The sequence below is a fragment of the candidate division WOR-3 bacterium genome (assembly GCA_013177935.1).
In the GTDB taxonomy this organism is placed as follows: domain Bacteria; phylum Hydrothermota; class Tepidihabitantia; order Tepidihabitantales; family Tepidihabitantaceae; genus Tepidihabitans.
In genome coordinates this window covers 1-57,671 of sequence record JABLXZ010000004.1, presented here as the reverse complement: position 1 = coordinate 57,671, position 57,671 = coordinate 1, and the positions used below count along the sequence as shown (strand labels likewise).

Genomic DNA, 57,671 nt, shown 5'->3' with positions numbered 1-57,671 from the left:
CGGGTGTCAACCTCGATGACGATTAACTCGACCGCGGCGATTCTGCTGGCGATGTACTGTGTTATCGCCGAGCGGCAGGGCGTAGAGTGGAAAAAGTTACAGGGAACGATTCAGAACGATGTTCTGAAGGAGTATGTGGCACGGGGGACTTACATATTTCCACCCCGGCCCTCGTTGCGACTGGTGACCGATATCATCGCCTGGTGTGCCGCTGAGGTACCGAAATGGAATACGATATCGATTTCCGGCTACCACATTCGCGAGGCAGGCGCAACCGCAGTTGAGGAGGTGGCGTTTACCCTATCAAACGGTCTGGAGTATGTCAAGGCGGCAAAGGCGCGCGGGCTGGAAGTGGACCGGTTTGCGCCCCGGCTGTCGTTTTTCTTTGCTGCCCATACCAACATCTTTGAGGAGGTGGCAAAGTTCCGGGCGGCACGGCGGTTGTGGGCGCGCCTGCTGAAAGAGCGTTTTGGCGCGTCAGACGAGTCGTGCAAGTTGCGCTTCCATACCCAGACCGGAGGCGTAACTTTAACCGCCCAGCAGCCGGAGAACAATGTTATCAGGGTGGCGTATCAGGCGCTCGCCGCGGTTTTGGGAGGGACCCAGAGTTTGCACACCAACTCGCGTGACGAGGCGCTGTCTTTGCCGACTGAGGAGTCGGTGACGATTGCTTTGCGTACCCAGCAGATTCTCGGTTATGAGACGGGTGTGACTGACACCGTTGACCCGCTTGCCGGTTCCTACTTTATTGAGAGTTTGACCGATGAGATTGAACACCGGGCACGGGCGCTGATTGATGAGGTGGAAAAACGGGGCGGCGCGGTGAGTGCAATTGAGCAGGGGTTTATTCAGGAGCGGATTGCGGAAAGCGCCTGGCGATATCAGCGTGAGGTGGAGGAGGGTAAGCGGATTGTGGTTGGCGTGAACCGGTTCAGTGACGCGGTTGAACCGAAACTGCGGCTGTTGCGGGTTGACGAGGCGCTGGCAGAGAAACGGTGCCAGGAACTTGCCGCATTTCGGGCGCGGCGCGACGCGAGGTCGGTACAGCAGGCGCTGGCAGATGTAGAACGGGTTGCTCGTACCGAAGAAAATTTGATGCCGGTGATTGTGGCAGCGGTGCGCGTTGGTGCGACGGTGGGAGAAATCAGCGATGCGCTGCGCACCGTGTTTGGTGAATATGACCGGGAAAGGAGATGAGATGATAAAAAAGATTGCCCATATCGCAATTGCGGTGCCCGATTTAGAGGCGGCAGCAAAATTTTACGCCGAACAACTGGGATTGAAGTTGACCGGTAAGGAGACGGTGCCACACCGCAAGGTGACGGTCGGATTCATCCAGATTGGCGAGACGAAGATTGAACTGGTGCAACCGGATTCACCCGATGCGCCTGTTGCCAAATTTATTGCCGAGCGGGGACCAGGGCTCCATCACATCTGTTTTGAAGTTGACGATGTTGATGCTGAATTCCAGCGGCTTTCCGAAGCCGGGGTTAAAATCGTTGACCCGGCACCACAGCCCGGTGCCGACGGTACCAAAACCTTCTTCATCCATCCCAAAGCAACCGGTGGCGTGCTGATTGAACTGAACCAACCGGCAAAGGGTCAGAAGTAAAGGTTCTGGCGGATGAAGTTTTCGTCCTGGCGCCAGGATTTGGTAACTTTGACCCAGAGTTCAAGATAGACGGGCCGACCTAAAAATTGCTCAATTGATTCCCGGGCGATTTCGCCCACTTTTTTTAACGCCCGGCCTCCTTCACCGATTAAAATCCCCTTCTGCGACTCCTTTTCCACATAAATCACCGCCCGGATGTAGTCTTTGCGGTTGGGCCGTTCCCGAAACTCTTCAATCACGACGGTTGTGGAGTAAGGGATTTCAGCACCGTAGCGGTTGAAAACCGCCTCGCGTATGAGTTCCGCAACAAAGAAGCGCTCGGGCCGCTCGGAAAGGGAATCGGGTGGATAGAAAGGTGCGCCCTCCGGCAAAAGTTCGACAATGCCCTTTTTCAGGTCGTCAACGCCATCACCTTTTAAGGCGGAAATCATAAACACCTTTTCAATGCCAGCCTGAGCACACTCCGCGGTCAAGGGCAAAAGGTTTTGTTTGGGGACGGCGTCAATTTTGTTCAGGGCGACAAGGGCGCGGCGGCCCGCAAGTAGTTTCAGGTCGGTTAATTCGGGCTCGGTGGCATCGATGACCAAGAGGACAACATCGCTATCGTCCAGCGCCTTTTTAATCTCTTCTTTCATAAATTTGTGCAGGGTGTATTTCGGGTCAAGGATGCCGGGTGTGTCAAGGAGGAGCGCCTGATAGTCAGGGCCATTCAGGATGCCCAATATCCGATGCCGGGTTGTCTGCGGTTTCGGGGTGACGATGGCAAGACGATGACCAAGGAGCCGGTTCAAAAGGGTTGATTTGCCGGCGTTGGGCCGACCGATGATAGCAACATAGCCGGCGCGAAAGGGTTGATTAGCCATTAACGGGACGACCCGTCCGGGGAAACTGGTAACTCCTGAAATACGCCGATGGCGCGGAATTTTTCGATGCGCCGGCGCACCAGTTCATCACCGGGCAGGGTGTTGAGGACATAATAGTTCGCCAGAACCGCCTTTTTGAGCAGGCGGGCGGCTTCGTCCCAGTCGTGATGGGCACCGCCCAGCGGTTCTTGAACGATTTCGTCAATGACGCCAAGGCTGAGCAAGTCCGGGGCGGTGATTTTTAAGACTTCGGCGGCTTGTTCCGCGCGCGAACCATCACGCCAGAGGATGGCAGCACAACCTTCGGGTGAGATGACCGAATATACCGCATTTTCCTGCATCAAAATCCGGTCGCCAACGGCAATTGCAAGTGCGCCGCCCGAACCACCTTCACCGGTGACGACGACGATAATCGGCACTTCAAAGAGTGACATTTCGCGCAGGTTGCGGGCAATCGCCTCTGCCTGGCCGCGTTCCTCAGCGCCGATGCCCGGATAGGCACCAGGGGTGTCAACAAGGCAGAGGATTGGCACATTGTGCCGGGCGGCAAGTTCCATTACCCGCAGCGCCTTGCGATAGCCTTCGGGATGGGGCATACCAAAGTTGCGTGCCAGTTTTTCTTTTGTGTCCCGACCCTTTTGCTGACCGATGATGGCAAAGGGGACTTGGTCGATTTTGCCCAGACCGGCAACGATTGCCGGGTCATCGGCAAATGCCCGGTCGCCGTGCAATTCGACAAAGTCGGTGACAATCCGGTCGATGTAGTCAAGGGTGTAAGGACGCCTTGGGTGGCGGGCAAGCAGGACCCGTTGCCAGGGGGTGAGGTCGGCATAAAGTTTGGCTTTGAGTTCTTCAATCTGTTTCTGGATGCGTTTTATCTCGGACTCGGCACCGAGCGCGGTGACCTCTTCCAGACGATCAAAAAGTTCGGCAAGCGGTTGCTCGAAGTCGAGCCAGCCCTGGGAAGGAGAGGGCATAGTTTAATTATTGTTGGTCAGATTCAGGGGCGGATATGCCGTAAGCGACGCCGAAGCGGTGCGACGAACCGAGTCCAAACTGGAGGGGCGAAAAGGCATAGTCAAACCGGAAGCGGTTTACAGCAACTCCCAGGCCGAAGTTGAGATGGTTTGCCGGGTTTAACAGGTCGTAACCGGTACGCAGGGAAAGGATTTTACCTAACTGGAATTCGGTGCCGACTTGAGCCTCTGCCTTTTTGGAGTAGAAAAACCAGGAGCCGTCAGTAACAAGGAGGAGACGGTTTTTGCCCAACGGCAGGTTGTAGGCGATGCCGCCGCGTACCCGGGTCGGAAGCCAGATAAGTTGATACTTATAGGACATCGTGCGACCAAAGTCGATAATGGCAACTCCGGTTGACAGGTTTTTCAGGGGGTGGAATCGGGCGCCGATGTCAACCCCGAATCCGGAAAGTTCGTTGCTCATTATCTTAGAATAGAAGTAACGGCACGATATGCCGGCATTTGCCCAGGGAGAAAAGTTGCGGGCGATGTTGAGATAGCCGGTAAGGTCAAGGGGCGAAAATGTGCCTAAGGGCGCTTCCGTGGGGATTTCTTCCCGGTATTCAAATTTGCCGCTGGCGAAAGAGACAACACCGAGTCCAAGGACAAAATGTTTGAAGTTGCGGGCAATAAAAAGCGACTGATGGTGAGTGTCAAGAAACCATTTGGTATACTCAACCTGAGCGGTGAAAGGCGTACTATGAGCGGTTGCTGCCGGGTTGTAGAAGATTCCCTGTGGTCCATAGGAAGTGGCGGTAGCGGCGCCGGCAAGAGCCGCTTCGCGGGTGCCGACCGGAATGGTCAACCAGGCGTTGCCCACAAGCCGTTCTTCTGCTCCATAACCGAGGGCGAAGACAAAAACTAAAAGGAGGCTGCTGAACAGCAGCGGTTTTCTAAACACGGGCATTGTTTTTTACTCCTCAATTATTTCGACATTTGCCCGGGGTAAGGTAACCCGTTCACCCGTTTCCAGTTCGACCTCAAGAACCCGGACTTTTGCTTCGGTTTCAATGGTCTGAAGTTCGACCGGGAGGGCGGTAACGTTGCCGATTTTGCCAAAATGAGGTTGACGAATGATGCGCACCGCCATACCGATTGCCAGACCACCTTCGGAACTGCTCGGTTTTATTTCGCCGGCGGAACCGTTGCACGGCACGATTATCTCAGGACGGATAACACCGGCACGAATCTGGGTGGCACCATTTGCTGAAGCCATTTTGTTCTCGAGCGACTGCAGGAGTTCAAATGTCCGCTTCGCCATGCGCATCTCACCGAAACCTTCGGTGATGATGATGGTCAGCCCCCGTTTTTCTGAACCGGTGATGGCAACACCAATGTCGTAACCGAGAAATTTCCGGAGGGTTGAATCTTCGACACCACCGCCGACGATGCCACGCGCGCCGACCTTTAGTGCCTGCTCAATCGCTTCATAGGTAACAAGCGACCCACCGATGATAATTTTGCCCTGACAGTCGCCGTTGATTTTATCGGCGGTCAGGACTTCATCCGGAGTTTTGACAACAAGTTTTAACACGCCGCGCGTTTCGCCACCGACACCGAAAATTCCCTGAATCAGACTGGCTTCGTTGGCAACAACGACCCCTTCCTTAGGGAGGAGTTCATCAACAACCCCTTCAATATAAGCGTCAACCTGTACTGGCTGGGGCGGTTCCCGGACGATGACCTGACCGGTTACCGGCGAGATGTTTTCAATCGTACCTGTTACCGGCGAGCGGACTTCGGACTTGAACAGTCCAAAGAGCCCTTTGGAACGGGCGATAACCTCGTCTTTCTTAACCGGGTCACCGGCTTTTTTGAGCATAAGATGGGGGATATCTTCCGGCGGAACGCCCAGTATTCCGGCGACATTTACCGTTTGAACATTGCCCGGAACCTCGGTTCGGGCGACGATGTCATCACCTTTGACCCGCTGCCCCTTTTCCACAAGGATTTCTCCAGGCAAAGGTAAACGGCGAATCTTTCTGATGTGGGTTCTACTGGTGACCTTTAATCCAGGTGTATATGCATGTGCCATACACAAAAAGGATATTAAACAAAAGCCGAAGTGTCAAGCAAACCTGAAAACACCATTTAGTTGATTTGGCGCACTAAAACCACGATGTATTTCCACTGTCACTATCTAACTTTGCGGGTGTTCTTTTTGTTGTTGTGACAATGTGCCTCTGATTTCACCGGCATGAAAGACAACTAACTTTGTTTAAATGTGTGATTTTGCCGAAGCACAGCAACATTGTACCGAGTGGGGCAAAAATCCAACCCCTTCATATAAAAATTAACAGAGGTTTTAGACTTTTTTTGATTTTTAAGGTTGAATAATGTGTTAAGTCTCAATAATTCAGATGTTTAAGAAATTGTAATAATATTATATAAAATAAGAAGGTTTTTCTTGACAGGAACAGTTGTGGGGATATAGTAATGACTGAGATGGCATTGTGTTTAAATATGTGGATAAGTGTGGAAAATAGGGTGTGGTGCTGGTATGGGTATGAGGGGTAGATTTTTCGGGACCTTTGAATATACGATAGATGCCAAAGGCAGGTTGGCGGTGCCGGTGGCGTTTCGAAAAAAACTTGGGCCTGAAGAGGACACTTTTATTTTTGCACCCGGGCGCTATCAAACTATCGAGGTTTATCCCTATAGCGAATGGAACGACTATGAAGAAAGGGTGTTGCGTCATCAGCCGGAATATACCGAAGCAGCGCAGCGGTTCCGAATTTTGTTGTATTCACAGTCTGGTGAAGCGGTGCTTGATGTCCAGGGAAGAATCCTTTTACCAAAGCATCTGAGGGAGTGGGCAGGTATTGAGCAGGATGTGATTGTTACCGGTGCTGGAAGGTCTTTTCTGATCTGGCAACCCGAACGATTCCGTAAGTTTGTTAATGAGTGGATGGCGCGGTATCAGGAGGATAGAGATGAAGCGACCCGGCAGGGTTGGGAGTGGATGCGACAGTTTGGCAGCGGCGGAGGCTTTCCACACCCCGGTTCTGGTAAATGAGGTGTTAGAGTTGCTCGAGCCGTGCATCAAAGCCGGGACGGTTATTGATGGAACGGTAGGAGGGGGAGGCCATACTGAAGCGATTGCCTGTCGGATAAAGGAGTTAGGGGTAAATAGTCGGATAGTTGGCCTGGATTTGGACCCGGCAGCGATAAGGTTTGCGGCGGAAAGGTTGAAAGATTTTGGTTGCCGTGTGGTGGATTTTGATGAAAGAAGACAGCGCGGAGAAAGCGGAAATGAAAAGCAGAACCAACTACCACAGGATGCGATGATTTTTCTGGTGCGGACCAGTTATGTGAATATGGGTGAAGTGGTAGAACGGCTTGGAGTTAAGCCAGTGACTGCGGTGTTGATGGATTTAGGCGTTTCATCTTTTCAACTTAATGGAGAGCGGGGTTTTTCTTTTGATAGGGATGGTTTACTTGATATGCGTTTTGACCCGGAAGGGTCAGGTCCAACCGCACTGGAAATCTTGCGTCGGGCTTCGGAGCAGGAGTTGCGCGGATGGTTACGCAAGTACGGAGAGGAGCGATTTAGCGGTAGAATTGCCCGAAAGATTCACCAGCATAAGGAACGGATAAGAACAAGCCGGGAGTTGGCGGATGTGGTGCGGAGCGCTGTGCCAGGATTTAATGTTCGGAAGAGTCTGGCGCGGGTGTTTCAGGCGCTGCGGATAGTGGTAAACCGCGAGCTGGAAAATGTTGCAGCCGGACTTGAGGCGGCGGTAAGGGTTCTTGCTCCGGGCGGGAGGCTGGCGGTAATTTGTTATCAGTCAGGCGAAGACCGGTGTTTTAAGGAGGTGTACCGGCGCTGGAAGGGTCAAGAAAAGGGCAAGAAAGAGAAAGTTGAAACAACAGGTGAGCATGGTGAATGGACACGGCGGGTACGGGTTTTGAATCCGAAACCAATAAGACCGTGCGCAGAAGAGGTGCAGATTAATCCCCGGGCACGGAGCGCCCGTTTAAGGGTTCTGGAGGTGGTGGCATGAGTTCAAGAGGTAGTGTAAGGGCAATTGTAGTTGTGGTGGTGCTTTCCGGAATAGCATTGGCATATCTGTATCAACACTGGTGGAGCGTTCAGCTGACACGGGCTGAGGTTCAGTTGACCGAGGAACGCCGGCTGTTAGAGGAGAGGGTTGATAGTCTTGAGGTGGAACTTTTTAAGTTGCAGAGTTTCTGCCGGCTTGAGTCGCTCTGGGTGGACAATGGAAAGCAGATAGCAAAATTTGAAAGCGAGACTGTGGACAGTGTTGCCACGAGAGTGATGAAGGAAGAAGCGGTTGCCGTGGCAGGGATGCGGGCAAATAGTGAGAGGTAATGGCATCAGCAGGAAAACGCAGCAAAATTGTTGAGGTTATTGTACTGCTGGTGTGGGGCGGGCTGGTTTACCGGCTCGTTGGTGTGCAGATTGTCCGCTGGCGCTTTTACGAACGGGAGGCAGACCGCCTTCATTTTAGTCGGGTAGAGTTACTGGGGGAACGGGGAAAAATCTACGACTGCAAGGGAAGGCTGTTGACGCTTAACCGTTCCACCTGTTCAATAAGAGTTCTTCCCCAATGGGTGCGGAACAAAGATACCCTGGCACAGATTTTCGCTGACTTCGGGTTGGGGACATATTCCGAGAATCGTCGTCTTTTAGATGAACACAAAAGGCTGTTCTGGTTTCGCCGCCGGGTTGATTTTGCGCTGGGCGATTCGTTGCGTTCGGTTCTGGTGAGGCGGAGATTTCGGAACGCGGTTCTGGTCGAGAATGACTATCAGCGGGTTTATCCGTATAAAGAGGTGTGTGCCGATGTGGTGGGATTTGTTGGCGCCGAAGGTGGGCTTGCCGGGATTGAATGGGAGTTTGACCGGGTTTTAAAGGGTGAGCCGGGCTGGATTATGATGCAGAAGGATGCAAAGGGGTTTGCCTATCCATCGCCTGGCTATCCCCGCAAGGAACCAAAACCGGGAAAGGATATTCACCTGACGATTGATGTTGATGTGCAGGAGATTTGTTATCGGGCGCTGGAAAAAGGGGTTATTCAAACCGGGGCAAAACAGGGTTCGGTTGTGGTGCTTGATGCCCGAACCGGAGCGATTCGGGCGCTGGTTGATTACCCGGGATACGACCCCAACAATTTTAAAAATTTCCCCAAAAATTTGTTTAAGAGTGCGGCAGTAGCAGACCAGTTTGAGCCGGGGTCGAGTTTTAAGATTGTGATATGTGCTGCGGCGCTGGAGGATTCCCATCCGGAACGGTTCACGGACCGGGTTTATGATGTGTCATGCGGTTATATTGAGATTGGCAAGAAAAAGATTAAGGATGTTCATCCGAATGGGGTGCTTTCGTTTGACAGCGTATTTATTAACTCTTCGAATCCGGCATGCGCATTGATGTCGTTTGAGATAGAACCGGAGTCGTTCTATTCGGTGGCGCGGTATCTCGGTTTTGGGGAGAAGGTGGGTATTGGCTTGCCTGATGAGGGTGCCGGTTATCTTGATTCTCCACGCCTTTTACGGAATCGGTTGCGGTTTGCGACAATCTCTTTTGGTCAGGGGGTGACGGCGACACTATTGCAAATGGCAGCCGCATATCTTTGCATTGCCAATGACGGATTGTATCTCAAGCCTTATTTGATTGAAGGGTTGGCAAATGGCGTTGGCGTTAGGGCAAATGGTGGAGGTAAAGCAATCCGTCAGGCGGTGAAGAAGTCCACGGCAAAAAGGATGAAGGACATCTTGGAAAGGGTGGTCATCAACGGCACGGGTAAGCTTGCGGCAATTCCCGGTGTGGCGGTTTGCGGGAAAACAGGCACTGCTCAGAAGGTGGAACCCTGGGGCGGATATTCAAGCACCCGTTCTTTGATGAGTTTTGTTGGCTTTTTACCCAAAGACAATCCGCGCTATGTGATTGCGGTGATGATTGATGAACCGAAAACGGTTCGGTTTGCTTCAGCAGCGGCATGCCCGGTTTTTAAAGAAATCGGCGAGCGACTGCTGGTATTGGAACAAATGGATAAGGTCGTTAGGCGATGAGTCGAGTAAAGAAGCTTACCGATGTGGTGCGGGGAGTGCCCTGCGAAATTAAGGGCAATTCCGAAGTGGAGATTAAAGGAATCGCCTATCATTCGGCAGATGTCAAGCCGGGTTATTTGTTTGTGGCGATTGAAGGCTTTAAGGTTTCGGGTCGGGAGTTTATCGACGACGCGATTCATCGGGGAGCAGTGGCGGTGGCAACGGTTGATGTTCGGGAAGTGAAAAAAGGGTGGGTCACAGCGATTGGCACCAAGTTCCCCCGGAGGTTTCTTGCCCAAGTTGCCAATCGGTTTTACGATTTTCCCGCTCGGAAGTTAAGCCTGATTGGGGTAACCGGAACCAACGGAAAAACTACGACCTGTTTTATGATACGTTCAGTCTGCCAGCAGTTAGGTTTTGAACCGGGTTTTATCGGAACGATTGAGCACTTCGACGGTCAGGAGAGAAAGCCGGCGAGTCAAACAACGCCAGAGAGCCTGGATTTCGTTCGGATGCTTAGCCGGATGGTTGAAAACGGTGTTCCGGTGTGCGTTGCCGAGGTTTCTTCCCACTCACTGGAACTGGACCGGGTTTTTGACCTTGATTTTCGGGTAGGAGTTTTTACGAATTTTACACAGGACCATCTTGATTTTCACCGGACGATGGAGAATTACAAAAAGGCAAAGATGAAACTGTTTGAGGGTCTTGCACCAAACGCGTTTGCGGTGGTAAATTTTGACGACCGTGTTGGCAGGGAAATACCGTACTTGACTCGGGCAAAAGTAATTTCGTATGGAACGATGCCCGAAGTAGAGCCTCGTCCGGACATATCAGGGGTAATTACGGCGTTGTATCCCGCAGGAAGTCGGTGTGAAGTGCGAATTGATGGCAAAACAATACCAGTTGAAATCAAGATTCCAGGGCGCCACAATCTCCTGAATCTTCTGGCGACTTTTGGCGTGGCAAAGGCGATGGGATGGGAGCCAGAAGTGGTTGCCGAGGGTGTGAGTAAACTGGACCGGGTACCTGGTCGATTGGAGGCGGTACCGAACAGGTTAGGTTTTTCGGTTTTTGTTGACTATGCCCATACGCCGGATGCCCTCCAACGGGTACTGGAAACAGCCCGCGAATGGACAAAAGGAAAAATTATAGTGGTGTTCGGATGTGGTGGCGACCGGGACCGGGGGAAAAGACCTTTGATGGGAAAGGTTGCGGTTCAGCGCGCCGATATCGTCGTCGTCACTTCTGATAACCCGAGGAGTGAAGACCCAAAACAGATAATCGCCGAAATTTTACAGGGGATAGGAACTCCTGGTTCTAATGTGATTGTTGAAGTCGACCGCGAGGAGGCGATTCGTCAGGCATTGCAGCGGGCACAGAGTGGTGATACGGTAATTATTGCCGGGAAGGGGCATGAGGACTATCAGATTGTCGGCGGAGAGAAGAGCCATTTTGATGACCGGGAAGTGGTACGCAGAGTGTTGAGGGAGATGGAATAATGCTTTACCACTGGTTGACATCGCTCCAACCTTACTTTAGTCCTTTAAATTTATTTCGTTACATCACTTTTCGGGCGGCCATTGCCGGTGCCCTGGCGATTATACTTACCCTGGCGATGGGCAAGCCATTGATTAATCTGGTGAAGCGGTTGCAGATAGGTCAGAACATCCGGGAAGAGGTGCCGGAACGGCATAAAGCAAAGGCCGGAACGCCGACGATGGGTGGTGTTTTGATGCTGTTTTCCGCGATAATCGGTGTGGTGTTGTTTGGTGATTTGACAAACCGCGGTATTCAGCTCGGGCTTGGCGTGCTGATCGCGCTGGGACTTTTGGGGTTATGGGATGATTATGTGAAAGTTCGGGGGGGTAAAGCGCGGGGTATCAATAAAAGAACAAAGCTGCTTTTTCAGTTTCTGGTTGCCCTCGGCGTCGGTGCGGTCCTGTACTTCGCTCCGGTTGACCCGGCAATGAAGACTAAAACCAATTTTCTTTTTCTGAAAAATGTTGTGGTTGATTTTGGGGTGTTTTATATCCCACTGGTGATGTTTATCATCGTGGCAACATCTAATGCTGTTAATTTAAGTGACGGACTGGATGGTCTTGCGGCGGGACTACTGTCCGTGGCATTTGCTGCTTACACGGTGTTGTGTTATGTTTCCGGCCACAGCAAAATTGCCCAGTATTTAAACATTCAGTATGTACCGGTAAGCGGGGAAATGACGGTGTTCTGCTTCGCCCTTACCGGTGCCTGTCTTGGTTTTCTCTGGTTCAACTGTCACCCCGCAGACATCTTTATGGGTGATACCGGGTCATTGCCGCTTGGTGGTGCACTGGCACTGGCAGCGGTTTTGTCCAAGCAAGAGCTTTTATTGCCGCTGGTAGGAGGGGTTTTTGTGCTTGAGGCGGCGACAACACTTTTGCAGATTATTGTATTCCGAACGACCGGCGGCAAGCGGGTTTTCAAGATGACACCATTGCACCATCACTATGAGCTTGAGGGTTGGCCTGAACCCAAAATTGTAACTCGTTTTATGATCCTGGCGGTGCTTTTTGGAATGATGGCGGTGGCAAGTTTAAAGGTACGGTGAAATGTTGTTAGATACTGGCCGACTGAGGACGGGCGTTTCCCGAAGCGGAAATTTTACTGCGAGTATCTTGAAAGGTAGGCGCATTCTGGTTCTTGGTTTGGGTCGGGCAGGAAAAGCGGTGAGTAGATTTCTTATAAAATCGGGCGCGGTTGTTTATGGCAACGATGACAACGAACAGGTCTGGAAGGAACCGGCGATAGAAAGATTGATTGAAACAGGTTTGAAAAAATGGCGGCGCCAGACCGTCGATTTGGTTGTTGTCAGCCCGGGAATACCGGAAAAACACCCGTTGGTACAATTTTTTCACGGGCGTAATGTGCCGATTGTTGATGAACTGGATTTCGCAAGTCGCTTTTTATCCGGGGTACTGATTGCGGTTACCGGAACTAATGGTAAGTCAACAACCACGGCGTTGATCGCCGCGATGCTCAAGTCGGACAAAAGGCAGGTTTTTCTGGGCGGCAATATCGCACCGGGTAAACCGCTTTCAACCGCCCTGATTATGGCACCGAAGGAATTCTACTGCGTTGAGGTGTCGAGTTTTCAGTTAGAACGGGCAAAGTATCTGGCACCGAGGGTCGCAGTAGTACTCAATATCAGCCCAGACCATCTTGACCGGCATCAGACACTGCGTTGTTATGTTGAAGCTAAGGCGCGAATTTTCGAACGGCAGCAGGAGGGTGATTGGGCGGTGCTGAACTATGACGACCCGAGGGTCCGTTCAATGAGAAGCCGGGGCAGGGCAGAAAAGTTATTTTTCTCGTTCGCGAAGCAGGTTAAGGGTAGCTATCTCTCAGGCGGCTGGCTCTATTTTCAAAAGGAGCGGGTGGCACCGGTGGGAGAAATCAAGATACCGGGCAAACACAATATTGAAAACGCCCTAGCTGCGGTTTGTGTGGCAAAAATTCTGGGTGTTTCTCACAATGCAATCAGGACGGCGCTAAAGAATTTTCAAGGATTGGAGCACAGACTTGAGTTCGTAAAAAAGATAGCAGGAGTTCTCTATATAAACAATTCGATGTGCACTAATCCTCGAGCCGGGGTTCGGTCAATCGAGGCTTTTACGAAGAAGGTGATATTGATTGCCGGCGGCAAGGACAAAGGGGTAGAACCGGATGAGTATCTGAAAGCGATGAAAAGACATGCGAAGTGGGTTGTTCTTTTAGGTGAAAACACCGCGAGGCTGGCACAAGGACTTTCCCGATTGGGTTTCAAGCGGTTTGAATTCGCCACGACCATGCGTGAAGCAGTTCATCTGGCATCGGCAAGAGCGATTAAGGGAGACATTGTGCTATTTTCACCCGGATTTGCCAGTTTTGATATGTTCCGCAATTTTCAGGAAAGGGGAAAGGCGTTCAAAAATGAGGTCGGTAAACTGGCATAGACCAACAACCAACGGTGTGCTTGCAGCAAGTTCATTTGCGAGGGAGAGTGTCGAGCGTCCTAATGCTCCCATTGATTACGCCCTTTTGGCCGTCGTGGTTACATTGACACTGCTCGGTGTGGTGATGGTCTATGCCTCAACCTATCATTGGGGATTCCACTACCTGAAGTGGCAGTTATTAAGAGCGATAATTGGCATCTTAGCGTTATGGGTGGGAACGAAGTTAAATATCTTCCGGCTTGCCAGTCCGGGCGCGCGACGGTTTTTACTAATACTAACTGTAGGTGCACTCATCGCAACGCTGTTTTTGGGTGAGTTGGTCGGCGTTACCAAACGCAATATTCTTGGTGCATTTCAACCGGCAGAGTTTGCCAAGTTTGTTGTGGTTATCTGGCTTGCCGGCTATTTTGCCGAACTCAATGCTTCGGGCAAAAAGCCAACTTTTCTAAATTCCTTGTTGAAGCCGGGGCTCGTTGTCGGGATGATTGTAATGCTGACACTTATGCAACCGGCGGTGGGAACAAGTTTTATTATCGCCCTTTCGAGCGGAGTCCTATTTGTTGTTGCGGGAGTAAAGTGGCGTTATCTGCTTACTGCTGGTTTGGTGGTGATGCTGGTCATTGGAGCAGGGTTACTGATGTTACCGGTACTACGGAACAGTAAGTATCAGTACATTGTCGAGCGGTGGGACAAGTTTCGTGCCGGCGACCGGTATCAACAGGAACAGGCTTTGATTGCCCTGGGTTCAGGAGGACTGGTGGGACGCGGTCTGGGCGAAGGTCGCCAGAAATACTATTTTTTGCCGAAGTTACATAAGGATTTTATCTTCTGTGCAATTGGTGAAGAGATGGGTTTCTTAGGCTGTTTTGGGGTAATGGTGCTTTATCTGATTTTTTTCCTGCGAAGTTTGCGCATCGCGCAGCGGACAACAACTGAATTCGGGCATCTTCTGGGTTGTGGCATTGGAGTAGTGATTATTCTATATGCCTTTGTGCATCAGGCGGTGGCATTGAGTATCATCCCAACGACGGGTCAGCCATTACCTTTCATATCGTACGGTGGTTCAGCATTAATGGCGAACCTTTTCGCTGCGGGAATGGTGTTGAAGATTTCAAAATATCGGAGAAGTGGAATTGAAGAAGGTGTTAATCGTCGCGGGTGGAACCGGTGGCCATATCTTTCCGGCGCTCGCCCTCGCCCGTGAATTAACGCAGCGTGGCGTTGAGGTGGTGTGGGCGGGAAGGTTAGAAGGTATGGAGCGAGATATCGTAACAAAGGCGGGCTATGTTTTTGAGCCCGTTAGCGCCGGGAAATTTTCTGGAAAAGGAGTTGGAGGTAAGATTATAAATCTGGCACGACTGGTACAAGGTTTTTTTCAAAGTATGAGAGTTTTGACAAAAGAACAACCTGATGCGATTGTTGCAAGCGGAGGATTTGTTTCGGCCCCGATTCTACTTGCCGCGTGGCTGCAGGGAAGGCAATTTTTCCTTCTGGAGCAGAATCGAATACCCGGTAGGGTGACGAGATTTTTTGCCCCTCATGCCCGGGAGTCGTTTCTTACCTTTCCGCCGGAAAAGCCTTTCCCAGGGCGGTTTTCGATTACCGGGACCCCACTGCGAGAAGAAATTGTCAATGGGCATCGGCAGGATGATGGTAAGACGGTTCTTATCCTTGGTGGTAGTCAGGGAGCAAGAGTGTTGAATCTTGCAGCACTTGATACCGCAGCGGCTTTGACCAATCTCAATTTTATTATACTGACGGGCCGGCGCGATTACGCCGCGATAAAAGCACTCGTGCGGTCAGCAAACTGCGAGCTGGTTGAATGGACAGACCACCCGGAAGAGCTTTATCGGCGGGCAACAATTGCTGTATCCCGGGCGGGCGGCATGGTAATTAACGAATTGCTTGTTTTCGGTATCCCGATGATTCTGATTCCGTTTCCCGGCGCGGCGGACCGGCACCAGGAGGCAAATGCACATTTTGTCTCTTCCCATGGTGCGGCAATTGTTCTTGAGCAGAATCAGATTTCCGGTTTGACGAGTTTGGTCCGTACTTTAATCGCGGACAAACAGCGGCGTCAGGAGATGGAGCGATGTGCCAAAGCGCTGGCAAAACCCGGAGCGGCACGGGAAATTACCGAAAGGATGGAGCGGTGTTTGGCAAACTAAAACGGGTTCATTTTGTGGGCATTGGTGGAAGTGGAATGTCAGGAATTGCACTGGTCCTGAAGAATTTGGGGTTTGAGGTTTCGGGTTCGGATTTGAAGGAGAGCGAGGTTACAAACAAGTTGCGCGAGGCGGGAATTACAGTCTTTATCGGACACGATGCCGCAAACTGCGGTGATGCCGAAGTGGTGGTTTATTCTACGGCGGTCAAAGAAGATAATCCGGAACTCGTGGCTGCGCTGGCAAGGGGGGTACCGGTGATCAGACGGGCGGAAATGCTGGCGGAGTTGATGCGGTTGAAGTTTTCAATTGCAATTTCTGGTAGTCACGGGAAGACAACGACGACCTCGCTTGTGACTCACATTTTGACACGGGCGGGGTTTGACCCAACGGCAGTGATTGGTGGTATCATAATGGGAGCCGACGCCGGAGCGCGTCTCGGACAGTCGGAGTACCTGGTTGCGGAGGCAGATGAGAGTGACCGGTCGTTTCTCCTCCTTTATCCTTCAATTGCCGTTGTTACCAACATTGAACCAGAACACCTTGATTTCTATCGCGACCTGTCAGATTTGAAACGGGAATTTGTTCGATTTGTTAATCGCGTCCCATTTTACGGCAGTGTAATTCTTGGGGTTGATTCGCCAGCGGTGCGGGCAATTCGTTCTCGAATAATGCGACGAGTGGTGACCTATGCAATTGATAATCCGGCTGATTTTCAGGCAAAAGATGTCCAGCTTTATCGCTGGAGTTCGGCATTTTCTCTGCTTTATGGGGGTAAAGAGGTGGGCCGGTTCAGTCTGGGAATGGCAGGAAGGCATAATGTTCAGAATGCGTTAGCCGCGATTGCTGTTGGTATAGAGCTGGGGATTGATTTTAAGACAATCGAGCAGGCACTGGCAACATTTTCTGGGGTACATCGGAGGCTGGAAAAACGGGGGGAAGTGGATGGAATTGTTATTTATGATGACTACGGTCACCATCCAACTGAAATCAGGGTAACGGTAGAAACACTGCGCCACGCCTATCCTAACGAACGAATACTGGTGGTATTTCAACCCCATCGTTTCACGCGCACGAAACTGCTGGCTGAGGAGTTTGGAACAAGTTTTGACAGCGCCGATGAGGTGATTATCACGGGAATTTATCCGGCAGGGGAGTCACCAATTCCTGGAGTGGATGAAAAGTTGATAGTTGATGCGGTGAAAAACAAGAGCCGTCCCGGGTTAATTGTCCATCATATTTCTGACCTAAGTTTGGTCCCAGAATTTCTTCGAAAGCGGTTGCAGCGCAACAATGTCGTACTGACATTAGGAGCAGGCAGCATTACGCACCTGGCAGGAGAGATATTACAGATGTTAAGAGAGGGAACCGGTGCGGCGGACCCCGACGATAGAAAGGAGAAAAGGTGAAGGGGTGGCGCGCAGAGTTGGTGCGCTTGTTGGAAGGTAGTGATGCGGTGTTGAAGTTTGATGAACCGCTGGCGCAGTGGACCAGTTTTCGGATTGGTGGACCAGCCGATGTGTTGGTGGTTGTCAAGAATGAAAGACAGTTGACGGCGCTGCGTTCTTTAGTCGTGGATTATCAGATCAAGATGAATGTAATGGGTCAAGGGACCAATGTAGTTGTTTCTGACCAGGGTTTAAGGGGCGTAGTGGTAAAATTGGGGGGAGATTTTGCCCGGATTGAAGTAATTGGACCGGATGGGGAGGGAGGAGTTCTGGTAGCCGCCGGAGCGGGTGTTCGATTAGACCATATTGCCGAATTTGCCGAGGAACACGAGTTGAAAGGAGCGGATTTTCTCGCTGGTATTCCCGGAACCGTAGGTGGTGGACTTTTAAGTAACGCCGGGGCATTTGGTCGTTGTTTGGGTGAACTTGTTGTTAGGGTGAGGGTAATGGATAGGTATGGTGCATTTCGAGTTCTGGAAAAAGCGGAGCTGCGGAATGAGTATCGTAGCCCGGTGATGGACAGTTCATTCATTGCAGTCGATACGGTGTTACGACTGTCAACGGGACGCAGTGAGCAAAGTGTTAAAGCGATTCGGGAGAGCCGCTGGCACAAACATCCCAATGAGCCATCAGCCGGTTCTTTTTTCAAGAACCCAGCTCGTGATACGCCGGCCGGTGCATTAATCGAGCGTTGCGGCTTAAAGGGAGTACAGGTGGGAGGAGCGAAGGTTTCCGAAAAGCACGCCAATTTTATTGTCAATATTGGAGGGGCTAAGTTTGCTGATGTTTATGAATTGGCTCAGTTGATTAAGGCGGTGGTTGAGGAAAAAACCGGAATCGAACTTGATGAGGAGGTTCAGTTGCTGCCGAAATTTGAAGATGGGGGAGGAGGGTTTAATTGATGAAGGTGAAATGTGAACCGATTAAATGTCGGGGTAAGTTGGAGGAGAAAAGGAGGTAGGTTTATGTCAAAGTTGAAGCGAATTGCGGCCGTTGATATTGGTAGTACCAAAATTTGCTGTATGATCGCCGAAGTCGACTCGGTGGGGAAGATTGAAATCAAAGGATTTGGAACGGCACCGCCTGATGGGTTCCGGTTGGGCGTTGTAATCAGTCTTGATAAAGCGATTGATTCTGTTGCTCGGGCAATGGAAGATGCGGAGAAGATGGCACAGTGCCGGTTTCGAAACTGTCAGGTTTTTACCGGCATTACGGGTGACCATATTAAGTACCTGTCCGGTCTGGGTGCGGTACCAGTTAGCCGACCAACAAAGGGAATTCAACCACGAGATGTTGAAGATGTGATTCGGCAGGCACAGACGATTCGGTTGCCGAACGATGAGCAGATTCTTCATGTGATACCGACGCAGTTTATCGTTGATGGCCAGAAAGGGGTTCGTAATCCACTGGGGCTTTTCGGGGTTCGGCTTGAGGTGGAAGCGTTACTTGTGATTGGTGCGGTTACCGCAATTGAAAATGTGTATCGGGTGCTGGAACGCCTGGAGATACGTTCCCGGGTGTTAGTGTTGCAGTCGCTTGCGACTTCATTTGCGGTATGTGATGAGCAGGATAAGGAGCTGGGAGTTGCGGTAATTGACATCGGTGGGGTGATGGACATTTCGATCTATCGTGAGGGCGAGATAAGATTCACCAAATTGCTACCGGTCGGCGCGGCGAACATTACGAAGGATGTTGCAATTGGGCTTCGAACTTCCTACCAGGAAGCGGAGCGGGTAAAACGGGAGAAAGGTGTGGCGATGGCGGCAATGGTGGAACGCGACGAGGCACTGACGATTGAGGATGCTTCGGGCCGAGGTCCCAAAGAGGTTTCCCGCCGATTGCTGGCGTCGATAATTGAACCGCGGGTTGAAGAGTTGCTAAATCTGGCTGATAGTGAAGTGCGAAAGTCCGGACTGGGTGATGGTCTTTCCGCGGGGGTGGTTTTAACTGGGGGCGGTGCGTTGCTCCCTGGAATCGATATTCTTGCAGAGCAAATTTGCGGTATGCCGGTAAAGATTGGAAGGCCGGACCGTATTAACGGACCGCGGGAGGTTACTCAGAATCCTGCTTTCAGTACGGCAGCAGGGTTGATAAAGTGTGCTGTTGAAGGAAGGGGAAGACAGTTTCACCAGTTGCCGCCCCTGGGTCTGGGGCAAAGGCTCTGGGATGATATTAAAGGATGGTTTTCGTGAGGCTATAAAATAAAAGGAGGCAAGATGATTGAACCAGTAGAAGAAAGAAATCTAACCCGGATTGGCGTGTTCGGGGTAGGAGGCGCTGGTTGTAATGCGGTAAATCATATGTGTGAAGTTAAGCTGGGCGGTGTTGAGCTCTACGCAGTAAATACCGACCTGCAGGCTTTGTCGATGTGTCTGGTACCTAATAAGATTCAAATCGGAGCACAGTTGACCGGCGGGTTGGGTTCGGGTGGTGACCCCAAAATTGGGCGTCAGGCAGCAGAGGAGTCGATTCAAACATTACGAGAGCACCTTGCCGGTTTCGACATGGTGTTCATTGCAGCGGGAGAGGGGGGAGGTACTGGCACTGGTGCAGCACCGGTTATCGCGCAGGAGGCAAAGCAACAGGGTGCCCTGGTTGTGGCGGTGGTTACGCGGCCGTTTGATTTTGAAGGTAAACAGCGCCAGGAAAAGGCACGGATGGGGATTGATATGCTACGCCCGCATGTCGACACGCTGATTGTGCTGCCTAATCAGCGAATTTTAGAAGTCTATGGTGCACAACCCTGTTTTGAGGCGTTTCGATTGGCGGACGAGGTTTTGTTAAACGCAGTTAGTGGCATTTCCGAAATCGTTACCACGCGGCAGCTAATCAACATTGATTTCGCTGATGTCCGGACTGTGATGAGCGAACGAGGGGGCGCGGTAATGTCGGTTGGTATTGCGCAGGGTGAAGGGCGTGCTACGGAAGCGGCGCATCGGGCGCTGCGCTCACCGTTGATTGAGGATGTATCGATTGAAAGCGCCCGCCGGGTACTGCTCAATATTTCGGGCGATGAGACTATGACCCTCAAGGAGGTAGATGAAGCGGCGTCAATTATCTTTCACGCGACCAATGGTCAGGCAGATATCAGAATGGGGGCGGCGCGTTTGGAGGGTATGAAGTCGGCGTTAAAGGTGACGCTAATTGCCACTGGACTCAATGAGCCGTTACCAAGGTTTGAAGATGTCAGTGATTTGTTAAATAACTTAGACGAGTCCCTAATTCGCGGGACAGGAATAAAGCGCGGTGAGCGCACAGTTGACCCAACTAATCTGGAGGTGCCGACATTTATTAGAAAACAACTTGACTGAAGGCGCAGGCTCTCAGTAGGTTCCAGTCGGTGATATTCAAGCCTCCTGCCGGCTGGAACCTACTTCTTTTTGTTAATTTTTACATGATTTGGAATTCAAATTTTTTCAACAGCGGTTCGCATCCAGTAGGTTCGTTCTGCCTCTAAGAGTTTCAAATCTTTGCGGGTTATACCAGTTGGATAAACCCCTTTAAAACAGGCGGTGCAGAAGTGGCGGGAGGACTGTTCACCGCGTACCGCTTCAATCAACCCGTCATAGGTCTGATAAATTAGTGCATCGGAACCGATGATTTGACAGACTTCTTCTTCGGTTCGGCCTTTGGCGATGAATTCACCACGAGTCATCATATCGATTCCGTACACACACGGGTAGCGAAGTGGCGGCGCGGTAATTGCCAAGAAAACCTTGCGGGCGCCGGCTTCCCGAATCATCTGGACAATCTCCTTTGAAGTTGTGCCGCGGACAATGGAATCGTCAACCAAAAGGACATCTTTGCCCTGGATTTGCGAGCGGACGGGATTCAACTTCTGTCTTACCGAGTGGGAACGGTTGGACTGCCAGGGCATAATGAAGGTGCGGGCGATGTAGCGGTTTTTAATCAAGCCCTCCCGCAGTTCGAGCCCCAGCATCCGGGCAAGGGCGACGCCAGCCGGTCGTGCGGTATCAGGAACGGCGATAACCATATCGGGCTTTAATCCCCGGCGTCGAACTTCAGCGGCGAGTTTTTCACCGAGGCGCAGGCGGGCTTCATAAACTTCGATATTGTCGATTACAGAATCGGGGCGTGCGAAATAAACAAATTCAAATATGCAGGTGTAGAGTTCACCCTTTTTTATCTCCCGACGGTGCAATCGGTGTTGGGCATCGATGAAGATCGCTTCGCCGGGGCGGATGTCACGAAACTGTTTGAAACCGAGGATATCGAGCGCCACGCTTTCTGATGCTACGGCAAAACTTCGGCCGTCCCGGGCAATTACAAGTGGTCTGATGCCTTTAGCATCACGGAAGGCAAAAAGCCCCTGACGATGGATTAGACCAACAACTGAGTAGGCGCCCTGAGTGCGGCGGAAAACCGCCTGAATTGCCCGAAACACATCATCGGGTTTTACTCGTGTCCCCTTCGTCTTTTCCAGTTCACCGGCGAAGATATGGAGGATGGGTTCGAGGTCACAGAAGCTTGTTAACTGTCGGCGGTCTTTTTTCTTAAGTTCTTCACGGAGATGAAAATAGTTGGTAACATTGCCATTATGTGCCATTGCAATGCCATAGGGGTAGTTGACATAGAATGGCTGTGCATCTTCGCTCGAGCCCGGACCAATTGTCGGGTAACGTGTATGGCCGATACCCAGCGAGCCAGTTAAACGGGCAAGGTTTTTTTCATTAAATACTTGTGTTACGAGACCGTTGCCTTTTTTCAGATGCAGAGTGATGTCTGAGGTGAGGATGCCAGCAGAATTTTGTCCCCGGTGCTGGAGGGCAAGGAGTCCTTCAAGCAAATCCATCGCAACCGGGCCCTTTTCATAGAAGAGTCCTAATACGCCGCACATCCTTTTATTGTAAATAGGGTTTGATTTAAGTCAAATTAACGTTGTTAAAGACTCAAGAATCATGTCTGTCGCTTAAGTGCCATGCGATGGTCAAACTCCACGTCCCTCAAAATCAGGGGTAAAATCGCCCGAGGCGGAGGAAAGTTCCTGGCAAAAACCTTGCTCAAAACCCAGTTCAATAAAGAACTGACGGATTGTTTCGTATTCTGAGGGTCGAAGCCGGCGGTTCATTCCTTCGAGTTCTTGGGCACGGTAGGTGGGGTAGTACTGTGCCATAAGGCTGAGTGGCGTATAGGTGCCAAGGTTTTCTTTTATCCAGAGGAGTATTTTTTTTGAATCTTCCACCTGACCCGGCAAGACAAGGTGACGGATTATTAGCCCTTTTTTCATAATGCCCTGGTCGTCGTAGATGATTTGCCCGGTTTGACGTTTCATTTCGATTATCGCTTGCGTGGCAAATTGGAAGTAGTTCGGGGCAGCGGAGTATTTGCGCGCTAGTTCATCGGAGAAGTATTTGAAATCGGGCAAATAGATGTCGACTAAGCCTTCGAGCGCACGCAAGGTTTCAACTTTTTCGTAAGCATTTGAGTTCCAGACAATAGGGATTTTAAGTCTCGGTTTTACCTTTTCAAGAATCGGAATAAGTTGTTGGGAGTAATGGGTCGGAGTAACAAGGTTTATATTGTGGGCACCACGGTCATGGAGTTCGAAAATAATCTCCTCCAAGCGTTGAGGTGTAACTTTGTTACCGTATCCTTCTTGCGAGATGTCGTAGTTCTGGCAGAATTTGCAGGCAAGATTACAATGGGTAAAGAAAATAGTTCCGGAACCCCGGGTTCCTGAAATGGGCGGTTCTTCCCAATAGTGCAGTTGCGCTTGGGCGACTTCAATTTCCGCAGTTGCTCGACACCGTCCGGGTTGAACCGAGCGGTCTACAGAACATTCAAAAGGGCAAGCGTTGCAAAGCACGATTAAATTTTAGGGGAAATCTATTAACAGGCAAAGAAGAGCAATGGGGCTGTTAGATTGCTTGGCGTCCTTCTAAGGCACGGGCGATGGTCTCACGGTCGGCAAGTTCCAGGTCGCTGCCAACCGGTAAACCCCGGGCGATGCGTGTAACCTGGATGTTTAGAGGTTTGAGAAGCTGGGCAATGTAAATCGCCGATGCCTCACCTTCGGTTGTTGGGTTGGTGGCGATAATCACCTCGGTAATTCCTTCTTTCTGGACCCGTGCCAGTAGCTCTTTGATGTGGAGACTCTCCGGCGGAACATTGTCCAGAGGTGAAATCACACCGCCAAGGATGTGGTAACGACCCCGGTATTGTCCGGTTTGTTCGATGACCAGCACATCAGCCGGTTCTTCAACCACACATATCGTTCTGGGATTCCGGTTTGCATCGGCGCATATTGCGCAGACCTCATCTTCGGTGATGTTGAAACAGATGGAGCAGAGCCGGAGGTGCTGGCGCGCCCGGGTGAGTGATTCTTCAAGCTCCTGACTCAAACTAGGGTTCTTAAGCAGATGGAATGCGATACGCTGAGCGGACTTTTTGCCGATACCGGGGAGGCGGGAAAGAACAGTTATCAGTTTTTCCAGGGTTTGACTCACTGTTCTTCAACCTCACCAAAATGTTTTTTGAGTTTATCTTTCAAGTGGTCAGGTTTGTTTTCCTGCCGGACACAGGCGTTAAGACGAGTAGGTTTCCCGGTAATTTCGGAAAGTATCGAGTCGATCAGTTTTTGGTGTTTTTCTATCTGGAGGATTATGCCTTTGTGTTCACGAGGGAAGGTTACTTTGAAGATTGATGAGTCGTAGGCGGTTGGCGTGCCGAGTTTAAGAAGGGCGGCGAGGGGTGCTTTTTGCGCTGCGAGCCGGGAACACAGCTGGCAATAGACCTGCTCAAGTTCGTTGGCTGGGGGCGGATTGGGAGGCGTTGGTGATGGGTCGTTCGTTTTTTCACGGGCAAGGTGTTGATTTTGAGCCGTGGGTACGAGGTTTTCTCCCAGGAGTTTCAGCGACACAATTTCCAGCAGCAAGCGGGGAATCTGAGAGTAACGAGCCGCTGTTTCGTTTTCACTTAACAGTTTGAGAATCTCCATAAGTTGTTCGCGGGAGAACCGGGCGGCTTGTTTATTTATTCGGTCGAGCTCTTCAGCGGAGAAGCCCGCCTCAGGAGGTAAGCCATTCAGTTTAGCGACAAGCAGGTTGCGGAAGTGGGTGACCGCTCCAGAGTAAAACTCGATAAAGTCGTAGCCTGATGTAAAGAGCCGGTCGATAAACTCAAACAAGCCGCGGGCGTTTCCGGTTGCCAGTAGTTCAGCGTATTCGAAAAAAAGGTTTGCTGGGACAAGGCCAAGAAGTTCCTCAGCGTGAGAAAGTTCGACCCCTTCCGGACTATAGGTGGCGAGTTGTTCCAATAGTCCTTCAGCATCCCGGATTGCGCCATCGGCTCGACGAGCAATAGCGGTCAATGCCTCCGGGCTAATTTTGATGTTTTCTCTTTCGGCAATCCAGGTGAGGCGCTGAACAATTTCTGCCGGGGTCGCTTTGCGAAAATCAAACCGCTGACAGCGCGAGGTAATGGTGGGCGGTACTTTGTGGGCGGCGGTCGTTGCAAGGATAAATTTCGCATGGGCAGGTGGTTCTTCCAGCGTTTTAAGTAAAGCATTGAAAGCCTCAGTCGTCAGCATATGCACTTCATCGATGATGTAAATTTTGTAGCGCAGGCTGGCCGGAGAGTACTTTATGTTTTCTCGCAGTTCCCGCACCTGGTCAATTCCCCGGTTGGAGGCACCGTCGATTTCCAGAACATCCATACTTCGGGATTCAGCGATTTCGACGCAAGCGGAACACTGGTTGCAGGGTGTGGTCGTTGGTTTGTCAAAGGAAAGACAGTTGAGACTTTTTGCCAGTATGCGAGCGGTCGTTGTTTTGCCGACACCACGCGGTCCACTGAAGAGATAGGCATTGGCAAGCCGGTTGAGTTCAATGGCACGGGTCAGGGTATTGCGGACATGGTCTTGAATCAGAAGTTCAGCGAAAGTCTGGGGCCGATACTTAAGTGTTAAAACTTTACGAGTGAGCATCAATCGGCGACAAATCCGGTCGTGCCAGGACCCTGGCACAGACGATGAGGGGGTTTGAACCGGAACAGCTCCAACCAGGCACCCCGGTGACGAACCGCCGCTCCGTTTACCGTTGCTACCTTCCGGTCCTGGCGGGGTTCACGGTGGCTGTCCTCACCGGACCCGATTTTCATCGCTGTCCCTGATTTCAAACTTAACCCGCATCGCGCTGCACTCGGTATCCCTTTCGACCCCGCATAGGCGGGTTTCGGGTTACAGGGGACCGCCAACCCCCCGTCTAGCACGACCGGAAAAGGCAATTCCCGGGCAATCATTAACGCATCAGCTGTGCCGGCTGGGCAAATATGCCCCGGGTATCAAGGGTATCGGTCAAAATGCCGAGCGTAAGCATCCGGCTCGCGAGGGTCTGGATTCCAGGTTTGTTAATCTCGGCGATTTTCTGAAACAGTGGTAGACGAGCGCCTGTGCCGGTGGTGTCGTTGCCGAAGAAGAATCGACTAAGCACTTTCTTTACCTCGTTGGGTTGAGCATCAATACGGTCAACCGCCGCATCAAGTGCGATTTTGAGCCTGGTGCGCTGATTCTTGGTGGTTTTCTTCAAGAACTCGGGGCTGAAACCAATCGCATAGGCGGGAAATGGACTGGTGATATACTTTGTTGTCAGGGCACTCAGCGTATCGAATTTCGTAAAGTCAATAAGGGTGATGTATGGTTCCAGAACCCACACCGCATCAAACTCGCCGGCAGCGAGACGGGATGGTAATGTCGTGAGCGGAACTTCGGTAAGTTTAACATTTGCCGGCAGCAGGTTGGCACTGGCGAGGAGGAGCGGTAGATAGTCACGCAGCACCGGTGGATAACCAAGTCTTTTGTCTTTAAGGTCGTTGACCGTTTTGATTTTCCCTTTTGCCGGTTTGGCGATTGCATCGACCGGTAAGGTGGGTCGAAATTCAACCGCCATAAACACCTTAAGAGTTTCACCTTTAGCCGCGATGCGTTTAAATACCGTACTCCAGGGGAAGATGCCGACATCGATGTTGCCGGCAAACAGTTCATCAAGGGCTTTTTCCGGGTCGGAGTAGAATACCAGTTCGGGGTCAATGCGGTTTTTTGTAAACAGGGTATCCTGAACCGCAACGATGAATGGCAAAGCCGCAACCGAACTGTCACAGGCGAAACGAAGATGCTGGGGCCGATTTTCCTGTAATTGGGGGTACAGGATTACACCTACCAGAACCAGACTGAGGACAATGATAATTGCGGTTAAAAGTTTCGTCATCTTTTCTCCTTATTTACTCAATTTTTTATACATCTCGTAAGCCCATGCCGCTTTTTCTTTATTGCCGGTTTCCCGATAGCAGTGAACAAGATTGAGGTAGGCTTCGGCATTTTTGGGGTTGATTTTTGTGGTCATTATCAGATTGGGAATCGCCTGATTAAGCACCGATTTTCCCAGTTCTGCCCGCGAGGCTTCAATCTGGGCAAGGCCAAAGCCGGTTTGACTTATGCCGTAGAGGAGGTAGATGTTTTCCAGCTGGACCGGGCTTTCAACACTTAAAAACATCCCGGCGGTATCAGAAGGGCTCAAAGGGAATTCCTTTTGTTCCCTTTTGTCCGGGAAGTAGAACCAGGCGTAACTGCCACCACGATAGCCAAGGGTGAAAAGTGTGCTATCAACAATTGCGAGGAGGTCACCGGTTAGTTGGAGATAGCCGGTTTTTGCCGCCTCAGGCGAGATTTGCGAGATGAGTTGAGTGATTACATTTTGTGGTAGTACAGTGAGCGGAACGACCGTTCCGGCAATAACCCGGGAAAAGGTGGCGGCAGCAAGGCTGTCATTGCGACCCTGGTATTGGGCGATACCAAGGTTGAACATCGTCGTAAAGTCAAACCGGTCGTATAGTAGCGCCTGGGCGAAAAGAGATTCGGCTAAGGCTCGATATCGCTCGGCGGTATCCCGTTTGGCTTCGGCTGATGCCCGAAGCAAGGCGGTACCGAGCCGGGCGGAAGTGACATTGAGATTGTTCTCGGCATAAAAAAGCCGGGAAGTAATCTGAGCAAACTTTTCCAGTTGCTTACCACCCTGTAACTCCTTTTCGATGTAGCGCTTCAGCTCTTCGGGCGGGAAGAATCGCTGTTTTTCGACCAGTTGTTCAGCAACCGAGCGGATGCGGCTGGTATCGGTGGTTTTAAGAAGGTTACCCAGTTCGGTGACGGCGCTATCAAGGCGGGCGCGATAAATCTTCAGCGCCTCACTGTAATAATAATAGACCGAGTCCCAGCGGGCTCGCTTTGCCTGGGGTGTTGTCCAGGCACTGTCCGGTTTCTGGAAGAAGTAAAGGCCAATGAGTGAGTAGGCTTCGGCGCTGGCGGTGTTGAGGGCAAGCATTTGCCGGGCGGTGGTAAGCATATCTTCGTACTTTCCCATTGTGCTGTAGGCGTTGGCAATGAGCGAATAGGGCTGAGAGCGGTCCGGATGAATTTTAAGGGCGGCACGGGCATAGGTTATTGCCTTCTCATAATCACCCGCGGTGTAATTGCCCCGGCTGGCGGTGATAAAGGCGGTCCAGACCCAGTACTCCTGCTGTTCATCGTTGCGAATCGTGGTTATGAGCAGGGAGTCGTTCTCGATTGCTTTGAGGAAGTGGTCAGCCGCAGGTGTGAGCCGGTTTAACTGGGCTTCGCACAACCCGAGCCAGAGATGAATACTGGCGAGGGTGGTGTTGTCAACGGTCGTGCCGTACTGGTCAAGCGCCTTCTCAAACTGTTCGCGGGCGCGTTCATAGCGGCCACCTTGATAATGGATGCGTCCCCCTCTTAACAGGGCGTCGAGCGGTACTTTCTGGGCGAAGACGACCGCACTTAGGACGGCAAGCAGTATTGCAAACCGACGAAAAGTTAACATTTTTATCCTCCTGAGATTTTATAATAAACAAAAAATCATAACCATTTTGTTTTGACTGTCAAACATCGTCCATAAGTTGTTGGCGAGAAATCGTTTTCCCGGGCAAATATTCCGGCTTCAAGTTGTGGATACCCCAGAAGATGTTGGTTTTGATGCGGGGGTCGGTGCGGGCGAGCCGGGTAAGAATGCGGCGGATGAGCATACGCTTGCTCTTCGTTCCGTACGGACAGCGGTTGCGCACCGGTCGAAGCGCAGCGGCTTTGAGTCGGGTGCGGATAAGCTCTTCGGTGAAGTAGTAGAGGGGACGAATAACAACAAGCCGGCCGGAAAAGAGTGGTTGGCGGGGCAGAATCGTTCGTGCCGAGGATGTGAAGAGGAGGTTTAACAGAAAGGTCTCATTGACATCTTCAAGATGATGACCCAACGCCACTTTATGGCAGCCCAGCTCAACTGCGGATGAAAAGAGCGCTTTGCGCCGCTCATGGGCGCAGAAAAAGCAGGAGTCGGTTTCAGTTGCCTGAAGTTTTGCCGGAACATTGACCGTTTTGACCGTACAGGTAAGCCCAAACCGCTGGCAGATTGCCTCAATACGCTCGGTTTTCCAGCCGGGAAATCCGGGATTGATGTGGATGGGATAAATCTGCCAGTTTTTTCGATGGCGGCGATTGTACTCCCAGAGGGTTAAAAGTAAACACAGGCTGTCGGCACCGCCGGAAAGCCCGACCGCAACCTTCTCATTTTCTTCAATGAGTTGATTCGGGCTCAGTGCCGCCCGGAGAAGCCGTTCAGAACGGTGCATTTTTAAACGGTGGGTTCAGTCTTCGGGTAGCACAACTTCCGGGAATCTGCGCAACTGTTCATAAAACAGTTGCCTGATTTCTTTGAGCCTTTCCGGGGTTTTGGCTTCAAAGCGCAAAACGAGAATCGGCTGGGTGTTGGAGGCGCGGACCAGACCCCAGCCATCCGGAAATACAACCCGTACGCCGTCGATGTCAATTGTTTCAAACCGGCTGCGGAAATGCTCTTTCAATGCCGCTACCACCTCAAATTTCCAATGGTCGGCATCCGGGCTTTCGATTTTAACCCGGATTTCGGGTGTGGCGTAGTAGTAGGGAATTTCCGCTGCCAGTTCTGATAGCCGTTTTCCCGAACTGGCGAGGAGTTGTAGCAACCGCAGGGAGGCGAAGATGGCGTCGTCATAGCCGTAGTAGTCGTCGGCAAAGAACATATGGCCCGACATCTCGCCGGCGATTAAGGCACCTTCTGATTTCATCTTTGCTTTGATAAGCGAGTGGCCCGTTTTCCACATTATCGGTACACCGCCCAGTTTTTTGATGTATTCCACCAGCCCCTGAGAACATTTGACTTCAAACACAATCTTTGCTCCGGGCTGACGGGCAAGAATCTCCCGGGCAAATAGCGCCAGAAGCCGGTCGCCATAAATGGTGGTACCGGTTTCGTCGATGACACCGATTCGGTCGGCATCACCATCGTAGCCGATGCCGCAATCGGCATTGGTTTCTTTAACCAGGTTGATCGCCTGTTCAAGATACGCCGGCACAGTCGGGTCTGGTATGTGACCGGGAAAGTTGCCGTCGGGTGTTAAGTTGATAAATATCGGCTGGACCGGGGTTTTTGCCAAAAGTCTCTCAAGGAGAACACCAGCGGTGCCGTTACCCGGGTCAAAAACCACCTTGAGCGGTTTAGAGATTTTTACTTTCGACAAACACATCGCAATGTAAGGCTCAATCACATCGCACTCGCTCAGTTTGCCTTTGCCAATGGCAAATTTGCCCTCTTCGCCTATTTGACGCAGCATTTGAATTTCTTCACCGTAGATGGTGGTTTTGTACATTCCAATTTTGAAGCCGTTTTCATTTGGCGGGTTGTGGCTGGCGGTAATCATTATGCCGGCGTTGATATTCAGATGGAAACAAGAGAAGTAAAATACCGGTGTGGGAACTACGCCAATCTTTATCACATCAACACCGGTAGCAAGCAACCCTTCGGTTAGCGCCTTTTCAATCCTTGGTCCGGATAGGCGAACATCCCTGCCGATGATACATTGATAAACACCTTTCTGCTGGATGTAGGTGCCGAAAGCCTGAGCCAGACGGTAAACAACATCGTCCGAAAGGTCGGTTGCCGCCTTGCCCCGGATATCGTACTCACGAAAGATTGCCGGATTGAACATTAATTCAATATTAGCAAAAAATTGTTTTTCAGGCAAAAAAAACGGGGGCGAGTTAATCGCCCCCAAAGGTGTTATCAGGTTTTATTCGCCGTAAACGTAAATCGTGTAGGTTGACCACAAACCGAGGATGCTGGTTACCTCCTGGTCAATATGGTGAACCTTTTTGATTCCACTTTCACGCATTGCCGCTTCAAGGCTGGCATCGCCGGTGGCAATGAGTCCGAGGATGTTGGTTGCGGTTACCTTTGCCACTTTGGCATTACTTGTTGCCTGCGGACCATAATAGGCGACTGCCGATGCCGGTGTCTTTACCGAAGTGTAAAGTGTTCCCACAGTGTAGAATCCCGGGATACATCCGGTCATCATTGTCAGGCAGACGAGCGGGATGATACCGAGTAGCAGCGCTTTTTTCATTACTACCTCCTTTTTGGTTTGGCTTTGCTGCTTTGGCTTCTCATACCGTAACTAATTTAATATAAAAATGTTAAATGTCAAGGAAAAAATAGGTGAGGCGATGGTAATCTGTTTCTGCCGGGGATAGTCCCAGAAGCAGGTGCGCGTTGGTTGACATAGCGGCTTGTTCTTCGGCTATCGTTCCCCGGGTTGTGATAATTGCAGGTAGAATAGGTGCCACATTTCGATTTTCCCTGACAACCGGTTGCCCCAAAATCATCCAGAGGAGCCAAGATTGGGTAGTTTAAAATGCGGGGAAAAGTGTTAGGGAAAGTAGTTGGCAAGTTAACTCGTAAAATTTCAATAAGATAGCACAATGGAGTGCCAATTATGTGGTTTTTAAGATGGGGTCAGGCAGGGTGGGGAAAAGGGTTTAAGGAGTTAATCGGGGAGCCGTTCCCCCAACGGTTCAGTGAGTCGTATCAGGGTTTTTAGTCTGTTGAGCAGTAACGGGCGATGGGGTGATTTTTTCCCGGTTTTGCGGTATTATTTTTTTGTTTCGCCGAACAGGGGATAAAGTTTGATTCTGGTCTCCTCGTCAACCGGGCTAAACCGTTTGAACTGCATTGAGTGGCTGGCGCGACCCTGGGTGAGGGAACGCAGGCTGGTGGCGTAGCCAAAGGTTTTGGAAAGGGGTATCTCAGCGGTGATAATCTGGTGACCTTTAACCGCATCGAGGTGGATGATTCTGCCGCCGCGGGCATTGATGTCAGCAAGAACGGTACCAAGATACTGCTCCGGAGTCACCACTTCCAGTTCCATTATCGGCTCCAAAAATGTCGGCTGGGCGGCAAGGAATGCTTCACGGAATGCCTGCGCTGCCGCCACCTTGAAGTCGACATCCGAAGAGTCCACCTCGTGATAGGCACCGTCAATGATGTGGACCCTGGTGTTAATTATCGGATAACCGGCAAGGACCCCGGTTTCAAAACATTCTGCCACCGCCTGTTCAATTGGTGGTAGAAACTGTTTCGGGATGGTGCCTTCCCGAATTTCGTTGACAACCCAGTTGCCATCGAGTGCGGGTTCGAGCGCCAGTTTGACCACGGCAAAGTGTCCCCGACCTCCGGTCTGGCGGATAAATCTACCTTCGGCAGTGGCGGTGGAGGTTATCGTTTCCCGATAGGACACCTGGGGTTTTCCCGGATGTACCGCAACTCCGTAGTCACGCTGCAGCCGGTCGAGCAGGATTTCGAGATGGAGTTCGCCCATTCCCGAAAGGATTAACTGGCCGGTTTCTTCATCGGTGCGGATTTTGAAGGTCGGGTCTTCGAGCGCCATTGTTTGGAGGGCGGTTTGCAGTTTTTCGTCATCGGCTCTGGTCCGGGGTTCGATGGCAAGGAATACCACCGGCTCCGGTGCTTTGATTGGTTCGAAGGCGATGGGATGGGCAAGGTCGCAGAGCGTCTGTCCGGTGCGGCTTTCCTTTAATCCGATGACCACACCGATTTCACCAGCGGAAAGGGAGTCAACCTCTTCGTAGCGATTGGCATGGGCGAGTGCCAGACGCTGGACCCGTAACCGTTTCATTTCGGGAACGGCAAACACAACATCACCGGTTTCCACCTTTCCTGAATATACCCGGATGTAGGAAAGCATCCCGCGCTGGGGGTCAAAGGCAAGTTTGAAAATCAAGCCGGAGAAAGGGGCTTTCGGGTCCGCGGACCTGGACTCCGCTTTCTGGGTTTTGGGATTGATGCCTTTTACCGGCGGGATATCAACGGGTGAGGGTAGATATTCGACAATGCCGTCAAGCAGTTTCTGGATGCCTTTGTTACGAAAGGCGGCGCCACAGAAGACGGGAACGATGCGTCGTTCGATGGTACCACGCCGGATGGCGTGCTTTAACTCTTCAGGTGTTGGTTCGGTGCCGCTGAGGTATCGGTCGAGAAGTGTTTCATCAAATGTTGTGAGGACATCGAGGAGCCGGTGGCGGTATTCGGCAACCACTTTTTGGTACTCGGCGGGGATGGGTGCGGTGTCGAAGGTGGCGCCGAGGTCTTCGGAGCGCCAGATACAGGCTTCTTGAGTTATCAGGTCAATTACGCCGACAAATTGGTCTTCGACCCCGATGGGAAGTTGCACCGGCAGCGGGGTTTGTTCAAACTTCTCTTCCATCATTTTTATCACCCGATAGAAGTCGGCACCGAGCCGGTCGAGTTTGTTGACAAAGGCGATGCGTGGCACTTGGTAACGGTCGGCCTGCCGCCAGACCGTTTCGGTTTGCGGTTCCACACCGCCCACGCCGCAAAGGACGATGATGGCGCCATCCAGAACCTTGAGCGAACGCTCAACCTCAATGGTAAAATCAACATGACCCGGGGTGTCGATGATGTTGATACGATGGTCCAGCCATTGGACACTGGTTGCGGCGGCGGTGATGGTGATGCCCCTTTCCCGTTCCTGCGTCATCCAGTCCATCTGGGTTGTGCCTTCGTCAATTTCGCCCATCCGATGAATGCGGCCGGTGTAGTAGAGGATGCGTTCGGTTGTGGTGGTTTTGCCGGCATCGATGTGCGCCGCAATGCCGATGTTGCGAATTCGTTTAAGGTCGTAATCGGACATAGATAAAAAGTAATGCTAACATTAAGAAGAGAGGTGTCAAGCGGAAAAGCGAGATTAGTAGGTATGGGCAAAGAGTGGAGAGAAACCGGGCGGTTTTCTTGACTTTGCTGCGGTCCGGTTTAATATGGTGAACGGACAATGCATGAAAGATTAAACGAGGTTCTACCCCTCGTCACCAAACCGATTCGTTATACCGGTGGCGAATACAACTCTTTTTATTTTGAGCCCGGGTCAAAACGGGTCAACTGGGTCCTGGCAATGCCCGATGTGTACGAAATCGGGATGTCCAATTACGGGTTGCGGATTCTCTACTCAATTATCAATCGATTACCGAACGGTTGTTGTGAACGGTGCTATGCGCCCTGGCCCGATTTTGGTGCAATTCTGAAGGCGCGGGGCATTCCGCTTTACGCCTTAGAGTCACGGCGGCCGGTTAAGGAGTTTAACATTCTTGGCGTCTCGTTGCAGAGCGAACTTACCTATACCAATTTACTTTATCTCCTCGACCTTGCTGGAATTCCGCGTTATCGGACCGAGCGGGGATGTAACGACCCGCTGGTTGTTGCCGGTGGTCCGGGAACGGTGAATCCGCTGCCCATGGCTGATTTCGTGGATGTGTTTGTGGTTGGTGATGGGGAAGAGGCGGTGCGGGAAATTACCGCGGTATACGAAGGCTGGAATCAACGGTCACGGGAGGGGCTGTTAGAAAACCTTGCCCGTTTACCTGGATTGTATGTACCCGGCTTTACTGATACCGGGAAAGCTCGGGTGATACGGCGGGTGGTGTCGGAGCTGCGTGAAGAGGATTTTCCGTTTCCGCCCCTGGTTCCGATATGCGAGATAACCCATGACCGTCTTACCGTGGAGATTGCCCGCGGTTGTACCCGGGGATGCCGATTCTGTCAGGCCGGGATAATCAATCGTCCGGTGCGGTTCCGGGATGTGGAACAGGTGGTGCGCATTGCCGAGCGCGGCATCAGGTCAAGTGGTTGGGAAGAGGTTTCGCTTCTGGCACTTTCCGCCCTTGACTATCCTTATCTATTAGAACTGGTGGAACGGCTGAACAAGCGGTTGCGAGAGCGCCGGGTGGCGATTTCTTTACCTTCCACCCGGGGTGAGGATTTTACTCCGGAACTGGCGTTTTCTTTGCAAGAGATAAAAAAGGCGGGGTTGACATTCGCTCCGGAGACGGCAGCGCCGCGGTTGCGCAATCTGCTCAACAAGCACATCGCCGAAGAAAAAATTCTTGAGTCGGTGCGTAATGCACTTGATGCGGGCTGGGCCGGGGTGAAACTGTATTTTATGATTGGGTTGCCGGGCGAGACCGAAGCGGATGTCAAGGAGATCGGGAGGTTTGTAACCGAGGTGGCGCGACTTTGTCGGGGGCGGACGGTGCGGTTTAACCTGACGCCTTTCATACCCAAGCCTCACACCCCATTGCAATGGGCCGGTTTTGGCTCAATTGAGGAGACCCGGGAAAAGATGGCGCTCTTGAAGGAGATGCTGAATCGGCGTAATATCAAGCCCAAGTGGGAGAATCCGGAGGCTTCTTTTGTCCAGGCACTGATTGCGCGGGGCGACGAGAAAATCGGCCGGGTGATTGAGCGGGTTTATGAGCAGGGTGGGATTTTTCAGGAGTGGACCGAATTCTTTAACTTTTCGGCTTGGTTGGATGCCTGTAGCAAATCCGGGGTTGACCCGGCAACTTATTTAAGCAGCAGGGCGGTAGAGGACACCTTACCGTGGGATTTTATCGATGTTGGTGTGACAAAGGGCTTTCTCATTGAGGAGTACCGGCGGGCACAGCAAGGGGAAAGAACACCGGATTGTATGCAAGGAGGGTGTACTAATTGCGGTGCCTGTCCGGGACCAAAACCGGTAGTTCCTCCGGCTCCGGTAGAAATAAAGGATGAGGTGCCGGAGCGGTTTGGCCGAAAACCCCGAAGGGTTCAGGCTTATGAGGAGTTAAAGAGCCGGTTTCGTTTGAAGTACCTGGTGGAAGAGCCGTTCCAATTTGCCGCGCACCTGGACCGGGTGCGGGCATTTTACCGTACTTTACGGCGCAGTGAGTTGCCGGTGGTTTACACCAAGGGGTTTGCGCCGAAACCGATGCTCTCTTTCGGACCGCCGTTACCGGTGGGTTTGACATCGGACGGCGAGTATGTTGATATCTATCTTTCTTATCAATATTCGGGGAATATTGTCCGGGACATCGGGCAGTTCCTGCCGCGCGGAATCAGAGTGGTAGCAGCGCGGTTGGTGCCCAACAGTATGCCGACTTTAGGTGGCACCATCAACCTGGGCCGATATGAAGTAGTGGTGCCGGATGAAGAGGCATTGCAGCAGGCACTGGTGAAGGGAAAGGAGATTCCTGGTGTGCACGCGGTTGTGCCTCTTGACCGGGAAAAGTTACTTGTGGACCTGACGATTGGTCCCGGGGTGAAATTGTTTGATGTGCTGGGGCAGCTTTTGGGCCGAGAAGGCAACGAAGTCCGGTGTCTCACGGTTAAACGGAAAGACTGTTTCGTTCTGATAGAGGGTGAATTGCGGTCGCCTTTTGGCGATGTGGTGCGATAGAAAAGTGAGGGAGGTAAAATGAAGGTCAAGACCAAAATTGCCATCAGCGCCAATGAATGGGAAACGAGGGTGGCGGTGTTTGAAAATGACCGACTGGTGGAATTTTATGTTGAACGTGCCGAACAGCAGAACCTTGTAGGTAGGATTTACAAAGGAAGGGTAGAAAATGTTGTAAAGGGTTTGCGGGGGGCGTTTGTGAACATCGGTCTGCGCAAGAACGGTTTTCTGCCCTTGACCGAGATTCCGGAGTTTGACACCCTGGAAGGGGATGAAATTGATGAACTGGAGAAGGGGAAGGTTCAGCCCCGGACAATTACCCTGCGGGAAGGAGAAGAGATTCTTGTTCAGGTGGTTAAGGACCCGTTTGCGGAGAAGGGTGCACGGTTGACATCGTTCGTTTCGATTCCGGGGCGGTTTTTAGTTTACTTTCCCAATGCCCAGCGCATCGGGATATCACGGCGGATTGCCGACCGGCGGGAGCGCGCCCGGTTGCGGGATGTGGTACGGCAGTTTAAAAGTCCGCATGCGGGATTGATCATCCGCACCGCAGCGGCAGAGGCGTCGAGCGATGACCTTAAACTGGAGTACCAGGAGCTGGAGCGGGTCTGGGAAGAGGTCCGGTCTAAGGCGGAGAAAGCCCGTTCGCCCGCCGTTCTGTATGAGGAGCCGTCAATCGCAATCAAAGTGGTGCGGGACCTTTTGAATGAGAATGTCGAGAAGATTACCGTTGATAATGAAGCGGTTTATAAACAGCTGGGCGAATACCTTATGCGTCTGGCGCCCCGTTTTCGACGCCGGCTGGAGTTTTATCGGGGTGACACCCCGTTATTTGAGTACACCGGTGCCGAAGCGGAGCTGGCAGGGCTGTTTCAGAAACGGGTCTGGCTGAAGTCCGGCGGGTTTATTACCATTGACCAAACCGAGGCGATGGTGGTTATCGATGTCAACACCGGCCGTTCCGCCCAGGAGGAGGACCCGGAGAAGTTGATATTTGAAACCAACCTTGAGGCAGCAGCGGAAATTGCCCGCCAGATAAGGCTTCGGGACCTCGCCGGGCTGATTATTATTGACTTTATTGATATGGAGGACCAGAAGAACACCGAACGGGTAGTTCAAGAGTTAAAGGCACACCTTTCCAATGACCGGGCAAAGGCGGACTTTTCCAAGATGAGCCGTTTTGGGTTATTGGAGATGACCCGCGAAAGAACCCGTCCGGGAATGATGTATCTGTTGTGCGAGACTTGCCCGACCTGTAATGGCACGGGCCGGGTGCGCTCCCGCGCTGATGTCGCAATGCAGGTTGAGCGGATGATAATCAACCGATTGCCCAAACTCCGGGGCCGGCGCGTGCGAATTCTGGCGGCACCATCCCTTGCCGAATTTCTTACCACCGAGTGGTATGAGCGTCTGGCTGAGTTTGCCCGACGGTATGAACTGGCGATAGATGTGAAAACCGACTATCAACTGGCACCAACGGAATTTAAGTTGCTGGCAGAGTCGGTTTAATCGAGAACTTCAAACAACTTCCAGCGGCTCGTTCTTCCCTGCACGAGACGGATACTCGTTTTCGGCCGGTGCAGAAATTGGGCAAGGGCGGCAATCACCGCCTGGTTCGCCTTGTCTTCTACCGGTGCGGCACGGACCGCAATGGTCAAGGTGCCATCGGGGTTACGAGTTACCGACTCTTTCCGGCTTTTGGGTTTGACAAAGACACGCAGGTGCAAAAGGTTAACCCGCCTGTGCCAATCGCCGTGCCGTAGCGCTCAAGTCGGTTTTGAAACGGTCTTTGAGTTCCTGCCGCTTGCCCGCATTCCAGCCCGACACCCTTGAAAAGTAGCCGGTCACCCGGGTGATGTAGTCAACATCAGAGGAGTGGCAGTAAGGACAGGTGTCAGCGATGCCGCGGCTGGTGCGGTGGCATCGGCTACAGGTAGTGAATTCGGGCGAGAAGGCGATTTGCGCGTTCCTGGTATTGTGATAGGTTTTGAGAACAAAGTTCGCAATTGACTCTTTCGGTGGCCGGGAGTCGGCAAGCCACACATGGGTGAGGGCGCCGGCTTCAATCATGTCGTGGAACTTACCTTCCAGGTAGACACGGTCAATGGGATCAATGGGAAGTGAGACATTCAGGTAAGTGGAGTTGGTGTAGTAAATTGAGCCGGAGCTGATATCACCTTTTACCACTCGCTGTGCCTGTTCCGGGTAGAACTCAAGGTCCAGTTTAGCAAGCCGGTAGGCGGTTGACTCAGCAGGTGTTTGTTCAATCACCAGCCGGATGTTGTTCTCTTTTGCCAGACGCTGGCACTCAAGGTTGAGAAAGGCAATCACCTTGAGACCGAATTTTAACGCCGCTTCACTTTCGTGCAGTTCCTGTCCTAGGTGGTATTGCACCATTTCGTTTAATCCCAGGACCCCGACCAAAAAAGTCGCCCGATGGAGTCGGAGATAAGGCTCGCCGTCCGGGTCCATTGTTAAAAGTGCCAGTGGTCCCTCTGATTTTAAAGACAACAGTTTTTCGAGGAATGTCTTTTTTTCCAGGTGTGCCCGCACCACCATCTCCAATCGTTGACGGAGCAGCGAGAACAGGGTAGCATCGTCATGATTGGCTAAAAACGCCACCCGGGGCAAATTCAGCGTCACATTCTGCAGGGCACAGTAGCGCATCTTCCAGGGTGTTCTGGCATCATTCAGGTCGTTTTCGTCCAGGCGGAAACTGAGCCGGCAACATTCGCTAACCTTTGCGGTTTTACCCCGGTCAAATACGAAATAGGTGTTGCCCTTTTCCGCCGCTACATCGGAAATATGGTAGAGAAAGTCGAGAGCGCCTTCGGTTTTGAAGAAGTTGTCTGTAAGATGCACCAGCGGCTTGGGAAAGAAGAATGGTCGGCCCGAACCGTCACCATCAAGGTAGACATCGAATATCGCCCGAACAAAACGCTGTGCCTCGGGCAGATAGTCCCGGTATTTTTTGCCAGTATAATTTCCTCCGGGACCGATGGCGTCAACATCGGCAAAGTGCGGTGGAATTTCCCAGTAAAGGTTTATGTCGGAAAAGATTGCCTGTCCGCCCCGGGCGACATTCTGCTGGGAGTATTCAAACACCAGCATCTGGGCAAGTTGATGGATGTCTTTATCGCTCATTCCGACCAAAAACGGAGCGAAGAATATGTTGACCGCATCCCAGCCAATGGCACCGGCAAAGTGGCCCTGAAGCGCGGCTGAGAATTTCACCATATGGGCGAGTAGCGTTTCGGGGTGACGAGCCGGTTTTGCCATCGATAAGGCGTTGGGGAGATTAAGACCAAACTTCTTTACATATTCGAGCGACTGGCCCGAGCAGTAGGGCCGATTTATAAATCCCAAATCGTGGAGATGAATGTCACCCCAGGTGTGGGCATCGGCAATATCCGGGTCAAACACCGAGGAGAGAGCGAACTGTTTCAGGGTCCATTCGGCGAGGGTCATATTCGTCGCTTCGGGGTTGTGAGGGGTGTTGGCATTCTCGCGGTTTTTGTAAAGGATGAGGTTCTCGACATCATTCAGCGGTACGCCAAGTCGGGTGTGACGGCGCCGATGGTCCTCAAGGCCATGCTCAACCAGTTTGGCATTGACCAGTTCCCGCACGAGGCTCGAGGTCACACGGCGGACATTTGAGGCGATGATAATCTCTTCAACTTCGCGGGCGATTTCTTCGGCGGTGTCCGGGTCGAGGCTCGCTTCGCGGACCAGGGCGCGACTAATTCGGGTTCGGTCCCACTGTCGGATAGTGTCGTCCGAAGACCGGACGAAAAGAGCAAACTCTGTAGTATCCCGATTTACCCCAACCCGGGGTTTAAGCATTGCGGCATGCCTTCGCCGAGCCTGAGCACGCTTTTCTCGATAAATGATGTAGGCTTTGGCGGTTTGCGCGTGTCCATGTTCAATCAACACCTTTTCAACCGCATCGCCAATCTCATCTACGGTTGGAATATGGGGACCGCGCTGTTCATAAAGGAAGTTTACCACCTTTTCGGCAAGTTCGCGGGCACGTGTGTAATCTTCGCCACCTACTGACCTTGCCGCTTTAAAAATTGCGGCGGCAATCTTTTCAATATTGAAATCCACCAAGTCTCCAGACCGTTTTTGTACCTTTCGGAATGGATAGGGTGACGGTCCAGTGGCATCTGGCGGATTGTCAACTTTCTTGCGAGCCCGTTTTACCGGTTTTCCCACACTGCACTCCTTTCTTGAGATTTTTTAACTCCTCCACAAACTGTTCAGGACTATTAAATTGCCGGTAGACCGAGGCAAAACGGACATACGCTACCGGGTCAATTGATAGTAACTGCTCAAGTACCAGTTCTCCGAGTTCCGTGGAACTGACTTCCACCCGACTGTCTGCGGTTAGTTTTGTTTCAACTGCGTCGATGAGCTTTTCAATATCGGTTCGGCTTACGGGCCGTTTACGGCAGGCGAGCAAAATACCATTCAGCAGTTTTTGCCGGTCATAAGGTTCGCGGCGTCCGTCGCGTTTCACAACCATCAATGGCATCTGTTCAACATACTCATATGTGGTAAATCTTTTACCGCAATGCGCGCACTCCCGGCGACGCCTAATAGCAGTTCCGTCTTGAGAAGGGCGGGAGTCAAGAACCCGGTCTTCAACACTTTCGCAAAAAGGGCACTTCATATAGTGATGGTTCTAAATATAATACTATATATAGCAGTGTCAATGAAAATGTAAATTTAGTGTTAATTTTATAACTATTTTTAAAATAGTAAATTACATTAACACTGCCGAATAAATCGGCGGTGAATTTTTAGTGCAGTTGTAAAGGTGGGTTTTAGGGTTTTTACCCTGATTTATCCACATTTTATCCACAGGTTATCAACATTTTCAGGGGTGTTGAAAATGGTCATAGCCGTGCAGTGGCAATGGGGTAATGGTGCCTTTTTGTTCGAGGTAAACGCCGGTTCCGGTTTCTACTCTCCCAATAATAGTGATTGGTGTGTTGTCGATGCGGGATGGCGGCTTTGTATTTGTTGTGAAGAGCAGTTCATAATCTTCGCCGGCAGTAAGACAGAAGCGAACAGTGTCAATACCAAGTTTTTTTGTGAGCGCCCGGGTAACAGGATGAATCGGGATAAGTTCAGGCTGGATGACGATACGCACCCGGCTCATCTCAGCGATGTGCCGGGCATCGGTGGCGATGCCGTCTGATGTATCAATCAGGGCGTTTATCCTGCGCCGTAGGCGTGTCATCACTTTGATTCGGGGTAAGGGGCATAAGTGGCGGACTGTCGCTCGCTGGTACCGCGACGCGGTTTTACCTTGAGCAAGGAGTAGCCGACCGGTTTCAGACAATCCGGCAAAACCGGTGATGCAGAGAAAGTCTTTGGGTTTGGCGGCAGCACGTAATAGAGGTCTTGAGGTTTTGCCCAGTGCGGTTAATGTCAGAACCGGTTGGTCAAATGCGATGATGTCCCCGCCCACAATCTCACAGTTTAATCTGTTGCAAACAAAGTCTAACCCTTTATAAAGCTGTCGTAATTCATCGACCGGCATATTACTCGGGAGTGCCAGAGCAACCAGCAGGGCAATGGGTTGAGCACCCATCGCCACCACATCGGAAAGGCAGGCACAGGCACAATGTGTCCCAACATCACGATAACTCATATAAGAAAGGTCAAAGTGAACACCCTGGGCATAACTGTCGGTTGTGACTACTGTTTGGCCATCCTTTAAGACGCAGGCGTCATCACCGATACCAATCAAAACTTTATTTCTCTTTTTTACTGTTTGACCGATGAGTTCGATTATTTTTGCCTCTCCTAAATGATTAATCCGCATAGGCAATATTATATTATTATGGGGAAATAGTTGCAAGGATGGGAGAAACGGTTCCCGGTTCGTTTTGGCTTTTCAGACAGGCATCAAAACAGCACCCTTATTCTCCGTGATAGCATTTTTCTTGGAGATAATTGTTACATTCACTTTATTTTCGAAATGTTGTGGAGTTAATAACAGGCGAAATTTCTGGTAGATAGGAAGATATGTTCGGTTTTGATAGGGGAATGAATTTTATGTGAAAGTTTTTCTTGACAAGCGGTTTTAAATTTATAACTTTATTTTCTTGACGATATACTTCTTACCAAACGAAAGGCGCGTCAACTGGCTCGCCCGACTTGCGGGCGGGTACAACCTGTTCATTCCGGTTAAGGCTGGTAATGGAGTACACTGGCAGCGGTTTGAAAAAGAACAGGTTGATTTAGATGCTCTGGCGTTAAAGGAGATTCGTGCGGCCGAGCCGATAAAATCTTTCCTTTTCAGCCCTCGGGAACGGGTTGCTCTCTTTCCCGAACCACTCGAGGAGCCGGCTGATGGAAAGCCGGCTCTTCTTTTTGGAGTGAAGGGGTGCGACCTGAGAGGTTTGGCGGTTCATCAAAAGATGTTCCTGGAGGGTGAGTTTGCGGACCCATTTTATTCTAAACGATTAAAAGAGACGGTTCTTATCGGGGCAGATTGTCCTGAGCCCAAAGACAGTTGCTTCTGTAATCTTGTTGGGCTGAAGCCTTATACGGTTGATGGGGTGGATTTAGTCCTCAGTGTAATTGATGAGGGTTGGCTTGTTGAGGTTGTGTCGGAAAGAGGGGCAAAGCTGATTGAGGGCGAAAATTGGCAACCTGCGGCTGAGAGGCAGATTAGCAAGCGGGATGCGCAAAGGCAGCAGGCAGAAGGTGTGTTACAGCAGCGCAATCCTAAACCGCTGAATCCAAATTTACCACAGGTGATTGCTGAAAGAACCAACGATGAAAAGTTCTGGGCGGAAGCAGCAAAGGATTGCGTCGAATGTTTTGGCTGTCTGATGACCTGTCCGACCTGTTTCTGTTTCTTACTGTACGACCAGGCAAAAGGTGATAAAGTGGAGCGCACCAAAGTTTGGGATGCCTGTTATATGGCGATGTATGCTCGAGTTGGGGGCGGTGCAAATCCCCGGGCAAAGTTCATTAAACGGTTTATAAACCGGTTTCACTGCAAGTTTATGCATGGAAAGAATCAACACGGGTTTTACTTCTGCTCGGGCTGTGGCAGATGCTTTACCGCTTGTATGGGTAAGATAGATATCAGGAATATTATAGGACGCTTATGAACAATCCATACCAGCCAATTCCTACCAAAATTTTGGATGTTATTGAGGAAACGCCCAATATCCGGACTTTTGTTTTGAAGCCCGAAAAGGAGATACCGTTTCTTGCCGGGCAGTTTGTTGAGTTGACCATACCCGGCTTTGGTGAGGCGCCGTTCACACCGTCTTCGTCCCATTTCGAGCGCGAGGTTCTTGAGATGACGATAATGCGGGTTGGTCGAGCGACCGGTGCGCTTTTTACCAAGAAGCCCGGAGATCTGCTTGGCATTCGGGGACCTTATGGCAAACCGTATCCGCTAAAAGAGTTTGAGGGCAGGGATATTTACATCGTGGGCGGCGGCGTTGGTCTGGCACCTTTGCGGGCGCTGTTTCTTGCACTGGTTCATGAAATAAATAAGTATGGTAGAATTTTCCTTCGTTACGGTGCCCGGACACCGAAAGACATTGTCTATAAGAAGCAGTTGAAGGAGTGGGAGAAGATAAAGAAGGTGGATATCGACCTTTCGGTAGACAGCGCTGATGAACCCTGGGAAAGGAAGGTTGGGGTTGTGACCTGCCTGATGGACGAAATACCCTGCGATGTGAAAAAGAGCGTTGCGGTCGTATGCGGTCCGCCGATAATGATGAAGTTTGTAACCAAGAAACTGCTTGATGCCGGTTTTCCGGGAAAGTCAATTTATCTTTCGATGGAAATGAATATGTCCTGTGGCTTGGGTCAGTGCGGACACTGTCGGCTTGGTCCCTATTTCACCTGCAAAGATGGACCGGTTCTGACCTGGGAACAGATAAAGGACATTGAGGAGCCTTTCCTGTGATGAACGAGATTAAGCGTTCGACCTGCGTAATGTGCCGTAATGGTTGTCAGCTGGGAATTGTGTTTGATGGGTATCAGTATCGAATGGAGTATTTGGCTGATGTGGCGCCAAACAATGGGCGAACCTGTCCCCGTGGTAACAGCGCTAATGTCGTAATTGACCATCCCAAGCGGCTCGGTTATCCGCTACTTGATGGCAAAGAAATCACCTGGGAAAAGGCGTTTGCGTTAATGAAAAACTGGCATCAGATGGTGAAGCCTGAGGAGATTGCGGTTGTTTACAGCCGGGGTGCGGGTGCAGCTGATATCGGGCTGGTGCGTGGTTTTGCCGCGGCGCTGGGAACAGACAATCTCGTTTGTGGTTATCTGGAGCCGGAAAATGCGTTCCGGTATCGGCTCGCTGGTGTCAAACCGGCAACAGTTGATGATGTGACAGCAAGCCGGGCGACCCTGCTTGTGGGCGATGTGTTCAGCACATCACCGGTGGCAGCGAAGGGGATAATTGAAGCCCGTTATGCGGATAAACAAAGCCGGATGGTGGTGATTGACTCAATAAAAATCCGGCAGGCAGGTTTTGCGCACATATTCATTCAACCCAAACCCGGCACCGAGTTTTTGGTACTTGCGGGCATTGCCGGACTTATCGACCCAAAGTTGAAGGTTGATATTGATGGGGTTGCAACCAGAACTGGGGTGCCGCGCAAACAGATGGAAGAGGCGGCAAAGATTTTGAAGCCCGGGGTTAATGGTCTGGTTGCCTGTGCGGCAACTGCCGGGCGGATAACCGAACCTTACTGGCACTCAATCTGTGCTCAGATTTTAGCGTTAAAGGCGGAGAAGCCTTTTGTTGGTTTTGGTGAGGCGCTGGTACCGGATGGGAAGATGGGGTTCGGAAAGTTTAAAGAGGCGGTGGGCGCAGGGAGAATTAAACTTCTCTTCTGGTTCGGTGGGCTACATCCTTACAGTTATTCTGAGTTGTTCCCGGAGTTAAATCAAGTGCAGTTCCGGGTGGCAACGAGCATATTCCGGCCGACAACACCGCTCCCCGGTTTGGTACTGCCGGTGCCCAGTGAATTTGAAAAGGCGGGCAGGGGCGAAAGTGTCTGGGGTGAGGTGAAATTCGAACCGCTGGCGAATCCGGTCAGTGGTACCAGGACGCTGGCGGACATTGTTAGCCAGTTTGGTACGGTGAAGGAGATGGCTGGTGAATTTTACCAGCCTGTAAAACTGGAAGAGGTGATGGCACAACTTCCTCAAGCGCTAAGTAAACATCTGGGTGCCGCGGCCGCAACCGAAGGGAATCTTTACTGGCTTCTGGGCAGAAAAGAGGCGATTGGTGTGGGCGGTTTCTTTGAACCCGAGGACGAGGTTATATTACATCCAGCCGATGCCGAGAAACTTGCGGTTCGGGAAGACGATTTTGTTAGGGTGAAAAGTAAAACCGGTGAGCGTCAATTCCGCGTCAGGGTTCTGCCGGTAGTTTCACCTGGGACCGCAAGCGTCGGAGTCAATGTTCATCAAAACCGGGCGCTGTTTCCGGTCGAAGTTGACGCCGGAACGGGCGAGGCTAAAATTCCGCCAGCAAAGGTCGAGATATGGCGAGTGTCGGCGTAAAGATTAAGAAGCGATTGGTCGTTCGTCTGGACTACTGCATTGGTTGTCGCGCCTGCGAAGCGGCGTGCCGGAGTCGGTTTAAAGGTGAAGCGCGCATTCGTTATGCGCCGGTAGGTGAGACGGTTTTCATACCCCTGCCCTGCCGGCATTGCGCCGAGCCTTTATGTGCTGCGGCGTGCCCGTTTGATGTGATAAAGAAGGATGAAGAGAACGGGATTGTATATCAGTCCAGTGTTCACTGTGTTGGTTGCAAATCGTGCATCCTTGCCTGTCCTTTCGGGGTTCTGGACAAGGATTTGTTGCGCCGGATTGCGCAGAAGTGCAACCTTTGTGAGGACCGGGAAGCTGGACCAAGGTGTGCGGCTTCCTGTCCCACCGGTGCGTTACAGTTTGTTGATGAAGAGGAGATGAAAGAGTTGATGGTTGGGAAGCGGGTGCTTTCCCGGTTGCCATTCTGGAGGCGGGTGTGAGTTCATTTTTGTCGGGATGGCGTCTGGTGATAGCGTTTATCGGTACCCTGATTGTTGTACCGGTTGCCGGACTGATTTTGAACTGGGTTGACCGGTTTGTTTCGGCGCGGGTGCAGTGGCGGAAAGGTCCGCCCTTTTATCAGCCATTTGCCGACATCCTGAAACTGCTATTAAAACAGACCATAGTTCCTCAGGGTGCTTCGCGTACGGTGTTTCTACTGTCGCCCCTGGTGGGCATAGCCGGGATGAGTCTGGTGGCGCTGCTTCTTTTCTTCAGCAACACGGGCTTGGTCGTAGCGCAGAAAACATCGTTTATCGGTGATATCATTGTGCTTTTATACCTCCTGGCACTGGTTCCGCTCAGTTTTATCGTGGGCGCCTCGGCATCACGCAACCCGGTTGCCGCGGTAGGTGCGTCCCGCGAGATGACATTATATCTTGGTTACGAACTGCCCTTTGTACTGGCGCTTCTCGTGCCGATTGTTAAGGTGGCACAGCGCTGGGATGTGGCGAGTGCTTTAAGAATTGGCGGACTGGTAGCCTATCAACAACAGTATGGGCCATTTTTGTATTCGGTTTCCGGTGTGATTGCGGCGGTGATTATCCTGTTTACGATTCAGGCAAAACTGGGTTATGTACCATTTGACATTCCTGAGGCGGAACAGGAGATAATGTCCGGGGTTCTGGTGGAGTATTCAGGTGCGCCCCTTGCGGCATTTCGCATCACCCGGGCGATGATGTTTGTCCTGCTGCCACTTCTCTTAATCACCGTGTTGTGGGGTGGTATTACCGATTGGTGGGCAATTTTGAAGTTTCTCTTGATTGTGGTTCTGGTGGTGTTGATGAAGAACACCAACCCCCGGCTCAGGATTGACCAGGCGCTCGGGTTTTTCTGGTTCATTCTGGCTCCATTGGGTATAATTGCGGTGGTATTAGCATTTATTGGCTTATGAAAGACTTAAGACTCTGGGGACTTAAAAAATCACCTTGGGTTTACCATGTGGCGGCGGCGTCGTGCAACAACTGTGACATTGAGATACTGGAACTTTTGACACCACGCTACGATGTTGAACGGTTCGGGGTTGTTTTGGTAGGCTCGCCCCGGCATGCGGATGCGTTACTTGTTACCGGGGTCATCAATCGGAAATCTTTACCCCGGGTGCTTGAGGTTTACGAACAGACGCCCAAGCCCTGCCTGGTGATTGCGATTGGTACCTGTGCGTGTAACTGTCACATCTTCCGGAACTCGTACAATGCGGTTGGACCGTATGACAAACACATCCCGGTTCATGCCTACATTCCGGGCTGTCCACCAAAACCCGAGGCGATGATAATGGGTGTGGTAAAGGCGTTGAGTAAACTATGAGCGAATCACTGAAACTGTTTCAGGAGCGGTTTCCCGATACCATGGTGTTTGAGAAAAATCCGCGGCGTTTGTACCTGACAATTCTGCGGGAAAAACTGACTGCGGCGGCAAGGTTTCTCCACGAAGAGCGGGGGATGAGGCTTTCAATCGCCACCGGTATCGACACTCGGGACGGGTTTGAGGTGTTGTACCACTTTTCGGAAGACACAACCGGTATCATTTATACAATAAAGGTGTTTGCGCCCAAAGACGACCCACGGATTGAGGCTCAGGGCAGCTGGTTTCCTGCGGCGCAATGGATTGAGCGCGAGATGCACGAACTTTTAGGGATTGAGTTCATTGGCCACCCGAACCCGGCACCGCTTCTCACTTCGGACACCGATTGGGAACCGGACCGCTTCCCATTGCGCCGGGATTATGAACGGAGGAGTGAAGCCCATGAGCGGTGAGCAAAAGCAGCGGCGTATTGTCCCAATTGGTCCCTATCATCCATTGCAGGAGGAGCCGGAGTTTTTCAAACTGATTGTGGAAGGCGAGACGGTGGTGGACCTGGAGATTCACCTTGGCTACAACCATCGGGGTCATGAGTTTATTTCACCGGAGTTGACCTATGAGCAGGTGCCGTTTCTCGTGGAAAGAATTTGCGGCATCTGTTCCAATTCGCACCCCTTAGCAGCGGTGCTGGCGATTGAAGACTGTGCCGGGATTAAACCGCCACCCCGGGCAAACTACATCCGTAGCATCATCCATGAACTGGAGCGGATTCACTCGCACTTACTCTGGGTTGGTCTTGCGGGCCATTTCATCGGATACAACACGGTCTGGATGTGGGCGTGGCGTTACCGGGAGCACATCCTTGAGGTTTTTGAGATGATTACCGGTAACCGGAACCACTACGCTGCTAATAAACCGGGTGGTGTGCGCTGGGACATCAAGCCGGAGCAGATTCCCCAGATTGAGGCGGTGCTTGATGTGGTGGAAAAGAAGACGATGATGCTTACCAAGGCGGTGCTTGACGACCCGGTGATTCGTGCCCGATTAGAAGGGGTGGGGATTCTGACAAAAGAGCAGGCGCTGCACTGGTCGGTTGTTGGACCAACCGCACGCGCTTCTGGCGTGGATATTGATGTTCGGCGCGACGACCCCCATGCCGCTTATGACCAGGTGCCCTGGAATGTGATTGTTTTGCCTGAAGGCGATGTGTTTGCCAAGGCAAAGGTGCGGCTTCTGGAGATATTTGAGTCGGTTAAAATCATTCGTGGCTGTCTGAAGAATTTGCCGGATGGACCGATTGATATCAGGATTGATGAGGTTCCGCCTGGTGAAGGGATTGGCAGAACCGAGGCACCACGGGGTGAGGTGTTCCACTACATCCGTTCGGACGGTTCGAACCGGCCCTTGCGCCATAAGATTCGGGCACCAAGTTATATGAACATCGCTTCCAATGTGGTGGCGGTTCGGGGTGGTTCAATTGCGGATGCGGCGCTCACCCTGGCAGCGGTTGACCCCTGTTACTGTTGCACCGAACGGATGGCGGCGTTTGAGAACGGTAAACTGAAATTTACCGGTAATGAGTTGTTGCGGCTTTCCTGGGAAAAAACCGAGAAAATAAGGGAGCGATTCAAATGAACTTCGGTTCCTGGACCAGTTACTCAACCGGACCGATTGAGGTGTTTCTCTCTCTGGTGTTCGGTTTTATCGGGCTGATGACGCTTTTGTATTCGTTTGCCCGGGTGCGCGGCAGTAGAGGGCAAATCGCTGAGTACTACATATTTTTCCTTGTGCTTTCAGGTGCGGCACTGGGTGTGGTGTTTGCGGGTAACCTTCTCTTATTGTATGTGTTCTGGGAACTGGCAACTGTGGCGCTCTGGCGGCTGGTGAGTTATTTCCGTAAGGAGGAGAGTATTTTTGCCGGTGCTTGGGCGCTGTACTTAAACTTTGTTGCAGCCGCGGTGATGCTTCTTGGTCTTATTTTGATACAACTTGAGCAGGGGACACTGGACCTTGCCGCGCTGGCAGGAAAACCGTTGCCCCTGTTTCCTGCGATACTTATCCTGATTGGTATTGTTGCCAAATCCGCAACTCTGCCGCTTTACATCTGGTTACCCCGGGCTTATCAACAGGCACCAGCCGCGGTTTGCGCCCTGCTTTCAGGTGTGGCAGAAAATCTGGGACTGGTTCTGTTCTTGAAACTTTATGTGTTGACAATGCAGGTGCCAAAACCGCTTTTCCTCGCGGTAGCGATTGTTGCGGTTGCGTCGAGTTTAATTGCAGGCGGCGTAGCGTTGACGACCAAGACCATTCGCGAGACCCTGGCGTACTCAACCGTGGGTCAGATGGGTTTTGTTTTACTCGGATTAGCCAGTGCTGGTTATTACGGTTTGATGGGAGCGATGCTTTACATTATGGCGCATGCCATTGCCAAGTCGGGAATCTTTTTCGCGGCCGGTGTGGTTGAAGATGTGAGCGGGTCTGGAGACCTGTCCCGGCTGGGTGGTTTTGCCCGCAACTCGCCGGTGCTTGCCGGTGCCACTGCGGTGCTGGTGCTTTCGGTGATGGGGTTACCACCGACCTTAGGGTTTTTTGCCAAACTGGGTGTGGTTCTTGGTGAGGTGCGCAGTTCAATCCTGCTCGGCATTGGCGCCCTGGTAGCGGCGCTGTTCACCATTCTTTATTTGAGCCGGTTCTATTCCCGGATATTTTTGGGTGCAAACCCGAATGGTTATGGCAAGGTTCCGGGTTTTGTGGTATTTCTCGTAGTAGTGATGGCGATTGGAACGGTTTTAGCCGGCATCCTGTGGTTTATGCCGGTGCGGTTTCTCGAAGCGGGGTTTAGCGGTTTAGGGATGACAATGTTAGGCGGAGGCTGGTAATGTTGGCTCATTCTTTTGTGTTAATCATCGTTGCGCCGATAGCGGCGGGAGTATTAGGCTATCTGGTTGGCAGGTTGCGCAATGAGTTCAGTTTTATCGGTGTCCTTGCTTCACTTTACTACGCCATCCGGTTGTTTTTAGTTCGGGGTAGCGAGCAGGTTTTAAAGATTGGAGAGGTTGCCGGGGTTCAGATTGCTTTGCGTCTTGACCAGTTGTCCGGTTTTGTCCTCCTGTTTGTCAGTGTCTTTACCGCGCTCATCGTATTTTACTCCTTCCGCTATATGCGAGGCCGGGAAGGAACCAGGGGTTATTACCTCTACTGCCTTTTGATTCTCGGTTTTGCCAACGGAGTTGTGTTGAGCGCCAACCTTGCGGTCCTGTTCTTCTTCTGGGGCGCCCTGCTCTTTGTCCTGTATGGCATTCTTTTGATTGGCAAAGGCGACACCTTCCTTACCGCGCGCAAGGCGCTGGTTATCGTCGGACTGTCCGACTTTGCGATGCTTTTAGGTGTGGTCCTTTTATTGACCAGAACATTCATTGCGGGTGGCTGGATTGACCTGGCGCCCAAGGTGCCGCTACCGCTTTACGACCCGATAATAATCGCCGGATTTTTGCTTGTAACAGCGGGTGCCCTTGCCAAAGCCGGGGCGATGCCTTTGCACACCTGGATTCCGCAGGCAGCTGAGACCGCACCGGCACCGGTGATGGCGCTGATACCGGCATCACTGGACAAACTCCTCGGGATTTACCTTTTGACCCGGCTCTGCGTCTCGATGTTTGACATCTCAAGCAATATGGTTTTGCGCAACTCATTGATGGCGATTGGCGCTTTGACGATTATCGCGGCGGTGATGATGGCGCTGGTTCAGAAGCGGATGATGAAACTACTGGCATTTCACGCGGTCTCCCAGGTTGGTTATATGGTTTTGGGAATTGGTACCGGGATTCCGGTTGGTATTGCGGGTGGTCTTTTCCATATGCTCAACAATGCGATATACAAGACCGGACTTTTCCTGGCGGGTGGTTCGGTAGAACACTGGGCAAAGACCGATGAACTGGAAAAACTGGGTGGTGTGGCAAAGCAGATGCCCTTGACCTTTATTTCGTTCTTTATCTGTGCTCTGGCGATTGCCGGTGTGCCACCGCTCAACGGGTTTTTCTCAAAGTGGATGGTTTATCAGGGGGTCTTATCAATTGGCAGTGAAGGCAACCGGCTGTTTCCCATCTTCCTGGTGGCGGCGATGCTGGGCAGTGTTTTGACGCTGGCGTCGTTTTTGAAGATGCTCCATGCGCTGTTCTTTGGTCAGCGTCCGGCAAATCTGGAACGGGTGCGCGAGGTGAGTATGACGATGTGGTTGCCACCTTTCCTGTTGGCACTTGCCTGTGTGGTTTTCGGCGTGTTTGCCTACCAGTTGCCGCTGGTCGGGCTGATTTTACCCGGGCTCGGGTTTTACGATGTAACACTTTACGGCGCCTGGAGTCCGATTCCGGCAACCCTGTTACTATTTGCCGCGCTCGGTTTTGGCGCCATTTTGTACCTTTTCGGTACTGCAGCCCGACCGGTGCCGGGAAAGACCTTTGTCGGTGGCGAGAAGATTGCTGATGAAGAGGAGAGCCGGGTGCCCGGAACCGCATTTTACTCATCGGTGAAGCATATGCCTTTAATTGGCGAGATGCTCGTCTTTGGCGAACGGGGTGCTTTTGACTTTTACAACTGGCTGGTGGGAATCTTCAAGGTGGTTGGTTCTGGTCTGCGCGAAGGTGTGGACCGGGTACTTGAGGCGCTGGCAGAGTTCATTGGTAAACTGGTCTACTACTTCGGACTCGGTCTGTCGAAGATTCATACCGGTAATCTACCGCTGTACCTCTCCTGGGTATTTTTAGGCGCGGTGATATTCTATTTACTGCTGTTTTTGAGGTAAAAGATGGTTGAACTTTACATTCTTTTAGGTGTGATGCTGGCAGCGGCGCTGGTTGCCAGCGAGACCAAGAATCTGCTGGCGGCAGCGGTGGCGCTGGGTTTGGTCGGGTTCAGCGTTGCGATTATGTTCATTTTAGTCCAGGCGCCCGACCTGGCGATTGTTCAGATTGTGGTTGAGACCTTAACGGTTGTGTTATTTACTGCGGTGATTCTGCGCACGACTGAGATTGATACCACGGCAAGCGGCGGTTTAAAGATGGAGACTGCAATGTTCATCGCCGCATTTCTTGCCTTTGGCGGGCTATTCCTTTCGCTCATCATCGGTGTGTTCCGGGAGTTACCCGTCTTTGGTCAGCCCCTGATGCGGCTTGCGACCGACTACATCCAGTTTGGACTGGAACGGACCGGAGCGGCGAACATCGTTGCGGCAATCATTCTGGACTTCCGGGGTTATGACACCTTAGGTGAGGCAACGGTCTTGTTCACTGCGGTGGTTGGTGTATTGACGGTGATGCGATTTGTCACCAAGAAAAAACCGGGGGGAAGTTAGTATGCGCGGGATGTCTTTGATTGTTCAGGTAATGGCAGGACTGCTCGCCGGAATGCTATTCCTCTACGGTGGCTACATAATCCTCCATGGTCATTTAACGCCCGGCGGCGGATTTGCCGGTGGAGTTTTGGTTGCCGCGGCGTTGATTCTTATTTCGCTGTCATTTGGTTCGGTGGAGCAGGTAGAACGACGGCGCTATATCCTTTCCTCGGTGTTTGAAAGTTTGGGCGGTGTTTTCTTCCTTGCGCTGGCGCTCGCCGGCTACTTTGCTGCGGACATCTTTTTCCGCAATACGGGTGTGTTTTATTTAGGCAAGCCCCTGCAACTGGTTTCTGGTGGTTTGATTCCTCTGGCAAACATCGCTATTGGGATGAAGGTTGGCGCCGGTCTCTTTGCCATCTTTCTGGCGCTGGGCGCCTCAAGGTTTGTGATGAAGGAGTAGAGATGATACCCTATATCGCCTGCGTCCTTTTGTTTCTCATCGGTCTCTATGTCGTGGTGTCAAAGCGCAACCTGATTAAAATTGTGATTGGCTTCTGTTTGATTGAGTATGCGGTCAATCTCTTCTTTGCCTTGGTCGGGTTTAAAAAGGGTGCTTTGCCGCCGATTATCACCAGTGCCGACCAGTTACGGCTCGGTGTTGCCCGCAACTTTGTTGACCCGGTACCCCAGGCGCTGGTGTTAACCGCAATCGTCATCGGACTGTCAACCACCGCTTTGATGCTCTCACTTGCGCTCCGTCTCTATGAGAAACACAAGACCTTTGATGTTTCGGAATTCCGAAAGTTGAAAGGATAAGAGCCGATGGAGTCAAGGTTTTTACCACTGTTTATCGCGGTGCCTTTAGCGGGCGCCTTTCTCGTGCCCTTACTGTCAAAACTGTGGTCCCGTTTTGCCGATTTGATTGCTGGTATCGCCAGTGCCGCGCTTCTCGTTATTTCGGTCTACACCTGGCTAATTTTGAAAGCGGGTGGACTGCCGCTGCACTACTGGGTTGGTGGCTGGAAGGTAATTGGCATCGCGATGTGGTTTGACGCCCTGACCGCACTCGTTGTTCTGGTGATTAACATCGTGGGTTTCTGTGCCATGCTTTATTCCATTCGGTATCTGGACCGCTACACCACGGGCCGCTGGAAGTTTTACACCCTGTTCTTGCTCCTTGTTGCCGGTTTGAATGGGCTGGCGATATCTGGTGACCTGTTCAATATGTTTGTCTTCATTGAGATTTCTGCCATTGCCAGTTATGCGCTGGTGGCGTTTGGCACCGAAGAGGAAGAGGTTGAGGCGGCGTTCAAATATATGGTACTGGGTGAAGTGGGTGGGGCGGTGCTCCTCTTTGGCATTGCACTACTCTACGCCCACGCTTCAACTTTGAATCTGGCAACCCTATCTCAGACACTGGCAACTACCGGTAAAACGCCCTTTTACTGGTTTGCAATTGCCACCCTGTTAATCGGATTTGCCATCAAGATGGGTATGGAACCGTTCCACGCCTGGTTGGCTGATGCCCACTTCTCAGCACCGGCACCCATCTCGGCGATGCTTTCCGGTGTGTTTATCAAGGTCACCGGTGTTTACGGAATGTGCCGTTTGATGTTCAATGTGTTCGGTGTTTCCCGGGCAGAAACTCCGGCGTTCTTCAACCTGCTCATCGCCTTTGGTGCAGTCTCAATGGTACTGGGTGGACTTTTAGCCTACTCCCAGAACGACTACAAACGGCTCCTTGCCTACTCCAGTATCAGCCAGATTGGTTATATCCTTGTTGCGCTCGGCATCGGCAACTACTGGGGGTTTGTCGGTGCGCTGTTTCACATCCTTGCCCACGCCTTAGGCAAGGGTACTTTGTTCTTAGCCAGTGGTTCGGTTGAGATGCAGGCGGGCACAAGGGAACTTGACCATCTGAAAGGGCTGGAGCGGTCAATGCCCTTCACATCCTGGGCGCACATTCTTGGCTCATTCTCAATGGCAGGAGTGCCGCCTTTTGCCGGATTCTTCTCCAAGTTGTTCATCATCATCGGTGCGATTGCCGCCCGGATGTACTGGCTAGCGTTCCTTGCCGCGCTCTTCTCCGCGGTGACTTTGAGTTATTTAACAAAGGTTGTCAACACCGCCTTCTTTGTGAAAAAGAACGAAGAGCCCACCCGGGCAAAAGAGTCACCGGCGACGATGGTTCTGGCGATGGTTCTTCTGGTCGTTTTAATCCTCGTTGTTGGCATAGGTTTTCAGGGCGTTCTGGACCATCTCGTTGGTCCGGCGGCAAAGGTGCTTTTGAACGGGCTTGACTATGCCCGATTGATGCTCGGAGGATAAGATGGCAAAGCGCATTGCTTACTTCATTGCCGGACTTATCGTCTGGGTACTATTAAGCTGGACCCTGCACTATCAGGAGGTCCTTGCCGGTGTTGCGGTATCGGCGATTACCGCGGGTATGTTCGGTGGTTATCTACCCCTGAAGGCAGGAAAACTTTTGAATCCGGTGCGCTGGTTCTGGCTTATTGCGTATATCCCGGTGTTTATCTGGCAGTGTCTCAAGGCGAACATTGATGTTGCCCTGCGCGTCCTTTCCCCGGGAATGAACTTAAAACCGGGAATTGTTAAGATTAAGACCAACTTGAAGAGCGACATCGCCCGGGTGTTTTTAGCAAACTCAATCACAATGACCCCGGGTACACTCACAGTGGAAATTAAGGACGACTACCTCTACATTCACTGGATTGAAGTGCGCAGTGACGACCCGGAAGAGTGCGCCCGGATGATTAAAGGACCGTTTGAGTTTTTCCTCGCGCGGATATTTGATTAAGGAGGCTTGAGCGATGATACCGATTATCGTTTTAATTCCGGCAGCGCTCTTCTGCCTGTATCGGGCGCTTCAGGGTCCATCAATTGCCGACCGGGCGATTGCGGTTGATATGATGGGTGTTGTGTTCTCGGCGATTACCGCCTTGGTTGCGCTTCAGTACCGGCTGAGTTACCTTCTGGACATCTCAATTGCGCTTGCGGTCATCTCATTTATCGGCGCGCTGGCGCTGGCAAAGTATCTCGAAGGAAGGAGTCTTGATGATTAGCGCACTGGCACTGATTTCGCTCTGGCTCGGCGTGATTTTCGTGCTTCTGGGCGCACTTGGGCTGGCACGGTTTCCGGACATCTACAACCGTATGCAGGCAGCAACCAAGTGCGTTACCCTTGGGGTTTGCGGTATTATGCTCGGTGTTTTCCTGAAGACCGGTTTCTCGGCGCTCGGCATCAAGGCGCTCATCTGTGCCCTTTTCATTTTGGTCACGGTTCCGGTTTCCAGTCACGCGCTGGCACGCGGCTCCTTAATCGCCGGGGTAAAACTGTGGAAGGGTACGGTCAAGGACAAGTTTACCGAAGACCGTGGTGGCAAATCAATCATTGAGGAAGAAAAATGAGGATTCCATTACCAAAACTGCGGGAACTAATTGAAGCGGTGCGGGCGGTGGTTAAAGGTCCGTTTACCACCCAGTTTCCGAAAAAGGTTGATTCGGTTCATCCCAACTTCCGGGGGATTTTGAAATTCCGGGAAGAGAACTGCATCTGCTGTGGCGCCTGTGTTCAGGTCTGCCCGACCGACGCCCGCGAGATTGTCACCGACCTTGCGAAGGGTGTAAAGCGGAACATCCACCATGCGGACCGTTGCATCTACTGTGCCCAGTGCGTTCTGCACTGCCCGAACGATGCGATTTACCACACACCGGAGTTTGACCTTTCCCGGACCGAACGGGGTGGCTGGGAAACATCGGTTGAAAAGGAACTGGTTTACTGTGAAATCTGTGGTGAACCGTTTGCCACCCGGGCACACCTTTTATGGATTGCCCATCGGGTTGGCGATTTGGTCAACTCCAACCCGACCCTGTTTTTGACCCTTTACCAGTCGCTGGGTGTTGCCGCGCCGCAGGAAGCGCCTGCCGGTGCGGTTCCTTACCGTTCTGGCACATTAAGGGTGCTCTGTCCGGACTGTCGGCGCAAGACCTATATGAACGAAGAGTGGGGTTATTAAAAACCCTGACTCAAACACTCTTCTCCTGAACGGTTCTTAACTGTATAAACCGTAAGTATTTACGGAGTTCTACCGGTGTTATAGGGTTGATATGAAGTTGGAACGGGCTTGCCACCGCACTCTTGGACATAACATCTAAGGCACAGCCGGTAATAAAGGTTTAATGGATGTTTAAAAGCGGGGATGATTTTAAAGGGTTTACTTTTAGGGATGGGGTGATAAAAAGGTTTTGGGGCGTAACTTTATAAATTATCAATAAGATAGCGCCGAAATGCGCCCCTCTAACTTCTGCTCTATCAAACTTCTGCGCTATTGCATAATGGGTCAGCAAGGGCGAGTCAGGGGTAATCCCCAGAACTGTACCCGGACTATCGGGTGGGTCGTGTTTTGTCACTTTTTGGTGATTTTTCGTATATAATATAACTGCATACAAGAGCAGAGATTATCTTAGTCCGTTTTTATTGACATAAGGTTATTTTGTTCTAACATTCTTCAGATATTGATGTTATGGGTTTGAGAGCCTTATATCTTTTGCGATTAATTTTTGCGGTTTGGGTAACCTTCAACTTTGTTTTCTCCGCCACCCCTAATATTAAAAACGGACCACAGGCCGGTCTTCTTGAATATAGGGGTTTTGCCAAAACATCGCTTGGACAACCTGCTGACGGTGCTATATATCAAGTAAGAGCCACAAAAATTCCACCAGACATAACAAGAACAATATCACCAGACACCGGGGGTCTTTATAGTATTGACGCTTCAGAAATAGGGCAATTTAATGTCGGAGATACAATCATAGCTCATTTGTATAATGGTTACAGACCACAAGATAGTTCAAACACGGTTCATGTTGTTACACCAGAAGACACATTAGAGTTATGGCAATATCTTCCACAAATCTATTGTGACAGTTCTCTTGTTCCAAATAGAGCATATGCAATTTCTATAAGGAATGTTTTTTCTCCCGTTAATACAAGAAAGTTTGTAGAGTTCTATTTAAGAAAAGACCCCTATAATAGAGACACGGTCTTTGGTCCGCAATACAATTCAGCAGACACATTTCACTTTAATTTAGAGCATTTACCTCAGCCAGCAAACGATGGCGATACGGTTTATATGCACATCGGTCTTTTTAATATAGTTGGTAATGACACCATATTCAATGACACCATTTACCTTGACACCTTTGCG

At 51.4% G+C, this 57,671-nt stretch carries 55 protein-coding genes and 1 other RNA gene (1 of these 56 running past the window's edge); 36 read left to right on the top strand and 20 right to left on the bottom strand.

Features of this window, described 5'->3' with window-relative positions; genetic code table 11:
* Positions 1–1,197: the 3' portion of a methylmalonyl-CoA mutase family protein gene (locus HPY86_06880; GenBank protein ID NPV14639.1), read on the top strand. 471 nt of this gene lie to the left of the window's left edge; 1,197 of the gene's 1,668 nt are visible here — the last part of the coding sequence; its start codon lies off the left edge, out of view; it ends in the stop codon at positions 1,195–1,197.
* Position 1,198: 1 nt separating this feature from the next.
* Complete coding sequence (gene mce, locus HPY86_06875) at positions 1,199–1,612, top strand: methylmalonyl-CoA epimerase (protein NPV14638.1); 414 nt, start codon at positions 1,199–1,201, stop codon at positions 1,610–1,612.
* On the opposite strand, the gene era is transcribed toward mce, so the two are convergent.
* The 4 genes from era to HPY86_06855 are packed head-to-tail and all read right to left on the bottom strand — an operon-like array spanning position 1,603 to position 5,526.
* Entirely contained in the window at positions 1,603–2,475 is an 873-nt protein-coding gene (gene era, locus HPY86_06870) for a GTPase Era (protein ID NPV14637.1), read from the bottom strand. The genes mce and era overlap by 10 nt on opposite strands.
* The gene (locus HPY86_06865; protein ID NPV14636.1) at positions 2,475–3,452 is read right to left on the bottom strand and encodes an acetyl-CoA carboxylase carboxyltransferase subunit alpha; all 978 of its coding nucleotides are present in this window, start codon (positions 3,450–3,452) and stop codon (positions 2,475–2,477) included. Before HPY86_06865 ends, era begins: the two co-directional genes overlap by 1 nt.
* Before the next feature lie 7 nt (positions 3,453–3,459).
* On the bottom strand, positions 3,460–4,398 hold the full coding sequence (locus tag HPY86_06860) for a PorV/PorQ family protein (protein ID NPV14635.1): 939 nt from the start codon (positions 4,396–4,398) through the stop codon (positions 3,460–3,462).
* 6 nt (positions 4,399–4,404) lie between these two features.
* Positions 4,405–5,526, bottom strand: a complete 1,122-nt coding sequence (locus HPY86_06855) for a hypothetical protein (GenBank protein ID NPV14634.1) — start codon at positions 5,524–5,526, stop codon at positions 4,405–4,407.
* 438 nt (positions 5,527–5,964) lie between these two features.
* Here HPY86_06855 and HPY86_06850 point away from each other — a divergent pair, with 438 nt between their 5' ends.
* The 13 genes from HPY86_06850 to ftsZ all read left to right on the top strand — a co-directional run bounded on the left by HPY86_06850 (position 5,965) and on the right by ftsZ (position 20,398).
* Positions 5,965–6,507 carry a division/cell wall cluster transcriptional repressor MraZ gene (locus HPY86_06850; GenBank protein ID NPV14633.1) on the top strand — a complete coding sequence of 181 codons (543 nt, stop codon included), beginning with the start codon at positions 5,965–5,967 and terminating at the stop codon, positions 6,505–6,507.
* Positions 6,425–7,495, top strand: coding sequence for a 16S rRNA (cytosine(1402)-N(4))-methyltransferase RsmH (gene rsmH / locus HPY86_06845; GenBank protein NPV14632.1), 1,071 nt, complete (start codon positions 6,425–6,427; stop codon positions 7,493–7,495). The genes HPY86_06850 and rsmH overlap by 83 nt, the downstream gene beginning before the upstream one ends.
* On the top strand, positions 7,492–7,824 hold the full coding sequence (locus HPY86_06840; GenBank protein ID NPV14631.1) for a hypothetical protein: 333 nt from the start codon (positions 7,492–7,494) through the stop codon (positions 7,822–7,824). The genes rsmH and HPY86_06840 overlap by 4 nt, the downstream gene beginning before the upstream one ends.
* Positions 7,824–9,524, top strand: coding sequence for a penicillin-binding protein 2 (locus tag HPY86_06835; GenBank protein ID NPV14630.1), 1,701 nt, complete (start codon positions 7,824–7,826; stop codon positions 9,522–9,524). The genes HPY86_06840 and HPY86_06835 overlap by 1 nt, the downstream gene beginning before the upstream one ends.
* On the top strand, positions 9,521–11,002 hold the full coding sequence (locus HPY86_06830) for a UDP-N-acetylmuramoyl-L-alanyl-D-glutamate--2,6-diaminopimelate ligase (protein NPV14629.1): 1,482 nt from the start codon (positions 9,521–9,523) through the stop codon (positions 11,000–11,002). Before HPY86_06835 ends, HPY86_06830 begins: the two co-directional genes overlap by 4 nt.
* A complete protein-coding gene (locus tag HPY86_06825; protein ID NPV14628.1) occupies positions 11,002–12,090 on the top strand; it encodes a phospho-N-acetylmuramoyl-pentapeptide-transferase in 1,089 nt (362 codons plus the stop codon). Before HPY86_06830 ends, HPY86_06825 begins: the two co-directional genes overlap by 1 nt.
* Positions 12,091–12,208: 118 nt before the next feature.
* Positions 12,209–13,474 (top strand): UDP-N-acetylmuramoyl-L-alanine--D-glutamate ligase, encoded by a 1,266-nt coding sequence (gene murD, locus HPY86_06820; GenBank protein NPV14627.1) that lies wholly within the window; start codon positions 12,209–12,211, stop codon positions 13,472–13,474.
* Positions 13,452–14,678: an FtsW/RodA/SpoVE family cell cycle protein gene (locus tag HPY86_06815; protein ID NPV14626.1), complete on the top strand. Its 1,227-nt coding sequence runs from the start codon at positions 13,452–13,454 to the stop codon at positions 14,676–14,678. The genes murD and HPY86_06815 overlap by 23 nt, the downstream gene beginning before the upstream one ends.
* Complete coding sequence (murG, locus tag HPY86_06810) at positions 14,608–15,642, top strand: undecaprenyldiphospho-muramoylpentapeptide beta-N-acetylglucosaminyltransferase (GenBank protein NPV14625.1); 1,035 nt, start codon at positions 14,608–14,610, stop codon at positions 15,640–15,642. The genes HPY86_06815 and murG overlap by 71 nt, the downstream gene beginning before the upstream one ends.
* The gene (locus tag HPY86_06805; GenBank protein ID NPV14624.1) at positions 15,627–17,048 is read left to right on the top strand and encodes a UDP-N-acetylmuramate--L-alanine ligase; all 1,422 of its coding nucleotides are present in this window, start codon (positions 15,627–15,629) and stop codon (positions 17,046–17,048) included. Before murG ends, HPY86_06805 begins: the two co-directional genes overlap by 16 nt.
* Positions 17,045–17,989 (top strand): UDP-N-acetylmuramate dehydrogenase, encoded by a 945-nt coding sequence (gene murB, locus HPY86_06800; protein ID NPV14623.1) that lies wholly within the window; start codon positions 17,045–17,047, stop codon positions 17,987–17,989. Before HPY86_06805 ends, murB begins: the two co-directional genes overlap by 4 nt.
* A 63-nt stretch (positions 17,990–18,052) precedes the next feature.
* Positions 18,053–19,279 carry a cell division protein FtsA gene (gene ftsA / locus HPY86_06795; GenBank protein NPV14622.1) on the top strand — a complete coding sequence of 409 codons (1,227 nt, stop codon included), beginning with the start codon at positions 18,053–18,055 and terminating at the stop codon, positions 19,277–19,279.
* A 24-nt stretch (positions 19,280–19,303) separates the two neighbouring features.
* The gene (gene ftsZ, locus HPY86_06790) at positions 19,304–20,398 is read left to right on the top strand and encodes a cell division protein FtsZ (protein NPV14621.1); all 1,095 of its coding nucleotides are present in this window, start codon (positions 19,304–19,306) and stop codon (positions 20,396–20,398) included.
* A gap of 95 nt (positions 20,399–20,493) precedes the next feature.
* Here ftsZ and purF read toward each other — a convergent pair whose 3' ends face one another.
* The 12 genes from purF to fusA all read right to left on the bottom strand — a co-directional run bounded on the left by purF (position 20,494) and on the right by fusA (position 33,149).
* Positions 20,494–21,945, bottom strand: coding sequence for an amidophosphoribosyltransferase (purF, locus tag HPY86_06785; protein NPV14620.1), 1,452 nt, complete (start codon positions 21,943–21,945; stop codon positions 20,494–20,496).
* A 90-nt stretch (positions 21,946–22,035) separates the two neighbouring features.
* Positions 22,036–22,914 (bottom strand): radical SAM protein, encoded by an 879-nt coding sequence (locus HPY86_06780; protein NPV14619.1) that lies wholly within the window; start codon positions 22,912–22,914, stop codon positions 22,036–22,038.
* Between the two features lie 52 nt (positions 22,915–22,966).
* A complete protein-coding gene (recR, locus tag HPY86_06775) occupies positions 22,967–23,554 on the bottom strand; it encodes a recombination protein RecR (GenBank protein NPV14618.1) in 588 nt (195 codons plus the stop codon).
* Complete coding sequence (gene dnaX / locus HPY86_06770) at positions 23,551–25,032, bottom strand: DNA polymerase III subunit gamma/tau (protein NPV14617.1); 1,482 nt, start codon at positions 25,030–25,032, stop codon at positions 23,551–23,553. Before dnaX ends, recR begins: the two co-directional genes overlap by 4 nt.
* Positions 25,033–25,051: 19 nt before the next feature.
* Positions 25,052–25,318, bottom strand: an RNA gene (gene ffs / locus HPY86_06765) — signal recognition particle sRNA large type.
* Positions 25,319–25,345: 27 nt separating this feature from the next.
* Positions 25,346–26,311 carry an ABC transporter substrate-binding protein gene (locus HPY86_06760; protein ID NPV14616.1) on the bottom strand — a complete coding sequence of 322 codons (966 nt, stop codon included), beginning with the start codon at positions 26,309–26,311 and terminating at the stop codon, positions 25,346–25,348.
* 9 nt (positions 26,312–26,320) lie between these two features.
* Positions 26,321–27,937 (bottom strand): tetratricopeptide repeat protein, encoded by a 1,617-nt coding sequence (locus tag HPY86_06755; GenBank protein NPV14615.1) that lies wholly within the window; start codon positions 27,935–27,937, stop codon positions 26,321–26,323.
* A 58-nt stretch (positions 27,938–27,995) separates the two neighbouring features.
* Entirely contained in the window at positions 27,996–28,736 is a 741-nt protein-coding gene (locus HPY86_06750; GenBank protein NPV14614.1) for a tRNA 2-thiocytidine biosynthesis protein TtcA, read from the bottom strand.
* A 15-nt stretch (positions 28,737–28,751) separates the two neighbouring features.
* Positions 28,752–30,131 (bottom strand): phosphomannomutase/phosphoglucomutase, encoded by a 1,380-nt coding sequence (locus tag HPY86_06745; protein ID NPV14613.1) that lies wholly within the window; start codon positions 30,129–30,131, stop codon positions 28,752–28,754.
* An 81-nt stretch (positions 30,132–30,212) separates the two neighbouring features.
* The gene (locus tag HPY86_06740; protein NPV14612.1) at positions 30,213–30,545 is read right to left on the bottom strand and encodes a hypothetical protein; all 333 of its coding nucleotides are present in this window, start codon (positions 30,543–30,545) and stop codon (positions 30,213–30,215) included.
* A 70-nt stretch (positions 30,546–30,615) separates the two neighbouring features.
* Positions 30,616–30,804: a hypothetical protein gene (locus tag HPY86_06735; GenBank protein NPV14611.1), complete on the bottom strand. Its 189-nt coding sequence runs from the start codon at positions 30,802–30,804 to the stop codon at positions 30,616–30,618.
* 266 nt (positions 30,805–31,070) lie between these two features.
* The gene (gene fusA, locus HPY86_06730; protein ID NPV14610.1) at positions 31,071–33,149 is read right to left on the bottom strand and encodes an elongation factor G; all 2,079 of its coding nucleotides are present in this window, start codon (positions 33,147–33,149) and stop codon (positions 31,071–31,073) included.
* A 138-nt stretch (positions 33,150–33,287) separates the two neighbouring features.
* Between fusA and HPY86_06725 the strand changes: the two genes are divergently transcribed.
* Both HPY86_06725 and HPY86_06720 read left to right on the top strand, forming a co-directional pair.
* Positions 33,288–35,726 carry a TIGR03960 family B12-binding radical SAM protein gene (locus tag HPY86_06725; protein ID NPV14609.1) on the top strand — a complete coding sequence of 813 codons (2,439 nt, stop codon included), beginning with the start codon at positions 33,288–33,290 and terminating at the stop codon, positions 35,724–35,726.
* Positions 35,727–35,744: 18 nt separating this feature from the next.
* Entirely contained in the window at positions 35,745–37,232 is a 1,488-nt protein-coding gene (locus tag HPY86_06720; GenBank protein NPV14608.1) for an Rne/Rng family ribonuclease, read from the top strand.
* Here the strand turns inward: HPY86_06720 and HPY86_06715 are convergent.
* From HPY86_06715 to thiL, 4 genes are all read right to left on the bottom strand, one after another.
* The gene (locus tag HPY86_06715; protein NPV14607.1) at positions 37,229–37,450 is read right to left on the bottom strand and encodes a DUF167 domain-containing protein; all 222 of its coding nucleotides are present in this window, start codon (positions 37,448–37,450) and stop codon (positions 37,229–37,231) included. The two genes, HPY86_06720 and HPY86_06715, sit on opposite strands and share 4 nt — an antisense overlap.
* Positions 37,451–37,454: 4 nt before the next feature.
* Positions 37,455–39,938 (bottom strand): anaerobic ribonucleoside-triphosphate reductase, encoded by a 2,484-nt coding sequence (nrdD, locus tag HPY86_06710; GenBank protein NPV14606.1) that lies wholly within the window; start codon positions 39,936–39,938, stop codon positions 37,455–37,457.
* On the bottom strand, positions 39,901–40,395 hold the full coding sequence (nrdR, locus tag HPY86_06705; protein ID NPV14605.1) for a transcriptional repressor NrdR: 495 nt from the start codon (positions 40,393–40,395) through the stop codon (positions 39,901–39,903). The genes nrdD and nrdR overlap by 38 nt, the downstream gene beginning before the upstream one ends.
* Before the next feature lie 207 nt (positions 40,396–40,602).
* On the bottom strand, positions 40,603–41,556 hold the full coding sequence (gene thiL, locus HPY86_06700) for a thiamine-phosphate kinase (GenBank protein NPV14604.1): 954 nt from the start codon (positions 41,554–41,556) through the stop codon (positions 40,603–40,605).
* A gap of 283 nt (positions 41,557–41,839) precedes the next feature.
* On the opposite strand from thiL, the gene HPY86_06695 reads away from it, so the two are divergent.
* From HPY86_06695 to HPY86_06605, 19 genes are all read left to right on the top strand, one after another.
* Positions 41,840–42,856, top strand: a complete 1,017-nt coding sequence (locus tag HPY86_06695; protein ID NPV14603.1) for a 4Fe-4S dicluster domain-containing protein — start codon at positions 41,840–41,842, stop codon at positions 42,854–42,856.
* A complete protein-coding gene (locus HPY86_06690) occupies positions 42,853–43,668 on the top strand; it encodes an FAD/NAD(P)-binding protein (GenBank protein ID NPV14602.1) in 816 nt (271 codons plus the stop codon). Before HPY86_06695 ends, HPY86_06690 begins: the two co-directional genes overlap by 4 nt.
* Positions 43,668–45,281 (top strand): hypothetical protein, encoded by a 1,614-nt coding sequence (locus tag HPY86_06685; protein NPV14601.1) that lies wholly within the window; start codon positions 43,668–43,670, stop codon positions 45,279–45,281. The genes HPY86_06690 and HPY86_06685 overlap by 1 nt, the downstream gene beginning before the upstream one ends.
* Positions 45,263–45,751: a 4Fe-4S binding protein gene (locus HPY86_06680; protein ID NPV14600.1), complete on the top strand. Its 489-nt coding sequence runs from the start codon at positions 45,263–45,265 to the stop codon at positions 45,749–45,751. The genes HPY86_06685 and HPY86_06680 overlap by 19 nt, the downstream gene beginning before the upstream one ends.
* Complete coding sequence (locus HPY86_06675) at positions 45,748–46,704, top strand: NADH-quinone oxidoreductase subunit H (protein NPV14599.1); 957 nt, start codon at positions 45,748–45,750, stop codon at positions 46,702–46,704. Before HPY86_06680 ends, HPY86_06675 begins: the two co-directional genes overlap by 4 nt.
* Positions 46,701–47,117: an NADH-quinone oxidoreductase subunit NuoB gene (nuoB, locus tag HPY86_06670; protein NPV14598.1), complete on the top strand. Its 417-nt coding sequence runs from the start codon at positions 46,701–46,703 to the stop codon at positions 47,115–47,117. The genes HPY86_06675 and nuoB overlap by 4 nt, the downstream gene beginning before the upstream one ends.
* On the top strand, positions 47,114–47,566 hold the full coding sequence (locus HPY86_06665) for an NADH-quinone oxidoreductase subunit C (GenBank protein ID NPV14597.1): 453 nt from the start codon (positions 47,114–47,116) through the stop codon (positions 47,564–47,566). The genes nuoB and HPY86_06665 overlap by 4 nt, the downstream gene beginning before the upstream one ends.
* Complete coding sequence (locus HPY86_06660) at positions 47,556–48,746, top strand: NADH:ubiquinone oxidoreductase (GenBank protein ID NPV14596.1); 1,191 nt, start codon at positions 47,556–47,558, stop codon at positions 48,744–48,746. The genes HPY86_06665 and HPY86_06660 overlap by 11 nt, the downstream gene beginning before the upstream one ends.
* Complete coding sequence (locus HPY86_06655) at positions 48,743–49,990, top strand: hypothetical protein (protein ID NPV14595.1); 1,248 nt, start codon at positions 48,743–48,745, stop codon at positions 49,988–49,990. The genes HPY86_06660 and HPY86_06655 overlap by 4 nt, the downstream gene beginning before the upstream one ends.
* Positions 49,990–51,912, top strand: coding sequence for an NADH dehydrogenase (locus HPY86_06650; GenBank protein ID NPV14594.1), 1,923 nt, complete (start codon positions 49,990–49,992; stop codon positions 51,910–51,912). Before HPY86_06655 ends, HPY86_06650 begins: the two co-directional genes overlap by 1 nt.
* 3 nt (positions 51,913–51,915) lie before the next feature.
* Positions 51,916–52,461, top strand: coding sequence for a DUF4040 domain-containing protein (locus HPY86_06645; protein NPV14593.1), 546 nt, complete (start codon positions 51,916–51,918; stop codon positions 52,459–52,461).
* 1 nt (position 52,462) lies between these two features.
* Positions 52,463–52,903, top strand: coding sequence for a cation:proton antiporter (locus tag HPY86_06640; GenBank protein ID NPV14592.1), 441 nt, complete (start codon positions 52,463–52,465; stop codon positions 52,901–52,903).
* A gap of 2 nt (positions 52,904–52,905) precedes the next feature.
* Positions 52,906–53,259: a cation:proton antiporter gene (locus HPY86_06635; protein ID NPV14591.1), complete on the top strand. Its 354-nt coding sequence runs from the start codon at positions 52,906–52,908 to the stop codon at positions 53,257–53,259.
* Positions 53,260–53,265: 6 nt separating this feature from the next.
* Positions 53,266–54,771 (top strand): NADH/ubiquinone/plastoquinone (complex I), encoded by a 1,506-nt coding sequence (locus HPY86_06630; protein ID NPV14590.1) that lies wholly within the window; start codon positions 53,266–53,268, stop codon positions 54,769–54,771.
* Between the two features lies 1 nt (position 54,772).
* Positions 54,773–55,261, top strand: a complete 489-nt coding sequence (locus HPY86_06625; GenBank protein ID NPV14589.1) for a Na+/H+ antiporter subunit E — start codon at positions 54,773–54,775, stop codon at positions 55,259–55,261.
* A gap of 13 nt (positions 55,262–55,274) precedes the next feature.
* A complete protein-coding gene (locus HPY86_06620) occupies positions 55,275–55,526 on the top strand; it encodes a cation:proton antiporter (protein ID NPV14588.1) in 252 nt (83 codons plus the stop codon).
* Complete coding sequence (locus HPY86_06615) at positions 55,519–55,872, top strand: Na+/H+ antiporter subunit G (protein ID NPV14587.1); 354 nt, start codon at positions 55,519–55,521, stop codon at positions 55,870–55,872. The genes HPY86_06620 and HPY86_06615 overlap by 8 nt, the downstream gene beginning before the upstream one ends.
* A complete protein-coding gene (locus HPY86_06610) occupies positions 55,869–56,480 on the top strand; it encodes a 4Fe-4S dicluster domain-containing protein (protein ID NPV14586.1) in 612 nt (203 codons plus the stop codon). Before HPY86_06615 ends, HPY86_06610 begins: the two co-directional genes overlap by 4 nt.
* Before the next feature lie 507 nt (positions 56,481–56,987).
* Positions 56,988–57,671, top strand: a 684-nt coding sequence (locus HPY86_06605) for a hypothetical protein (GenBank protein NPV14585.1), incomplete at its 3' end; no start/stop codon positions are given.

What these genes read in the sequence shown, in the direction of transcription:
- mce (NPV14638.1), top strand. Translation starts at nt 1,199, where the DNA reads ATGATAAAAAAGATTGCCCATATCGCAATTGCGGTGCCCGATTTAGAG.
- era (NPV14637.1), bottom strand. Translation starts at nt 2,475, where the DNA reads ATGGCTAATCAACCCTTTCGCGCCGGCTATGTTGCTATCATCGGTCGG.
- HPY86_06865 (NPV14636.1), bottom strand. Translation starts at nt 3,452, where the DNA reads ATGCCCTCTCCTTCCCAGGGCTGGCTCGACTTCGAGCAACCGCTTGCC.
- HPY86_06860 (NPV14635.1), bottom strand. Translation starts at nt 4,398, where the DNA reads ATGCCCGTGTTTAGAAAACCGCTGCTGTTCAGCAGCCTCCTTTTAGTT.
- HPY86_06855 (NPV14634.1), bottom strand. Translation starts at nt 5,526, where the DNA reads ATGGCACATGCATATACACCTGGATTAAAGGTCACCAGTAGAACCCAC.
- rsmH (NPV14632.1), top strand. Translation starts at nt 6,425, where the DNA reads ATGAAGCGACCCGGCAGGGTTGGGAGTGGATGCGACAGTTTGGCAGCG.
- HPY86_06840 (NPV14631.1), top strand. Translation starts at nt 7,492, where the DNA reads ATGAGTTCAAGAGGTAGTGTAAGGGCAATTGTAGTTGTGGTGGTGCTT.
- HPY86_06835 (NPV14630.1), top strand. Translation starts at nt 7,824, where the DNA reads ATGGCATCAGCAGGAAAACGCAGCAAAATTGTTGAGGTTATTGTACTG.
- HPY86_06830 (NPV14629.1), top strand. Translation starts at nt 9,521, where the DNA reads ATGAGTCGAGTAAAGAAGCTTACCGATGTGGTGCGGGGAGTGCCCTGC.
- HPY86_06825 (NPV14628.1), top strand. Translation starts at nt 11,002, where the DNA reads ATGCTTTACCACTGGTTGACATCGCTCCAACCTTACTTTAGTCCTTTA.
- HPY86_06815 (NPV14626.1), top strand. Translation starts at nt 13,452, where the DNA reads ATGAGGTCGGTAAACTGGCATAGACCAACAACCAACGGTGTGCTTGCA.
- ftsA (NPV14622.1), top strand. Translation starts at nt 18,053, where the DNA reads ATGTCAAAGTTGAAGCGAATTGCGGCCGTTGATATTGGTAGTACCAAA.
- ftsZ (NPV14621.1), top strand. Translation starts at nt 19,304, where the DNA reads ATGATTGAACCAGTAGAAGAAAGAAATCTAACCCGGATTGGCGTGTTC.
- purF (NPV14620.1), bottom strand. Translation starts at nt 21,945, where the DNA reads ATGTGCGGCGTATTAGGACTCTTCTATGAAAAGGGCCCGGTTGCGATG.
- dnaX (NPV14617.1), bottom strand. Translation starts at nt 25,032, where the DNA reads ATGCTCACTCGTAAAGTTTTAACACTTAAGTATCGGCCCCAGACTTTC.
- HPY86_06760 (NPV14616.1), bottom strand. Translation starts at nt 26,311, where the DNA reads ATGACGAAACTTTTAACCGCAATTATCATTGTCCTCAGTCTGGTTCTG.
- HPY86_06755 (NPV14615.1), bottom strand. Translation starts at nt 27,937, where the DNA reads ATGTTAACTTTTCGTCGGTTTGCAATACTGCTTGCCGTCCTAAGTGCG.
- HPY86_06750 (NPV14614.1), bottom strand. Translation starts at nt 28,736, where the DNA reads ATGCACCGTTCTGAACGGCTTCTCCGGGCGGCACTGAGCCCGAATCAA.
- HPY86_06745 (NPV14613.1), bottom strand. Translation starts at nt 30,131, where the DNA reads ATGTTCAATCCGGCAATCTTTCGTGAGTACGATATCCGGGGCAAGGCG.
- HPY86_06740 (NPV14612.1), bottom strand. Translation starts at nt 30,545, where the DNA reads ATGAAAAAAGCGCTGCTACTCGGTATCATCCCGCTCGTCTGCCTGACA.
- HPY86_06735 (NPV14611.1), bottom strand. Translation starts at nt 30,804, where the DNA reads ATGATTTTGGGGCAACCGGTTGTCAGGGAAAATCGAAATGTGGCACCT.
- fusA (NPV14610.1), bottom strand. Translation starts at nt 33,149, where the DNA reads ATGTCCGATTACGACCTTAAACGAATTCGCAACATCGGCATTGCGGCG.
- HPY86_06725 (NPV14609.1), top strand. Translation starts at nt 33,288, where the DNA reads ATGCATGAAAGATTAAACGAGGTTCTACCCCTCGTCACCAAACCGATT.
- HPY86_06720 (NPV14608.1), top strand. Translation starts at nt 35,745, where the DNA reads ATGAAGGTCAAGACCAAAATTGCCATCAGCGCCAATGAATGGGAAACG.
- nrdR (NPV14605.1), bottom strand. Translation starts at nt 40,395, where the DNA reads ATGAAGTGCCCTTTTTGCGAAAGTGTTGAAGACCGGGTTCTTGACTCC.
- thiL (NPV14604.1), bottom strand. Translation starts at nt 41,556, where the DNA reads ATGCGGATTAATCATTTAGGAGAGGCAAAAATAATCGAACTCATCGGT.
- HPY86_06690 (NPV14602.1), top strand. Translation starts at nt 42,853, where the DNA reads ATGAACAATCCATACCAGCCAATTCCTACCAAAATTTTGGATGTTATT.
- HPY86_06685 (NPV14601.1), top strand. Translation starts at nt 43,668, where the DNA reads ATGAACGAGATTAAGCGTTCGACCTGCGTAATGTGCCGTAATGGTTGT.
- HPY86_06680 (NPV14600.1), top strand. Translation starts at nt 45,263, where the DNA reads ATGGCGAGTGTCGGCGTAAAGATTAAGAAGCGATTGGTCGTTCGTCTG.
- nuoB (NPV14598.1), top strand. Translation starts at nt 46,701, where the DNA reads ATGAAAGACTTAAGACTCTGGGGACTTAAAAAATCACCTTGGGTTTAC.
- HPY86_06665 (NPV14597.1), top strand. Translation starts at nt 47,114, where the DNA reads ATGAGCGAATCACTGAAACTGTTTCAGGAGCGGTTTCCCGATACCATG.
- HPY86_06660 (NPV14596.1), top strand. Translation starts at nt 47,556, where the DNA reads ATGAGCGGTGAGCAAAAGCAGCGGCGTATTGTCCCAATTGGTCCCTAT.
- HPY86_06655 (NPV14595.1), top strand. Translation starts at nt 48,743, where the DNA reads ATGAACTTCGGTTCCTGGACCAGTTACTCAACCGGACCGATTGAGGTG.
- HPY86_06650 (NPV14594.1), top strand. Translation starts at nt 49,990, where the DNA reads ATGTTGGCTCATTCTTTTGTGTTAATCATCGTTGCGCCGATAGCGGCG.
- HPY86_06645 (NPV14593.1), top strand. Translation starts at nt 51,916, where the DNA reads ATGGTTGAACTTTACATTCTTTTAGGTGTGATGCTGGCAGCGGCGCTG.
- HPY86_06640 (NPV14592.1), top strand. Translation starts at nt 52,463, where the DNA reads ATGCGCGGGATGTCTTTGATTGTTCAGGTAATGGCAGGACTGCTCGCC.
- HPY86_06635 (NPV14591.1), top strand. Translation starts at nt 52,906, where the DNA reads ATGATACCCTATATCGCCTGCGTCCTTTTGTTTCTCATCGGTCTCTAT.
- HPY86_06630 (NPV14590.1), top strand. Translation starts at nt 53,266, where the DNA reads ATGGAGTCAAGGTTTTTACCACTGTTTATCGCGGTGCCTTTAGCGGGC.
- HPY86_06625 (NPV14589.1), top strand. Translation starts at nt 54,773, where the DNA reads ATGGCAAAGCGCATTGCTTACTTCATTGCCGGACTTATCGTCTGGGTA.
- HPY86_06620 (NPV14588.1), top strand. Translation starts at nt 55,275, where the DNA reads ATGATACCGATTATCGTTTTAATTCCGGCAGCGCTCTTCTGCCTGTAT.
- HPY86_06615 (NPV14587.1), top strand. Translation starts at nt 55,519, where the DNA reads ATGATTAGCGCACTGGCACTGATTTCGCTCTGGCTCGGCGTGATTTTC.
- HPY86_06610 (NPV14586.1), top strand. Translation starts at nt 55,869, where the DNA reads ATGAGGATTCCATTACCAAAACTGCGGGAACTAATTGAAGCGGTGCGG.